This is a genomic window from Streptodolium elevatio, assembly GCF_040649515.1.
Classification (GTDB): domain Bacteria; phylum Actinomycetota; class Actinomycetes; order Streptomycetales; family Streptomycetaceae; genus Yinghuangia; species Yinghuangia elevatio.
This window is the reverse complement of the sequence record NZ_JBEZFP010000020.1, coordinates 1-55,788: the sequence shown is the minus strand read 5'-3', so window position 1 is coordinate 55,788 and position 55,788 is coordinate 1. Positions and strand designations below refer to the sequence as shown.

Genomic DNA, 55,788 nt, shown 5'->3' with positions numbered 1-55,788 from the left:
GGCTCGGCAAGCCGCTGAAGATGCTGACCCGCCCGGTACGTGACCGGATCCCGGTGTACCTGGCGGCACTTGGCGAGAAGAACGTCCGCATGACCGCCGAAATCGCCGAGGGCTGGCTGCCGTTCCTGTTCCTGCCGGACCGCGCGGACCGGGTCTGGGGCAAGGCGCTGGCGGACGGCACCGCCCGGCGCGACCCCGAACTGGGGCCGCTGGAAACGGTCGCGGGCGGCCTGCTGGCCATCGGCGACAACGTCGCGGCGTTGCGCGACCTCGCGCGCCCGAACACCGCCCTGTACGTGGGCGGAATGGGCGCGAAGGGCCGCAACTTCTACAATGACGTGGTGCGCAAGTACGGCTTCGAGGCGGAAGCCGAGCGGGTGCAGGAGCTGTACCTCGCCGGACACAAGCAGGAGGCGATGGCGGCGCTGCCCGACGAACTCATCGAGCTGACCAACCTGATCGGCCCCGAGGGGTGGGTACGGGACCGGGTGGCGGCGTACCGCGAGGCGGGGGTGACGGTGCTCAACATCTCGCCGGTCGGCGACGATCCGCTGGGCGATGTACGGAAGTTGAAGGAGATCGTGGCTTAGGCGTTCTGTCCCGTGAGGTCGGGTCTTCACGCTCCGCGGCGCGCGGCGCGGGCACGGAGCGGGCACGGAGCGGGCGTGGCGTGGGCGCGGCGTGGGCAGGACGGAGCCTGAAGACGCCGTTCAGCCGCCCGTCGCGGACCGCTCGGCCACGCTGCGCTCGACGCAGAACTCGTTGCCCTCGGGGTCGGCCAGGACCGCCCACCCGGTCCCGTCGGGGCGGCGGCGGTCGTCGGCCAGCTTCGCTCCGAGCGCGACCAGCCGGTCGACCTCCTCGTCGCGGCTGCGGTCCTGCGGCTGGAGGTCCAGGTGCAGGCGGTTCTTGATCTCCTTGCCCTCCGGGACGCGGATGAACAGCAGGCCGACCGACGTGTTCTCGACCAGGACCTCGTCGTCGCCCGGCGCGTCCTCGTCGGACCGCTTGCCGCCGACCGCTTCGGCCCAGAATCCCGCGAGGGCGTACGGATCGCGGCAGTCGAACGTCACATGGCGCACCAAGGAAGTCATACCGGGATCCTAACCGCGAGTCACCCGCGGCCCGGGGCCCCGGCGTTCGTCGCGGCGATGCGCGAGACCAGCGGCTCCCAGGGCACGTCGTCGACCGACACGAGCCCGAAGTTGCTGTTCTGCCCGTCGTCGGGCAGCACCCGGCCGCCCGGCGGCGAGTCGGCGTACCGGTACCAGTGGTGGCCCACCACCCACGGCGCGGCGAACAACGGGCCCACGTACTCGCCGTAGCGTTCGGCCCGGGCGTCCTGCGTCGCCTCCACCGGCAGCCCGTCGGGCACCGTGTTGGGCACGCCCGCGTCCGCCGCGCGCGAGGAGAACTCGGTGACCAGCACCGGGCGTCCGCTCAGGGTGTGGAAGTCGCGCAGGTCCGGCGTCACCGGCACCACCGAGCCGCCCGCCTGCGCGAACACCGCCTCGGCCTCGGGGGTCGGACGGTACGCGTTGACCGAGAACACGTCCACGAACGCCCCGGCCGTCCGAACCACTTCGGGCGGTGTGGTGTGCGACGTCGCGCGGACGCCGAGGATCAGGTGATTCGGGTCCCCCGCCCGCAACGCGCCCGTCGTCACCTCGAAGTACCGCTTCGCCGCGTCCTGCAGGAAGCCCTGGGGATCTCCGCGCCGGGCCTCGGCCGCAGCCCGGCCCGGCGTGCCCTCCGGTCGTGCCAGGTACTCGTCCAGGAGGGTCGTCGGGGCCACGCCGTCGGGACCCCAGTGCAGTTCGTCGTCCAGGAACCAGCCGAGCAGATTCGGATCGGTCGAGCGCGGCATGGCCTTCACCCGGACGACGTCCGCCACGTGCGCGGCGAACGCCGGGTCGAACCAGTCCCGAGCGGCGGATCCGGCGGGAATCGACGAACTCAGGTCGAGCACCGGCGTGTACGCGAACCGCGCGCTGAACAGGTCGCTCTCCGACCACGCGCCCAACGTGTTGAACCCCCACTCGTCCAGGCGCCGCGTGGTGGTCTCGACCCACTCCACCGGGTCGGGAAACCGGTTCGCGACGGCCTCGCAGTAGGGGCAGCGTCCGGTGCCGCGTTCGAGGTCCTCCCGGGTGCGCACCGCGTTGACGCCGATCGAGTAGAACGGTCGGCCGTCGGGCGTGCGGAACAACCAACGGCCGTCCTGCCCCTGCTCCACCCGGAAGTAGCCCGACCCGGCCGTGTCCGGAGGTGCCGCCGCCGGTACGCCGCTCCCGGCACCGAACGGCCTGCGCCCGTCGTCCCCGCCCCCGAACACCGGGGCCAGCGCCACGCTCGCGGCCAGGAGCCCGCCGAGTAGGACGGCGACGAGGCCGACGCCGCCGAACACCCTCAACCGGCGGCGGCGCAGCCTCGTGCGGAACGATCGCGGCGGGCGGTTCCCACGGGGGCGTGCGTGCCGTCCGCTGCCGACTGCGCCGCGTGCCGCACCGCCGGAGGCGCCTCCGGGGGCCGCGTCGGACGCGCCGGACGCGTCGCCGGAAGCGTCCGCGGCAGGGCCACCTATGGAGGGCAGCACCACCCCGACTCCGAACACGCTGCCGGTCGCCGGGGACCTGGCGATGGACGCGTCGCCGCCGAACCCCGCGTCATAGGGCACGACCTCTGCGCCATCTGCGCTACCGGAGGGAACCGCCTCCTGCGAAGCCCGCTCCGCCCCGCGACGCAACCGCCGCATTCCGACTCCCCGCCGTCGCCCACGTGCTCGGACCCGTACCAGACCGTGCGCCTTGCGCCGTGCGCGGCGACCCTATGCCAGATCCGCCACCCCCGTCAGCCACCCCCGTCACTCACTTTGCCAGTTGCACCCGACGGGCCCTCAGCGGACGCTCACCGGGTGCCGTGCCTGGAACGCGAGCCGCAGGTCCGCGTCCGCCGCGATGTCGTCGAGCAGGTCGTCGAGAGCGGCGAACACGGCCCAGCGCTCGCGGCCCCCGGCGGACAACACCAGGCGGTCGACGACCAGGTCCTCCAGCAGCGGAATGCGGGCGCCCTTCCAGATCTTGTCGGCGAGGCACACCACAAGGTCCTCGAGCGGCAGGCCAGGTTCCGACCAGGTTCCGTGCGTACACGCGAAGCGCGCGAGTTCGGCCTCCACCCCGTGATCGCACAGGAGTTCATAGCCGCCGAGCTCGTGTGCGTGGCCGGGACCGGACAGTTCCTCCCGGTGCACGGCCTTCCCGATGTCGTGGACGGCCGCCCCGAAAAGCACCGACTCCGCATCGAACTCCAGGTCAGGGAACTCCCGTTCGACCCATCTGACGATTCGCCAGGCGACGTCGTGCACGAGCCGCAAGTGCGCCGCGAGGCGCGGTGGAGCCCCGACCTTGCAGAGCAGTTCCACCACCCGGTCGGGAAGAGGGCGAGGGTCCGGGTCACCGGTGTCGGACAAGACCCGGCGCAACGCTTCGGAAGCCATCAGCTAACGGTACGTCACGCCGGCATCGGCACCGTGACGACTTCCTCGCCGCGCGGTGAACTCGTCCGCACCTGCGCGTATCGGACGAAGCCTCCCGGACATGCGCTACGTTGCCGCCCTGCCATCCTGCCGCCTGCGGTCCCGCCAACCGAGCAGAGAGGCCACCAGGTGCGCGTACGCGACCAGTTGGCGTCCACTGCCCGGCGCACGACGGACCGAAGTGGCCGCAGGCGATTGCCGGTGGCATCTTGCCCCACAGCGGCCGCGGCGATGCACGCGCGTTGTGAGAGGGAACAGCAAGGGCCTGATATCGATCACATTCGATCAGTCAACCTCGCAAAGATCACCCATCATCCCTTCGGCGCACGCCACTCTCGATCACAATCGTTCGCCGGCCGAGTGTCGTTGGGCCATCCGCGCCAGTCGGAGACTCGATCGGGCTATTCGCGGTGGCAGCCCGGGTGAATCGCGGTCAAGGGTGGGTTGAGGCCGGTCGGCCCCATTCCGAAACCCCCCACCCCCTCCGAAAGGACCCCTTCGTCATGCGCAGCAAGTGGACTTCCGTCGCCCTGGCCACCGCCCTCAGCGTGTCCGCGGTGGGCGTCGGCGCGGGTGCCGCAACGGCATTCGTCGACGACCGCCCGCAGACCCGTGTCGCCCCGGCGGTCCCCGCGGCGCCGGATCCCACGCAGCTGATCGGCCAGGTCGGCGACCTGGGTGCGGTGCTCAAGACCGTGTCCGGGCTGACCTCGGCGGCGTCGGCCGAGAAGCCGGACGCCGACGTCCTGGGTGACCGCCTCGAACTGCTCACCACCCAGGTCGACAAGCTCCTCAAGTCGCTCGGCGGCGGAGCCGTGCCGCCGGTCGTGCCGGATACCGGAAGCGTCGTACCCGACACAGGAAGCGTCGTCCCGAACACCGGCACAGTGGCGCCCGACACCGGCGGCGTCGTCCCGAACACCGGCGGCGTGCTGCCCGGTGCCGTGCAGGCGGGCACCGGCAAGGCCCTTCCGGTGCCGGCCGTGAGCCTGGAGGACGCGCTCGCGAGCCTCAAGAAGAACGCCGAGGCGCTGGTCGCCGCGGCGACCAAGGTCCCGCCGAACCTCGACGGGGTGAAGACCGCCCTGACCGCGCTGGCCACGGACATCGTGAACGTGCTGACCGCGGCCGTCACGAAGATCGCCCCGCCGGTCTGATCCGCTTGCCGGACCGCCGGTCGCGTGCGACCCGCGCCGCCCCGGATGCCGCGCCGTGCGCGGGCGTCCGGGGCGGTGCCGCATCACCGCCCGGGCGGATGGCATCCTGCCGACCTATGAGCACCGACCCCGCCCCGCGCCGGGCACCGGCGTCCCACCGCGACGCTCCCGACGGCCGCCACGCGCCCGTGCCTACGCTCGCCGCCCTCGTGGCGGACGTCCTGGTGCTGGTCCCGGATGCCGCGGACGGCCGCCGGACGGTGCTCGGGCTCGCCGGGCCGCCCGGGGCCGGCAAGTCGACGCTCGCCGTACACCTGGCGCGGGAGGTCGGGCGGCGGCTGGGCGCGGGCGTGGCGGCGTACGTTCCGCTCGACGGTTTCCACCTCTCCAACGCGCAGTTGGAACGCGTCGGGCGCCTCGACCGCAAGGGCGCACCGGACACCTTCGACGCGTGGGGCTACGCGGCTCTGCTCGCGCGCCTGGCCGCCGAGCGCGACCACGACGTGTACGTCCCCGACTACGACCGCACGCTGCACGAGCCGGTGGCCGCCCGGCACCGCGTGCCGCCCACCGCCCGGCTCGTCGTCACCGAGGGCAACTACCTTGCCGCGGACGCCCCGGGGTGGCGTGCCGCCCGCGAACACATCGACGTGCTCTGGTACGTCGAGGCGCCGGACGACGTACGCGAGGCCCGTCTCGTCGACCGCCAGCTCGCCGGCGGGCGGGACGAACCGGCGGCCCGGGACTGGGTGGAGCGCAGCGACCGCGCGAACGGCGAGTGGGTCAAGCCGTCGCGGGACGCGTGTGACCGGGTCATCGTGCCGCCGGAGCTTCCCGTGATCTGAAGAGCTGGGCGACGCAAGGGAATTGAGCGTCGGCTCAGCGGCCCGCGGGGATGTTGACGAACATCATGACGGCGGTCATGACCACGGCGACGTAGGCCGCCGCCATAATCCAGCGGACGGTGTTGAAGCGCGCGCTTCGCGGCCATACCCACACCAGGATCAGCGGCAGGAGCGTCAGCAGCGCGAACTCGACCGCCCGTTCGATGGCGGCGGTCGCCGCCGGGCACGTCGTCTCCGTGGGAGGTTCGCAGGAGTCAAAGGCCATGGCCGAGAGTCCGAACATGATGAGCAGGAGGACTGAGGCGGGCACGGCCAAGACGGTGGTCAGGATCGGGGCCAGCGCCCACAGGCGCCTGGGTCGGCGCTGCATCTGCGTGGCCACGGGAGGTGCGGCTGGTAGAGGCATGCTGCCAGTGAACTCCGCGGGTGGCTGCGGGACATGAGTACCCGTACCCGCAAAGTGTGGGTACGCCGCCTCAGTTTCCGACCCGGTCGTACGACCGCAAACGATCGCCGTCCGACCTCTGTTTGTCATGAGCGAGCGCTAGTACGGTCTCCTCGTCTGCCCCTGCGACGGCGAGGAGTCCGATGTACCCCGGAACGTACGCCCGCACGACGCCCGACAAGCCCGCCGTGATCATGAGCGGTTCCGGCCGCACGCTCACGTACCGCGAACTCGACGAGAACTCCACGCGCCTGGCCCGCCTGCTGCACGAGGCCGGGCTGCGCCGGGGCGACGGCATCGCCCTGCTGTCCGACAACAACCTGCACGCCTTGGAGGTGTACTGGGCGGCACTGCGCTCCGGGCTGTATGTGACGGCGGTCAACCACCACCTGTCGGCCGACGAGATCGCGTACATCGTCAACGACTGCGGGGCCCGCGCGCTGATCGTGTCCGCCGCGGTAGGCCGCCTCGCGGAGGCGGTCGTCGCACCGACGCCGGGCGTCGAGGTCCGGCTCGCGTTCGACGGCCCGGTGGTCGGGCACGGCGACTACGAGGAGGCCCTCAAGGGCGTCTCGGCGGACCCGCTCGACGACGAGCCCGCCGGTGCGGACATGCTGTACTCGTCGGGAACGACCGGTCGTCCAAAGGGAGTTCGTGCCCCGCTGCCGGACCGCCGGATCAACGAGGAGGGCGACACGCTCGTCGCCGTATTCGCCGCGATCTACGGTTTCGACGAGGACACGGTCTACCTGTCGCCCGCGCCCGTCTACCACGCGGCGCCGCTGCGGTTCATCAGCCTCGTGCACCGCACCGGAGGCACCGCGGTCATCATGGAGCGCTTCGACCCCGAGGCGGCGCTCCGGGCCGTCGAGGAGCACGGCATCACGCACAGCCAGTGGGTGCCGACGATGTTCGTCCGTGCTCTCAAGCTCCCGGAGGAGGTCCGCGGGCGCTACGACCTGACCTCCCTCAAGGTGGCCATCCACGCGGCGGCGCCGTGCCCGGTGGAGGTGAAGCGCGCGATGATCGAGTGGTGGGGGCCCATCCTGTACGAGTACTACGCCGCCACCGAGGCCAACGGCGTGACCCTCATCGACTCGGCGCAGTGGCTCGATAAGCCGGGGTCGGTCGGGCGCGCGGCCCTCGGCGTCATCCGGATCTGCGACGACGAGGGCACCGAACTGCCGCCGCGCTCGGTGGGCACCGTGTACTTCGAGCGCGAGGAGGTGCCGTTCCGGTACCACGGCGACGAGAACAAGACGCGTGAGGCGCAGCACCCCGTGCACGAGACGTGGTCCACGACCGGCGATGTCGGCTACGTCGACGAGGACGGCTTCCTGTTCCTCACCGACCGCAAGGCGTACATGATCATCTCCGGTGGGGTGAACATCTACCCGCAGGAGGTCGAGGACGCGCTCGCGCTGCATCCCAAGGTCGACGACGTCGCGGTGATCGGTCTGCCGGACGAGGACCTCGGCGAGCAGGTCAAGGCGGTCGTGCAGGCCGCGTCCGGGGTCGAGACGGGACCCGGACTCGAGCGCGAGCTCATCGACTTCGTACGCGAGCGCATCGCGCACTACAAGGCGCCGCGCAGCGTGGACTTCGTGGCGGAGCTGCCGCGTACGCCGACCGGCAAGCTGCTCAAGCGCGTGGTGAAGGCGAGGTACGAGACGGCCGGCTGAGCGCCGCACCGGACCCCGCCCGGGTGCGCTCGGACACGAGGAGACACCCGGGGACGCGCGGCGGACGGTCGCCGGACCGGCGTTCAGTCGCCGACGTCGGCGACCGTCCCGCCCGTGATACGGGCGAGTTCCTCCATCGTCGTGGGGAAGACCGTGTGCGCGAGGCCGCCGGCCGCCCAGACCTGGTCGTGCTTGCCGAGCCAGGTGTCGACGACGGTGCGTACCGGCGCGGGGTGGCCGACCGGGGCGACGCCGCCGATGCGCTGACCGGTGGCTGCGTACACGAAGTCGGCGTCGGCGCGCCGCACTTTGGCCGCTCCGACCAGGGCCGCGACGCGCTTGGTGTCGACGCGGTGGGCGCCGCTGGTCAGGACGAGGAGCGGCGCGCCGTCCGCGTCGAAGATCAGGCTGTTGGCGATCGCGCCGACGTCGCACCCCAGGTGCGCGGCGGCCGCGGCGGCGGTGGGCACGTCGTCGGGCAGTTCGCGTACGGCGCCGGTGACGCCGTGCCGGGCGAGGTCCGCGACGACGCGGTCGAGCGCGTTGGTCATGCCGAGGACCCTACTGGGTGGTCCGGGAGAGCGCTCCCGCATTTGGTGCCGCCACCGAGCCGCGCGGCCCACCGGGTCACACCGTCTCGGGCCGGAACACGTCGTGGTCGGACAGCAGCTTCTCCAGGCGGGCCTGGTCGACGCGGTTGACCATGGTCTCGGTCTCCTGCCGGTCGCGGATGACCTTGGCGAGCGTGAAGGACGATGTCACCAGGAAGAGCGCGCCGAGGCCGATGAATCCGCGCACCCACGCGGAGACGGGCAGGTAGGCGATCCCGATCCCCATGGCGGTCATCGCCGTGGCGAACGAGATCCAGGCCTGGAAGTAGAACATCGCGGTGTTGCGGGGCTGCAAGGGCGTTGTCATAGAGGCATGGTGGCGCCGGGCGAAGCGGAATTCCTGAGTACGCCTACTCAGATTGGCCGCCGCGTGCGCTGTGCAACTCCCCTATGCGGCAAGGCCGGATACTCGGATGGTGACGTTGAGGCGTCCCCGCAGGCCGAGTTCGGCGGGCCCGGTCCCCGGGTACGTCTTCGGCACACCGTGGAAGGCGAAGCGCGACGGGCCGCCGAACACGAACAGGTCGCCGGACTCCAGTTCGACGTCGGTCCACGGACGGGTCCGCGTCTCGGTGTTCCCGAGTCTGAAGACGCAGGTGTCGCCGAGGCTGAGGGACACCACGGGCTCGTCGCCCGCCTCGTACCGGTCCTGGTGCAGGCCCATGCGGGCCCGGTCGTCGTAGAAGTTGACGAGGGCCAGGTCGGGAGCGAAGTCCGGCCCTGGGCCCGCGCCGTACGCCTCGGCGACCGCGCGGCGCCCGATCGTGCCCAGCCAGTCCGGGAACGGCTTGACCGGTGTTCCGTCGCGCGTCACGCGCACGTAGCGGTACGGCTGCCAGGTCCAGCCCAGCGACACCGACCGCACGGACATGACGCCGCCCGACGGCAGCACGACGGTCTCCAGTCCGGCAGGCGGCCGGGCCCACGCGCGGCAGGCGGCGAGCAGCGCGGCCTGCTCCTCCGCGTCGAGCCAGCCGGGCACGTGCACCGCCCCCGGCGCGACCTCGCGGCGTTGCCGGGGGAACAATGCGGACATGCGGGCCAGCCTAGACGGGCGCTCCGACGTGTTACTGCTTCCAGGCGCCTTCCAATTCGTCCTGCGCGAGGCCGAGTGATGCGGCGGCGAACAGCACCTCGCGGGTGGCGTCCGCGGGGAAGACCACGCCGTCGAGGTCGAGGAGCTGCCCGGCCTGTGCGGCGTACGCCTCGGGGGTGTCCGCGAGCGCGCCCGGCGCGACGCCCAGCACGATGCGCGCCGCCCGGCCGCCGCCCACGCTGAAGATCTCGCCGCTGACCGGCACGTCCTCGCTGCCCAGCCAGACGACGAACGGGGCGACCTTGTCCGGCGTGAAGTTCTTCTCCAGGAACCCGCGGAATACCGGGTCGGGGATGCCGGCGGTCATCCGCGTGTAGGCGACGGGCATGATCGCGTTGACCCGGATCCCGTCGCCGCGGCCGTCCATCGCCAGTGACTTCGTCAGGCCGAGGACGCCGCCCTTGGCCGTGATGTAGTGGCTCGTCCCGGTGATGCCGAAGATCGAGTTCGAGGTGGTGTTGACGACCCGCCCGCGCGCGGCCTTCAGGTGGGGCCATGCGGCACGTGTCACGTTGACGGTGCCGGTCAGGTGGACCGCGAGCATCTTGTCGAACATCTCGGCCGGGATCTGGTCGAACATGCCGCCGTGCGAGATGCCCGCGTTGTTCACCACCACGTCGAGGCGCCCGTACGCGTCGAGCGCGGCGCCCACGACGCCGTCCGGCTCGTCGGCGACGCTGTGCGTGTCGGCCACCGCCACGCCGCCCGCGGCGGTGATCTCCGCGACGACGGCGTCCGCCGGGCCGCCGCCCTCGGCGTCGGCGACGTCGTTGACCACGACCTTCGCACCGCGCGCGGCGAACGCGAGCGCGTGTTCGCGGCCGAGACCGCGTCCCGCGCCGGTCACCAGGACCGCCTGGCCGTCGAAGCGGATCTGCGTCACGGTCGCCTCCACACACGTCGCGGGGCGCGCCGCCCCGTCGCCGCGTACCCTCCCGGGAGAGGAAACCGGTTTTCGTTCACATGGTCAAGGGCAGGCTCAGGCCGGCACACCGAGCGGTGTGCCCGTCCTCCCCGCCTCGTGGACGAAGTGGTCCTCGTCGTAGGTCAGCCGCCGCGGGGTGACCCCCGACAGCCGCTCCAGCCGCTCGCGGGTCTCGTCGTCGCGCGGCGTGTAGACGGACATGCGCGCGCCCCTGCCGTCACTGGTCACCATGTGCGTGACGGCGAAGTCGAGCGACCCGACGGCGCTGTGGTAGTAGCACTTGACCGCGCTGTCCATGCCGGCGACCTCCTGCCGCCGCCACAGCTCGTGGAATTCCGGGGACGCGGCGATGAGCGCGTCGACCATCGGCCCCCACCCCGGATCGCCCGGGTCCGCCGCCACCGCGGCGCGCAGCTTGGCGACCAGCTGCCTGCTCGTACCGGCCCAGTCCGCGGCCAGCGTGCGCCACTCGGGGTCGGTGAAGAACATCCACAACGTGTTCCGCGCGCAGGGCGGCAGGTCGCGGTAGTCGCCGACCAGCGCCCGGTACGCCCGGTTGCCCGCCAGGATGGTCCAGCGCGGGCCGATCACCGAGGCCGGGTACGGGTTGAGCTGGTCGAGCACGAGCTGCACCGCCGGGGACACCTGCGCCTCGCTGACCATGTGCTCGGGGTCCGGGACGTCGGCGAGGTGGAAGACGTGCGCGCGTTCGACGTCGTCGAGGCCGAGCACGCGCACGACCGACAGCAGCACCTGCGACGAGACGTTGATCTGCCGGCCCTGCTCCAGCCACGTGTACCAGGTCACCCCGATACCGGCGAGCAGCGCGACCTCCTCGCGGCGCAGCCCGGGCGTACGGCGGCGCGGACCGGGCGGCAGGCCGACCGCCTCGGGCGACGTGCGTTCGCGCCGCGAGCGGACGAACTCGCCGAGCTCGCGCCGACGCTTCTCGTTCTGCTCGCGCGACAGGCGTACGCGGCCCACCTGCGCGGCTGAGGACGGCACACGCGCCCCGACCAGCGCCCCCACCCCGATACCGACGTCCGCCATACTCCTGTCTCCGTTCTCCCCGTCCATGTGCACCATCCTCACCCGGGCCGCCCCGGCTATCCAGGTTCGGTCAGTACCAGCATCAGCAGGCTCTCGGTACCCGTGTGGCGGCACCCGCAGGGTGGGGTCATGCCACAAAGCACCCTGACCTCGGCCGCCGGCGCGGCGGCCACCCCCTCCGTCGCGCCGGCGACCGGCGGACCCGACGCGGCCCGCTGGTGGCGGGCCCTCCCCATCCTGCTCCTCGGCGCCTTCCTCCCCGTCCTGGACGCCTTCATCGTCAACGTCGCGCTCGCCGACATGGGCCGCGACCTGGGCGCGAGCGAGGCGCAGCTCGAACTGACGGTGTCCGGGTACGGCGTCGCGTACGCCTGCACCCTGGTCGCCGGCGGCCGCCTCGGCGACCGCTACGGACGGCGTCGGCTGTTCCTCCTCGGCATGGCCTCCTTCACGGTGATGTCGGCCGCGTGCGGACTTGCGCCGAACGTGACAACGCTCATCGTCTTCCGGGTACTCCAAGGCCTGACCGCGGCCCTGATGTTCCCGCAGGTCCTCGCCGCCATCCAGGCGGGCTTCGAGGGCGCCGACCGGCAGAAGGCGCTCGGCGTGTTCGGCCTGGTCGTCGGCTCCGCCGGAGCCATCGGACAGGTCGTCGGAGGACTGCTGCTGCACGCCGACCTGTTCGGCTCGGGCTGGCGTCCGCTCTTCCTGGTGAACGTCCCCGTCGGCGTCCTCGCCCTCGCCCTGGCCCGCCGTGTGGTCCCGGAGACCAAGGCCCCGGTCGCCGCGCCGATCGACGTACGCGGCGCGACGTTCCTGGCCGCGACGATCGCCCTGCTCCTGATCCCCCTCACCCTCGGCCGCGCGGAGGACTGGCCCGTCTGGACCTGGATCGCGCTCGCGGCCGTGATCCCCTTGGCCGCGCTCTTCATCGCGACGCAGTCCCGCGCCGAACGCTCCGGCCGTACGCCCTTGGTCCCGCCGTCCCTGCTGCGGCTCCCCGCCGCCCGGCTCGGGCTCTCGGCCCTCCTGGTCTTCGGGACGTGCGTCGGCGGCTTCATGTTCAGCCTCGCGATGATCCTCCAGGTCGGTCACGGCTTCACGCCGATCCGCTCCGGCCTCGCCATGGCCGTCGCCGCCACCGGTTTCCTGCTGGTCGCCCTTCTCGCCCAGCGCTTCGTGGCACGTCACGGCGCGCTGGTCCTGGTGGTCGGCGCGTTCGTATTCGCGCTCGGCACCGACGCGTTCGCCACCGTGGCAGGCGTCACCGAGGAGAGCCTCACCCTCCCCGAACTGCTCCTCCCGCTCTTCCTCGCAGGCGTCGGATGGGGCATGGTGCTCGTTCCCCTGCTGGGCCTGACCCTCGGCGCGCTCCCCGTGGACCGCGCCGGCCTCGCCGGCGGCGTCCTGTCCACCGCGCTGCAAATCGGCCTGGCGAGCGGAGCCTCCATCCTCGGCTCGACCCTCTTCGCGGTGGCAGGCGACCATCCCGACCCGGACGCCTGGCGAAACGCCACCTACGCCGTGGCGGCCGTCCTCACCGCCCTCGCCCTGCTCACCGCCGCCCTGTGCCTCCGCCTCCACCTGGTCACCAGGAAGCCCTAGTCGCCCTGGCACGCCCCGGCCGGGGGCCGGTGCCCCGCATCGGCCGCGGGGATCCGCACGATGAAACTCCGGACGGGGCAAATGAGTTCGCGTGGCGGCGCGGCGGGCGGCAAGGCGCCCCGGTTGGGTTCGGCGCAGGTCCCGTCCGCGGGCCGGCCGGGGTAACCGGGGCGCCGGCGCTTCGTGCCCCCGGCCTCGCCGCGACGTTGCGTGCGGGTCCTCGACCATTCGGCGCAGGCCGGGTAGCCCGGTCCGGTGGATCGCCGCGCGGCGCCGGGTCGGTTGCGGGACGGGGTTGCTGCACTGTCGGGAAGGCACGCCCGCTCGTGGCGGCCACCTCCCTCAGGAGTGACTGTGAACCGATTCCCCGTCCTGCGGACCCGTCTCGCCGTCGGCGCCTCCCTTGTGGTGCTGGGCATGGGCGTGGCGACCGCCGTACCCGCCACCGCCACCACCGCCTCCGGCGAGTACTGCCACGCCGGTTGCCAGGCCCGGGGTGGCGACGGCGTCCGGGGTGGTGACGGCGTCCGGGGCGACAACGTCATCACCACCCACCACCTCACCGAGGCAGCGGCCGTACGGGCCGCCCAGGCCGCCCTCGACGCGGCCGAGGCCGACGGCCAACGCGTCAGCGTCGCCGTCGTGGACCGCAACGGCAACGCCATCGTGCAGCTGCGCGGCGACGGCGCCGGGCCCCACACGTACGAGTCGGCACGCCTCAAGGCGTACACCGCCGCGTCCTTCAACGCCCCCACCTCGGTCCTGGTCGGACGCCTCGAACAGAACCCGACCCTGGCCGACATCCCCGGCACGCTGTTCCTCGCCGGCGGCGTGCCCGTTCAGTTCCAGGGCGCCCCCATCGCCGGCATCGGCGTCGCAGGTGCCCCGAGCGGACTCTCCGACGAGCAGTACGCCCAGGCCGGCCTCGCCGCGATCAGCCACTGACGTCCGGGTCGTCGCCCGTGCCCGCGCCGCGCGGCCGCCTTCGGGCACGGACGGCGAACCCCGCCCGGTCCCGCCGAGTTCCCCCGCTACCGCAACACCTCGGCATCCACGAACAACGCGTCGCGGGGTGTCTCGGCGGCGAACGGCTCCCCGGCGTCCGCGTCCCACTCCTCCTCGTCCTCCGCCATGCGCTCGATCAACGCGTAGAACCGCTCCTCGGCCGGTTTCAGCGCCGCGACCGTCTCGGCCAGATCGACGCGCCCGACGAATCGCGCACCTTCCTGCCCCACCGAGAGCACCGCCAGCCAGGCGTCCGACGACGGCTTCAGCAACGCCCCGCTGGTCTCGGCCCAGAACAGCACGTAGTCGTCCCCGGGCTCCGACCTGAACCGACCGGCTCCGGCCAACAGCAACATCGCCGTGTGCATGGTGTATTCGTCGTAGCCGACCTCAAACAGGTACGCCTCCAAGGCACCTTCGCGGTGCAGGAGCACCACCGTCGTCGACCGCCCGGCGCATGACTCCTCGACACACTCGGCAAAGAACTCCCGTGCCGTCGTGTCCGCGTCAAGCCGGTCCCACCGGTCTGCCGACGAGGAGCCGTCCCAGAACCAGCCGGTGAACATCTCACCGGGGTTGGCGACCACCTCAACCCCCGGAACCGCGGCGTCCAACCACGCCTCGAACCCCTCACGCGTCATCGGCACGCGCGCAGCCAGCATGAAACTGTCCGACACCCTGCCCCCACCCTCCTCAACCTCAACCGCCCCGGCCGCGAGAACCTACACGGCCCCGGTGACGTCCCCATGCCGCCACAGCCCGGCGCTCTGGAGGAGACCGGGCCGATCCGCACCGGCTTCGACGAACTCGACGACGCCTGCGGGAAGTTCCACGAGCGCGTGGACGACGGCCTCGCCGTCATGAACAAGGCCACGTCGGCGGAGGAAGGGCCGGACTATGCACAGGTGTTCGCGGGTGTTCTGCACAGTGTCAGGTTCGGTCCTGAGGAGGCCGGGTGAGTAACGGTGGATCGTACGGCGGCGGGGAGAGGGGCTCGGCGGCCTCGCGGAGGTGACCGTACGCAAGCGCGCCGCCATTCCCGTGCACGAAGTGCAGCGCATTGCCGGGATGTTGGGCTATCGGCATGTCTCGACGGAGAGCGCACCACGGGGGTTCACGAGGCACCACGCGGTACGGCTGCCCGGGCTGCCCGACGTTCCGCGCACGGTCCCCCTGTTCGCTCGGGCGGCTCCGACGCCGCCTGGATGGCTCCCGGCGAACTGACCTCGCGCCGCCGCCTCGTGGTCGAGGGGGGTGACCACGAGACGGCGGCGGCCTGGGCCGATCGCTTGGGGGGTGGGGGAAATGGCCGGCAAGGCGGCCGATGTCAGCGCGGCGTCAGGGCCTCCCCGACGCCGAGCGTCCTGGCGATGAGCATCCGCTGCACCTCGGACGTGCCCTCGCCGATCTCGAGGATCTTGCAGTCGCGCCAGAAGCGGGCCACCGGGTACTCATTCATGTAGCCGTAGCCGCCGTGGATCTGCGTCGCCTCACGGGCGTTATCGACCGCCGCCTCGGACGTGTACAGCTTCGCGAGCGCGGCCTCGTGCTTGAACGACTCGCCGTGGACCATCCGGGACGCCGCGTGGCGCCACGTCAACCGGCTTGTGTGCGCCCGCAGTTCCATGTCCGCAAGCTTGAACGCGATGGCCTGGTTGGCGCCGATCGGCCGTCCGAACGCCTTGCGTTCGCTGGCGTAGCGGACCGACTCGTCGACGCAGCCCTGCGCCAAGCCGGTGGCCAGCGCAGCGATGGCGATTCGCCCCTCGTCCAGGATGCCCAGGAACTGGGCGTAGCCGCGGCCGAGTTCCCCGAGCAGGTTCTCGCCCGGCACGCGACAGTCGCTGAAGGACAGTTCGTGGGTGTCGGAGGCGTTCCAACCGACCTTGGAGTACGGCGGGGCGACGGTCATGCCCGGCGTGCCGGCGGGCACGATGATCGTGGAGATCGCCTTGCCGCCGTCGGGCTTCGTGCCTGTCACGGCGGTGACTGTCACCAGTCCCGTGATGTCCGTCCCGGAGTTGGTGATGAAGCTCTTGCTGCCGTTGATGACCCACTCGCCGGTGGCGTCGTCGCGGCGCGCCGTGGTACGTGTCGCTCCGGCGTCCGACCCGCCGTCGGGCTCGGTGAGTCCGAAGGCCCCCAGCATCTCCCCCGAGCAGAGCTTCGGCAGCCACTGCCGCTTCTGTTCCTCGGTCCCGTACTTGTGGATCGGCATGGCGCCCAGTGAGACCGCCGCCTCCAGGGTGATGGCGACCGACGAGTCCACGCGCGCCAGTTCTTCCAGGGCCACGCCGAGCGCCAGGTAGTCGCCGCCCATGCCGCCGTATTCCTCGGGGAACGGCAGGCCGAACAGCCCCATCTTCCCCATCTCGCGCACGATCGGGTACGGGAACTCGTGCCGCTCGTAGTGGTCCCCGATCACCGGCGCGATCACGTCGCGCGCGAACTCCCGCACGGTCGCCCGCAGGAGCTCAAGGTCGTCGTCGAGTCTGTGGTCGAGCATGATCGTCGCCTACCTCTGCTGATCGCCCGCGAGTGCGCGGACGGTACGGGACGGGCTGGGTCGGCCCAGGTGTTCGGCCATCCACGTGCTTGTGGCGACGAGGCGGCCGAGGTCGACGCCGGTGTCGACGCCGAGCCCGGTGAGCATCCACACCAGGTCCTCGGTGGCGAGGTTGCCGGTGGCGCTCTTGGCGTACGGGCAGCCGCCGAGTCCGCCGGCCGACGCGTCCACGGTCGCGACGCCCGTACGGAGCGCGGCCAGCGTGTTGGAGAGTGCCTGGCCGTACGTGTCGTGGAAGTGCACGGCGAGCCGGTCGGTGCCGATGCCGGCATCCGCGAACCGGCCGATCATGTCCGTCACTTGGCCCGGGGTGGCCACGCCGATGGTGTCCCCGAGGCTGAGTTGCCAACAGCCCATCTGGATGAGGCGTACGCCGACGTCGACCACCTGCGCGGGGTCGACGGCCCCTTCCCACGGGTCGCCGAAGCACATCGACAGGTAGCCGCGGGTACGGACGCCCGACGCGGTCGCGCGCGCCACGACGGGCGCGAACATGTCGAGTGCCTCCTCCAGCCCGCGGTTGAGGTTCCGCTGCGCGAACGTCTCGGTGGCACTGGCGAAGACCGCGACGTGCCGCGCGCCCAGCTCCAGGGCCCGGTCGAGCCCGCGTTGATTCGGCACGAGCACGGGGAGGTCCACCGCGGCGAGGTCCTCGATCTCCGCGAACACCTCGGCCGCGTCCGCCAGTTGCGGCACCCAGGCGGGCGGTACGAAGCTCGTCGCCTCGATCGTGGTGAGCCCGACCCCGGCGAGCCGCCGGATGAACTCCGCCTTCACATGGGCGGGGACCACCGCCGACTCGTTCTGGAGCCCGTCGCGCGGCCCGACCTCGTGGATGGTGACGCGTGCCGGAAGGCCGGCCTCCGGGACGACCATGGGCAGAGCGTTCATGACTTGTCCTCGCCTTCGACTGCCCCGCTCCGAACCGCGTCGTCCCGGTCGGCGCCGCCGGCCTTGCTGCCGCCGGCCTCGGTGCCGCCGGCCTCGGTGCCGCCGGCTTCAGCGCCGCCGGCCTCGGTGCCGCTCTCCGCGCCGCCGCCCTCCTCCGGGTGGACCAGCGCCAGGACTTCGTCCAGCGCGACCCGGGACCCCACGTCCACCCGCAGTTCCGCGAGGGTGCCGTCGAAGGGCGCGGTCACCGCGTGCTCCATCTTCATCGCCTCGACGACCACGACCGCCTGACCCGCCGTCACCCGTTCCCCGGCGGCCGCCTTCACGACGGTGACGGTCCCCGGCATGGGGGCCACCAGCGTGCCGTCCCCCGCCACACCCCCTGCCCCCGCCCCCGACGCCACCGGGTCATAGGGGGCCGCCCGCCACGTCTCCGCTCCTTGTGAGAGCCACCAACTGCCGTCGTCGGCAAGGGCGTAGCGGAAGGTCTCGGTCAATCCGTCGTACGTCAGCCGCACCTGGTCGGGCCCACCGATCACGATGTGCGCGGGCACCACCGTACGTTCGACCGCGCTCTCCTCCGCGTCGTACGACACCTCCGTGTGCCGCCCCCGCCCGTGCACCCGCACCGTGGTCGGTTCGGCACCCTCGACGCGGAACCGGTGGACGGTGGCCGCGTGTTCGCCGAGGCGCCAGCCCGAGGGCACCGAGAACGGATCGGTCCATCCGTCCGACGCGCCCGGCTCCGGCCCCGATCCTGTGCCCGCCTCGCTCGCCCCCGCCCCCGGTTCCAAGGCCGCGTGCGCGAGCAACGCGGCCAGGACCGCGACCGTCGGCGGCGTGTCCCCCCGCAGCAGCGACGGCATCGCCGCCTCGACCAGGCCGGTGTCCAGGCGGCCCGCCACCACGTCCTGGTGTGCCAGCAGGCGGGCCAGGAAGCCGATGTTGGTGTGCACGCCGAGCACCGTCGTCTCGGTGAGCGCCGTACGCAGGACGCGCAGCGCCCCGTCGCGGTCGTCCCCGTGCGCGATCACCTTGGCGAGCATGGGGTCGTAGCCGGTGCCGACCTCGGCCCCTTCCGCGAGCCCGGAGTCGACGCGTGCGAGGTGCCGGGGTTCGTCCAGCACGAGGACGCGGCCGCCGCCCGGCAGGAAGCCACGGTCCGGGTCCTCGGCGTAGATGCGCGCCTCCACCGCGTGTCCGCGCATGCGCGGCGCCACTTCGTCCTGCGCGAACGGGAGTTCGCCGCCGGCCGCGATGTCGATCTGGCACTCGACGAGGTCCAGGCCGACGACGAGTTCCGTGACGGGGTGTTCGACCTGGAGGCGGGTGTTCATCTCCATGAAGTAGTAGTCGTCGGGGTGGTCCGCCGACACGATGAACTCGACCGTGCCCGCGCCGACGTACCCGCAGGAGCGAGCCGCTTCGACGGCCGCGGCGCCCATCGCGGCGCGCTGCCGGTCGTCGAGCAGCGGGGAGGGGGCTTCTTCCACGATCTTCTGGTGGCGGCGCTGGAGACTGCATTCGCGTTCGCCGAGGTGGATGACGTTGCCGTGGGTGTCGGCGAGGACCTGGACCTCGATGTGCCGGGGCCGGTCGATCCAGCGTTCGACGAGCAGGGTGTCGTCACCGAACGCGCCCGCCGCCTCGCGCCGCGCGGCGGCGATCTCGTCCGCCAACTGCCGTTCGTCGCGTACGAGATGCATACCCTTGCCGCCGCCGCCCGCGGACGGCTTCAGCAGCACCGGGAAGCCCACCTTGCGGGCCTCGTCGGCGAGTTCGGCGTCGGAGAGGCCCGCGCCGCTGCTGCCGGGCACCACGGGCACGCCCGACGCGGCGACCGTCTGCTTCGCGCGGATCTTGTCGCCCATCAACTCGATCGCCGTCGCGGGCGGTCCGACGAAGACGATGCCGGCGGCCTCGACGGCACGCGCGAACTCCGCGTTCTCGGCGAGGAATCCGTAGCCCGGATGGATCGCGTCGGCGCCCACCCGCACTGCCGCCGCGACGACGGCGGCGATGTCGAGGTAGTCGGGCACGCGTACGGCGACGTCCGCCTCCAGCACATGCGGCGCGCCCTCGTCGGCGTCGGTGTGGACGACCGCCGTGCGGATGCCCTTGTCGGCGAGCGTCGAGGCCACGCGTCGGGCGATCTCGCCCCGGTTGGCGATGAGGACCGTGTCGAACATGCGGCGGCTCACATCCGGAAGAGGCCGAAGCCGGGGTCGGCGAGGGGGGCGTTGGCGCACGCGGTCAGCGCGAGACCGACGACGGTGCGGGTGTCGAGCGGGTCGATGACCCCGTCGTCCCACAGCCGGGCGGTGGCGTAGTACGCGCTGCCCTGCCGTTCGTACTGGTCGAGCACCGGCTGCCGGAAGGCCGCCTCGTCCTCCGCGGGCCAGTCCTCGCCGCGCGCGGCGAGTTGGTCGCGCTTGACGGTGGCCAGTACGGTGGCGGCCTGTTCGCCGCCCATGACGGAGATCTTGGCGCCCGGCCACATCCACAGGAAGCGCGGCGAGTACGCCCGGCCGCACATCGAGTAGTTGCCCGCCCCGTGCGAGCCGCCCACCACCACCGTCAACTTGGGGACGCGCGTGGTGGCGACGGCGGTGACCATCTTGGCACCGTGCTTGGCGATGCCGCCGTTCTCGTACGCCCGGCCGACCATGAAGCCCGTGATGTTCTGCAGGAACAGCAGCGGGATGGCCCGTTGGTCGCACAGCTCGATGAAGTGCGCGCCCTTCAGCGCCGATTCGGAGAACAGGATGCCGTTGTTGGCGACGATGCCGACCGGGTGGCCGTGCACGCGCGCGAAGCCGGTGACGAGCGTCGCGCCGTACTCGGCCTTGAACTCCGAGAAGCGCGAGCCGTCGACGATGCGGGCGATGACCTCGCGCACGTCGTAGGGCGTGCGGTTGTCGGCGGGCACGACGCCGTACAGCCCGACCGGGTCGACGGCCGGTTCCTCCACCGGGGCGACGTCCCACGGCCGCGGTGTGCGCGGGCCGAGCCCGGCCACGATGTCGCGCACGATGCGCAGCGCGTGCGCGTCGTCTTCGGCGAGGTGGTCGACGACGCCCGACGTGCGGGCGTGCACCTCGCCGCCGCCGAGTTCTTCCGCGGTGACGACCTCGCCCGTCGCGGCCTTCACCAGCGGCGGCCCGCCCAGGAAAATGGTGCCCTGGTTGCGCACGATGACGGTCTGGTCGCTCATCGCCGGGACGTACGCCCCGCCGGCCGTACAGGACCCGAGCACCGCGCTGATCTGCGCAATGCCCGCGGCCGACATACGCGCCTGGTTGAAGAAGATGCGGCCGAAATGGTCGCGGTCCGGGAAGACTTCGTCCTGCATCGGCAGGAAGGCGCCGCCGGAGTCGACCAGATACACGCACGGTAGGCGGTTCTCGTACGCGATCTCCTGCGCCCGCAGGTGCTTCTTCACGGTCAGCGGGTAGTACGTGCCGCCCTTCACCGTCGCGTCGTTCGCCACGACCATGACCTCGCGCCCCGACACGCGCCCGATGCCCGCGACGACGCCCGCCGCGGGTGCCGCCCCGTCGTACAGGCCGTCGGCGGCGAGCGGGGCCACCTCCAGGAACGGCGAGCCGGGGTCGAGCAGGGTGTCCACGCGCTCGCGCGGCAGCAGCTTGCCGCGAGCAACGTGCCGGGCGCGGGCGGTCTCGCCGCCGCCGAGGGCCGCGGTCGCGAGCCGTCGCCGCAGTTCCGCGACTTCACCCATGTGGGCGAGCGTGTTCGCCCGGTACGCCTCGCCGTGTACGTCCGCGCGTGTGCCCAGTCGTGGCCCCAGCTCCGCCGAGGGCGCCGCACCGGCGCGCGCGGCGGTTCCGTTCGCGCGGACGCCGGTGGTCGTGGGGGTTGCCCGCATGCCGCCGCCTCCGTGTGTCGCCTCGTCCCGCCACCGGCCGCCTGTTAGCGAGCGTTAACAGAACTTGATGGACCCGACGTTAGCGATCGTTCACATCCGTGTCTAGCATGGGGGCCATGTCGGTCGAGCAGGTCACCAGTCCGCGCCGCGCGCAAATCCTGCGCGAAGCCGCGCGCCTCTTCGCGGCACGCGGCTTCCACGGCGTCAGCGTCGACGAGATCGGCGCGGCGTCCGGCATCACCGGGCCCGGCCTCTACCGGCATTTCCGCGGCAAGGACGCGATGCTCGCCGAGCTGCTGATCGGCATCAGCGAACGGCTGCTCTCCGGCGGCCGCGAATGCGTCGACGAGCACGGCGCGCCGGCCGACCGGCTGGACGCGCTCATCACCCGGCACGTCGACTTCGCCCTCGCGGAGCCCGCGCTGATCGTGCTGCACGACCGCGACCTCGCGAGCCTGCCGGAGGCCGACCAGCGCAAGGTACGGCGGCTCCAGCGGGCGTACGTGGAGATATGGGTGGGCGTCGTCGTCGACGCCTACCCGGGCTTCACGCGCGAGTCACAGCCCGCCACCGAGGCACAGGCCCGCGCGTCCGTGCACGCCGTGTTCGGACTGCTCAACTCGACCCCGCACAGCGCCGCCGCCGGCCACCGCGGGCCGCGTCCCCCCGGCCCCGACACGATGGCCGCCCTCCTGCGCACTCTCGCCCTCGGCGCCTTCGCCGCGGCGGGCCGCTGACCACTGCGCGCCGACCGCCCCGAACGGGCCGTTCCACCTTGCGCGGGCCCGCACCGACTCCCGCCGGCCCCTGCCGACCCGCCCGCCGAAGCCCAGCCGACACCCCGAGGACGTACGCCGATGCCCCTGGTGACCCGCACCCACGACGCCGCGATCGCCACCGTCACGCTCGACTCGCCCGCCAACCGCAACGCGCTGTCGGCGGCGCTCATGGACGAACTGGACGCGCACCTGGCCGCCGTCGCCGCGGACGCGTCCGTACGCGCGGTCGTCCTCACCCACACCGGCCCGACCTTCTGCGCCGGCGCCGACCTCAAGGAAGCCGCCGCGGGCGGCATGGAGCGCGGTACGCAGCGGCTGCTCGACCTGCTCGCGGCGATCATCGAGCTGCCCGTCCCGGTGCTCGCGCATCTGCGCGGCAACGCCCGCGCCGGCGGCCTGGGCCTGGTCGGCGCGTGCGACCTCGCGGTGGCCCCCGCGTCGACGTCGTTCGCGTTCTCCGAAGTACGCCTGGGCCTCGCGCCCGCGATCATCTCGCTGAGCACTCTGCCGCGCCTGGACCCGCGCGCCGCCGGCCGGTACTTCCTCACCGGCGAGGAGTTCGACGGCACCGAGGCGGCGCGCATCGGGCTGCTCACGCTGGCCGGTGACGGCGTCGAAGGCACCGACACCGCAGCCGAACACCTGCTCGCGGGCCTGCGCCTGGCGTCCCGTCAGGGCCTGGTCGAGACCAAGAAGCTGCTCAACGCCGCGCTCGCGGAACGCGTGGCCACCGACGGCGCCGCGACGGTACGCCTGTCCGCCAAGCTCTTCGCCTCCGAAGAGGCCGCCGAGGGCATGCGCGCCCGCAGGGAACACCGCCCGCCGCGCTGGGCGGACTGAGCGGGACGTACCGACCCGGCTCGCCCCCGGTCTGACGTGACCGACCCGGCGACCTGGACCGCCGCCCACCGACCACCGACCACCGACCACCGAAGGGCCGAGGATCGAGCGCATGATCAGTATCGCCAAGCTGACACCCGAGGACCGGCCCGCCTGGGAAGAGCTGTTCACCGGCTACAACACCTTCTACGAAAGGGTGTTGCCGCCGGAGGCGTTCGCCCGGGCCTGGTCCGGGTTCCAGGCCGACACCCGCATCCACGCCTTGGGCGCGACACTCGACGGCCGCCTCGTCGGCATCGCGCACTTCCTCGTGCACGCGAGCACCACGTCCGCGGACGTGTGCTACCTCCAAGACCTGTTCACCGCGGAGGACGTACGCGGGAAGGGCGTCGCACGCGCCCTGATCGCGGCGGTCTCCGACTGGGCGCGGGCGCACGACTGCGCGCGCCTGTACTGGCACACCCAGGCGCACAACGACACCGCCCGCAAGCTCTACGACAAGGTCGCCCAGAACCGCGGCTTCATGGTCTACCAGCAGAACTTCTAGTGCTGCGGCCGGGAAGCGGTGAACCCTTCCGGTCACAGCACTAGACGTCCGGGCTCTGGAGGCGTTCGACCAGGCGGAAGCGCTCGGCCACCACGACGGTCTCGTCGTCGACCTCGAAGTCCGGGTCGCCCAGCGCCTCGCGCATTTCCGGGCTGTGCCAGAACCGTTCGTGGGCCGCCCGCCACGAGGCGATGGAGTCGTCCCCTTCGCCCTCGTCGCGGACGTGCGGCCAGTCGACGTCGCGCAGCGGCAAGGTGCGTACCTCGGTCACCTCGATGACCGCCACCGGCCGCATGTCCGAGTCGACGACGGCGCGGCGCGCACCCACGACGGGCAGCGACTCGCCGCAGACCTCGTAGTCGACGAGCAGCCCGGTCGTCGACGTCTTCTCCCCCGCCAGGATCGCCGCCACGAGCTTGTCGCGCAGCGCGCCGGGAAACCCGAACTCGGCGGGCGGGAGGGCGGAGGGATCGTTCATCTCGAAAGCATAAGCCGACGGACAATCCGGGCCGATGCGGTGACCTGTCAGCCGCGGCAGAGGCATCGTGACGCCGCCCCGCGGCCTGCCGCTCGACGTATGGGCGGGGCGAGCGGGCAGGATGGGGATGTGCGCGTACGTCCTCTTACTCCCGCGGCGCTGGCCGGGTATCTCGCCGAGGTGGTCGTCGGCCGGGTGCCGGAGGGCGGGTGGCTGCGCGTCGCGGTCGACGGTGCCGCGGCGGCGGAGCCGGGCGTCCTCGCCGATGCGATGGTGGCGCCCTTGCGGACCGCCGGGCACCCTGTGCAGCGGGTGTCCGCCGACGACTTCCTGCGCCCCGCGTCGGTCCGGCTCGAACACGGGCGCCACGACGCCGACTCGTTCTACTGGTCGTGGCTCGACGAGAAGGGCCTGCAGCGCGAGGTGCTGGATCCCCTGGGCCCGGGCGGCGACGGGCGGGTGCTGCCGAGCCTGTGGGACGTCGGGCGCGACCGGGCCACCCGCGCCGCGTACGTCGAACTCCCGCCGGGCGGCGTGTTGCTGCTCGACGGTGCGCTGCTGATCGGGCGTGGCCTCCCGATCGATCTGACGGTGCATCTGAGCCTGTCCCCGGGCGCGCTGGAACGCCGCACCGACGCCGACGCGCGGTGGACGCTGCCGGCGTACGACCGCTACCGCGCGGAGTGCTTCCCCGAGGAGTCGGCCGACTTCGTCGTGCGCTGGGACGACCCGCGCAGGCCCGCGCTGATGGTGCCCGAATAGCGGGACCGGGACCGCGGGGAGCCGCCCGGAGCGGGCGAAACGTACCGACCGGGCAAATTACCGATCGAACGTTAGCTATGCCTCTGGTACGTGTAACCGCCCGGCACTACGCTCGCCTCCGCTCTTCGCACCGTGCATGCCGCATCACGCATTTGGCACCGACCAGTTCGGCAATCCGCACCGCTCATGTCCCGGGCGCTCCGAGGAGGCCGCATGTCCGAAACCACGTCGCCGAGGGGTGACGCCGGCGCAAGAGAACCCGAGCCCGCCGCGGCGGCCGCTCCGCCCCGAAATCCCCTGGGGCCACTGTGGAATCGGCAGCTCGACCGCTATCCGGGGACCGGCCCGCGGGTCTTCTACCTGTTCATCTCGACTCTGGCCGGCATCGTCCTGTACTACGAGTTGTACGTGCAGTACTCGGTGTCGACGTCCCTGATCTCCGAGTTCGGCATGACGTACATGTTCGCCACGATGATCTCCGTGGTGGGCAACCTGGCCGGTGCCTTCGCGTCGCTGCTGGCCGGGCTCGCGGACCGCTGGGGCCGTGCGAACCTCGTGGTGTACGGCCTGCTCCTGGTGGGCCTGCTCATCGTCTTCGCGGTGCCCAACGCCGAGTCCAAGACGCAACTGATGGTCTACATGGCCATCGTGAGCTTCGTCGAGGGCATCGTCCTGGTCGCCTCCCCCGCCCTGATCCGCGACTTCTCGCCGCAGATCGGCCGGGCCGCGGCGATGGGCTTCTGGACGCTGGGCCCGGTCATCGGCTCGCTGACCACGACGATCGTGACCAGCCACACCCTGGACACCCACGGCTGGGAGGACCAGTTCCGGTTCGCCGGGTACGCGGGCCTCGGGGTGTTCGTGATCGCCTTCTTCGGCCTTCGCGAGCTGTCGCCGCCGCTACGCGACCAGCTGATGGTGAGCCTGCGCGACCAGGCCCTCGTCGAGGCCAAGGCCCGCGGCCTGGACACCGAGCAGATACTCAAGGGCCAGTGGCGGCAGATGATGCGGCTGGACATCGTGGGCCCGGCCGTGGGCATCGGCCTGCACCTGATGTTCTACTACTCGGCGGTCGGCAACCTGGTCGTGTACTACGCCACCGTGTTCGGCTACTCCGAACAGCGGACGAACGCCCTGGCCAACTGGTACTGGGTGGCCAACGCGCTGTCGCTGGTGTTCGTCGGCATCGTGTCCGACCTCCTCAAGGTGCGAAAACCGTTCATGATCCTGGGCGGCGTCGGCACGGTGTTCTTCACCCTGCTGTTCCTGATGCGCACCGACGACCCCGGGACGGGCTACTACCACTCCGCCTGGCTGCTGGTCGGCATCGGCGTGTTCAGCGGCTTCACCTTCGCGCCGTGGATGGCCGCGTTCACCGAGACGGTCGAGCGGCACAACCCGGCGGCGACCGCGATCGGCCTGGCGGTGTGGGGCTGGACGCTGCGCGTCATCGTGTCGGTGTCGGCGATCTTCACCCCGATCATCGTCACGGCGGTCACCCCGCTGGTGAACGACAGCGCGAAGGTCCAGGCCGCCGCCGCGGAGGCGGGCCCCGCGGCCGAGACGGTGCAGGCCAACCCGGGGCTGTTCGCCGAACTGGACGCGTACCCCCGGCAGGAGGACATCCCGCCGGAGCTGCTGGCCAGGGCCATCCAGACCGTGGGGCTGGAGAAGCTCCTCCAGGTCCAGGAGAAGGCGGAGGCCCTGCGCACGTTGGACAAGTACGCCCCTGACGTCCTCGCGGCCCAGGAGCGGGCTCCGGACGAGTGGGAGCGGTGGTGGTGGTTCACCATCGCGTGCCAGGCGCTGTTCCTGCCGACGGTGTTCCTGATGGCCGGGCGCTGGGATCCGCGCAAGGCGCGCGCGGACGCGGAGGAACACGCCCGCAAGGTGGACGCCGAGCTGGCCGAGCTGGTGCGCGGGACGGAGGAGAGCGAGACCGCGGAGAGCGACCGGTAGCGCGTACGCGGTACGGCGGCGCAGCAATTGCGGGGAAGGCGGTACAACGCCGCAGGGGCTCGTACCGGCGAAACGCCGGTACGAGCCCCTGCGGGTGAGTGAGCGGGAGGCTCAGCCAATCGTGCGGATGTTCTCCGCCTGCAGGCCCTTCTGGCCCTGGACCACGTCGAACTCGACCTGCTGGCCCTCGACGAGCTCACGGAAGCCGTTCGCCTGGATGGCGGAGAAGTGGGCGAAGACGTCGTCGCCGCCGCCGTCCTGCGCGATGAAGCCGAAGCCCTTTTCCGAGTTGAACCACTTGACGGTACCGGTAGCCATATTTCTCTCCTTCAGGGGAAGGTCCACGAATCCGCACCTCGCGGATCCGGTGTCGCTGTGATGATCACCCTGAATTCGGGAAACGGCGCAAGCACCGATACCGAAAACATCCACCGAAACCAAAAAATGCACCTGTCGTTACAACTCGACAGGTGCACACAGATTTCGCTGGGAACCACAACTGCAACGAGTAAGACGTTAGCACACCCACCCGGCCAACCGCGAAATATGGGAATCGCCGCAGGTCGCAGCCGTGCCGGGGGCGTGTCGCAGCGGGCCCGGGGCCGTAGAGTCCGGGCATGATCGACACCGCCGCGCGCCCCAAGCGCATCGTCCTGGTCCGGCACGGCGAGTCGCAGGGCAACGTCGACCCGACGATCTACGAGCGGGTGCCGGACCACGCGCTGGAGCTCACCGAGCGCGGGCGCGAGCAGGTCGAGGATGCCGGGCGCGAGCTCCGCGCGCTGTTCGGCACCGAGCACGTGACGGCGTTCGTGTCGCCGTACCGCCGCACCCGCGAGACCTTCCGGCTGCTGGGCCTCGACCCCGAGCGCACCCGCGCCAAGGAGGAGCCGCGGCTGCGCGAGCAGGACTGGGGCAACATCCAGGACCTCGTCGACATGGAGCGCCAGCGGGCGGACCGGGACGCGTACGGGCACTTCTACTACCGCTTCGCGCACGGCGAGAGCGGCGCGGACGTGTACGACCGGGTGAGCTCGTTCCTGGAGACCATGCACCGCGACTTCGCCCGGCACGCGGTGCGGTACGGCCCGGACCGCAACGTCCTGCTGGTCACCCACGGCCTGACCATGCGGCTGTTCTGCATGCGCTGGTTCCACTGGTCGGTCGAGGAGTTCGAGTGCCTGTCGAACCCGGGCAACGGCGAGACGCGCGTGCTGCTGCGCGGCACGGACGGCCGGTACGTCCTCGACCGGCCGTTCGACCGCTGGAAATAGCGCGGCGGAAATGGCGCGGCGGAGGCGGCGCGCCGGGGCGGGCAGCCCGCCGGCCGCGGCTCATCGGCCGCACGTAGGAGGCCGGTGTCGACCGTGCGGACGAGGCACGCCGAGATGGCGGGACCGGTCGCCCGACAGGGCCGCCGAACGGGCATGATGTGCTGCATGACCACGATGTCCAAAGGCGCGAACATCCCAGTCCCGACCACCTCGCTGCGTGCGGTGGTCTCCTGGCGGACCGGCGGTGCGCCGGACGTCGACGTTTCCGCCCTGCTCCTGGCCGACACGGGCAAGGTGCGCGGCGAGGAAGACTTCATCTTCTACAACCAGCCCACGCACCCGTCGGGCGCGGTCGCGCACGCCGGCAAGCAGACCGGCGCGGACGGCACCGCGACCGACGCCATACGAGTCGACCTGAGCCGCGTGCCGGCCGACGTCGTGCGCATCGTCGTGGGCGCGTCGGCGGACGGCGGCACGTTCGGCCAGGTGCCCGGCCTGGCCCTCAAGCTGCTCGACGAGGCCGGTCGCGAGCACGCGGTGTTCGACATCGCGGACGCCACGACCGAGACCGCGTTCCTGTTCGGCGAGCTGTACCTGCGCAACGGCGCGTGGAAGTTCCGCGCCGTCGGGCAGGGGTACGCGTCCGGCCTGGCCGGCCTGGCCACCGACTTCGGCATCGCGGTGGACGCCGAGCCGGAGCCCCCCGCGGCCCCCCAGGCACCGGCCGCCCCGGCGGCCGGGTACACGCCGCCGCCGATGCCGCCGTCCGCGGTGCAGACGGCCCCGAACCCGGCCGTGCGCACGCTCCCGACGGCGCCGGCCGCGCCCGTCGTGGCGCCGCCCGCGCCGCAGCAGCCCGCAACGCAGCAGGCGGCCCCGGCGTCGGGTGCGGTCAGCCTGAAGAAGCAGAAGCTCGTCAACATGGAGAAACGTCTCGGCGAGGAGGGCCACGGGCGGCTCCTCGACCTGACGAAGAAGGCCGCGGTCAGCCTGGAGAAGCGCGGCCTCGGCGAGCACACCGCGCGCGTCGCGCTGTGCCTGGACATCTCCGCGTCGATGCAGAACCTCTTCCAGTCCGGCAAGGTGCAGGCGCTCGTCGAGCGCGTGCTGTCGCTCGGCCTGCGCTTCGACGACAACGGCGAGGTGGACGTCTTCCTGTTCGGCCAGAACGGGCACGAGGCCGGCACGCTGAACCTCAAGCAGTACCAGGGCTGGACGAACCAGATGCTCCAGCGCTACCCGCTGGAGGGCGGCACCGACTACGCCGCGGCGATGCGGCTGCTGCGCGAGAGCTACTTCAAGACTTCGGGCCCGCGGCACGCGCCCCTCGCCGACCGCGTTCCGGTGTACGTCATGTTCATCACGGACGGCATGACCAGCACCGAGCAGCTGACGCGCGAGCAGGTGACGTACTCCAGCTACGAGCCGATCTTCTGGCAGTTCATGGGCATCGGCCCGTCGCCGAAGGCGGTCGACAAGGTGGACCCGTCGGCCACCGTGCAGACCGGGCCGAAGAAGAAGCCGAAGCTGTCCGAGCGGCTGCAGAACAAACTCATCGAAAAGCTCACCGGTGGTTTCGCGTTCCTGGAGGAACTCGACAACCTCCAGGGCCGCTACACCGACAATGCGGCGTTCTTCGCGGTGACCGACCCCGCGAACCTCACGGACGAGGCGTTGTTCGACCTGATGATGGAGGAATACCCCGACTGGCTGAACCGGGCGCGGAGCATGGGCCTTCTGATCGGCTGAATCTCCCGGTGCCCGGCCCGGGAATTCGCCGGGGTTACCCGGGATCCCCTGGGATTTCCCGGGATTGCTACCTGATTCACCGTCAGCCCCGGTGCCTGGCAACGCATTTGCCTTGCCGGCACCGGGGCCGACGTCGTCCCGGGCCGACGTCGTCGCGGGACTGAACGCGGATTGCTTCCGCCGGGGGATCTCCGGCGCGGGATGCCGGAGTTCGCGCGGTCGATTGGACATGATCGGAAGACCACGTGTCCGAACGTCCGGAGGAACCACCCGTGAGCAGCGTTCCGAGCATCACCCTGAACAATGGCGTGTCGATCCCGCAACTCGGCTTCGGGGTATGGCAGGTGCCCCCGGCCGAGACCGAGGTGGCGGTGCGCGCCGCGCTGGACGCGGGGTACCGCAGCATCGACACGGCCTCGGCGTACGAGAACGAGAGCGGCGTGGGCGCGGCGATCGCCGCCTCCGGCATCCCGCGCGAAGAGTTGTTCGTGACCACCAAGCTGTGGAACCGCCGGCAGGGGTACGACACCACGCTTGCCTCGTTCGACGACAGCCTGGCGAAGCTCGGGCTGGAGTACGTCGACATGTACCTCATCCACTGGCCGATGCCGGCCGCCGACCGGTACCTCGACACGTGGCAGGCGTTCGAGAAGCTGTACGCCGACCAGCGGATCCGCGCGATCGGGGTGTCGAACTTCCAGATCCCGCACCTCGAACGCCTCTTCGACGGCTCCGGCGTGGTCCCCGCGGTGAACCAGGTCGAGCTGCACCCGTACCTCCAGCAGCGCGAACTGCGGTCCTTCCACGACGAGTTCGGGGTGCGGACCGAGGCGTGGAGCCCGCTGGCGAAGGGCGGCGCGCTGCTCACCGACACGGTGATCACCGGGATCGCCGAGAAGCACGGCCGCACGCCCGCCCAGGTGGTGCTGCGCTGGCACGTACAGCAGGGCACGATCGTGATCCCGAAGTCCGTCACGCCGTCGCGCATCGCGGAGAACATCGCGGTGTTCGACTTCGACCTCGACCAGGCCGACAACGAGGCGATCGCGAACCTGGACCGGGGCCGCCGTACGGGCCCCGACCCGGACACGTTCAACCTCGGTTACGACGGCTGACCCGGCCGCCGGCACACTCGCACCTCGACGGGGCGGCGTCGGCGACGCATCGCGCGCCCGACGCCGCCCCACGCCACGTGGCAGGCGGCAATGAGCGCGAGGAACGCGCCGCCGGAGACCAGCGCGTCCACGTCAGCCGCCGAGGATGCGGGCCTTCTGCGCCGCGAACTCGGCGTCGTCGAGCACGCCTTGGTCGCGAAGCCGGGCGAGGCGTTCCAGCTGGTCCACGACGGGGTCGCCGGCCGGGGACTGCTGGGCGGACTGCTGGGCGGGCGGCAGCGGGGCGGAAGGGCCTTGCGGAGCGTACGCCTGGGCCTGCTTCTGCTCCGCCTGGTACTGCGCCGCGGCGTCCTGTTCGGCCATCCGGTTCGCCTGGTGCTCGCGTACGCGTCCGCTCACCGCGGAGGCCGTTCCGGCGACCACGGCGGTGCGTACCGCGGCCCCCAGCAGCCCGGGGCCGCGGCGGGCCATCATGGGTCCTCGCATCAGCATGGCTTCGCTCCTGTCGGGCGTGTCGTGCCTGTGGTGCCAGTCGTGCCTGTTTCGCCTGTTGTGGCGGCTGCGGCCGTGGCGGCCGCGACGCGTCCCGTGCCGTCAGGCGCCTTGGGCGGCCACGGCCATCAGGGCGGCTTCCGCGGTCTCGGCGGGGATGCGCTCGAACGCCGCGACGCGGCCGCCCGCCCGCCCGATCGCCGTCGCGATGCGCGCGGCCCAGGTGTTCTCGAAGACGATGACCGCCGCCGACGAGTCCGCGGGCAGGTCGGCCGCGATGAGGTCGATGTCCTCCTGGTTCAGGAGGCCCGCGATGGTGCCGTCGACGTCGTCGAACGCGGCGACGTCGGCGGGGTCGAGGGCGTCCAGCTCCAGATGGGTCGTCTCGCCGTCCGCCGTCTTGCGCACGAAGGTGAGGTCGAGAATGCGGATCGTGCCGCTGTTGACCAGGGCCGCGAGGGCGGGCCCGATCTCGCCTCGGAACTTGCTGCCGGGGAACTCGACCACGATGTAGTCGACAGGTCCCAGATCCATCGTGCCTCCGCCGCCTTCTGGGATCACGGACATCACGGACATCACGAACGCCCCGGAAACCGCGCGTACAGCGAGTACCGCAGATACCCCGGATGCCTCGGGTACCTCGAATGCCGCGGGCATCGCGGAATCCCCCGGTGGCGTCCTGATGTATCAGTCAAACCCCGGCCCCGGAGGCCCGCAACAGGAGAGTGGCGTGGTGCTGGTGTGGCGGGATCGGTCCGCCGGGCACAGCATGGAAGCGGCTTTGGAGGGAGCATGGGCGCGCGGGCGAGGACGACCGAGTCGGGCTGGTGGGTGGCGCTGCGGGCGCTCGTCACACTGGTCGTGGTCGTCGTGGCGTACTACGTGCTGCCGGACGACACCGAGGACACGTCGTTCGTGCTCCGGGCCGTGGTCTTCGCGCTGTGCGTGCTGGGCCTTGCCGTGATGATCCTGTTCCTCATCACCCGCGACAACCGGAGTTCGCTGCCGGCCCGCGCGGAGGGGCTACTGCTGACCGTGGTGGTGAGCATGGTCTTCTTCGCCACCGTCTACTACCGGTTGGCGCAGGACGACGGGCAGTTCAGCGGGCTCGTCACCCGGACGGACGGGCTCTACTTCACCTTGGTGACGACGGCGACCGTGGGCTACGGCGACATCATCCCGTCGGGTCAGTCCGCCCGCGTCGTGGTGATGGTGAACATCGTCTTCAACCTGGTCTTCCTGGGCGCGGGCGTGTCGGTCGCACTCGACCGCATCAAGCAGCGCCGCAGGGGTGCCGCGGCGGCTGCGGATTCCGCCCCGGGCTCTGCCCTGGATTCGCCCCCGGACTCGGGTTCGGACTCGCTCTCGGGTGCGGCCGGGAAGTCGGCGCCGGGTTCGGATCCGGACGAGCCTCAGGCGTGACAGTTCGGCTCAGGGTCGGCGGTCGGCCGGCACCGCGGCCGGGTCGTCCACCTGCGCGTCGCCACGGCCGCGCTCGGTCGCGGAGTCCGTGTCGGGCCGCGCGCCGGTCTCGGCAGTCGCGTCCGGCGATCCGTCCGCGTGCCCTTCGGCCAGTTCCTTGCCCCGGCCGCGGAAGTACAGCGTGGCCACGGCGATGAGCAGGACGCCGACCGTGGCCATCACGACGACCGTCGTGGAGAGCCCGTTGCGTACCGATGCGCCCGCCGCGACCTGGACCATCGTGGCCGGCAGCAGGCCTATCACCGAGCCGACGACGAAGTGGCGTACCCGGATCCCGGTGGCGGCCGCGCCGTAGTTGACCACGAAGCCCGGCATCACCGGCACGAGGCGCAGCACGACGACGGGCAGTACGCCGTGCCGGGTCAGGCGGGCGTCCAGGTCGGCGAGGGCCTGCTTGCGGTGCATCCAGCCGCGTACCCGGTCACGGCCCATGCGGCGGCCGACGCCCAGGGCGATGACGCTGCCGAGGACGGTGCCGGTCATCGCGACGGCGGTGCCGGTGACCGCGCCGAACAGCGCGCCCGCGGCGGGGGCCAGCAGCGTCTTGGGGACGAAGAAGGCCACGCAGAGCGCGCAGATGACGATGAACAAGGTGATGACGACGGGAGTCGGGTACTCGGTCCAGGCTCCGTGGGTCAGCCAGTCGCGCAGCGCGTCGAGGATGCCCGTGACGGTGTCGGCCGCCCAGCCGAAAAGGTCGCGCACGGCGTCGACCATGTGTGCGCCCCCTCCACCCGGTCGTCGTGCGCCACTCAACCCGCCGATTGTACGGGTGGCCCGGGCGCCCCCGTGCCGCCTCGTGCTAAAACCTAGTGGTCAGTAGGTTTTCATGGGACGATGTGTGGGTGGGCCGTCCCCGTCGCGCCCACGTGCTCGACCCCGCCCAGGAGGCAGTGAAGATGACCCAGACCAGCGCGGACTCGGCCCGCAACACCTTCCGCGGCGGCGCCACCGCGCCGTACGAGGACCCCTCGCTCCCGGTCGCGGAGCGCGTCGAGGACCTGCTCGGCCGCATGACGCTGGAAGAGAAGGCGGGCCTGCTCTTCCAGACCATCGCCGTGATGGGCGAGGACGGAAAGCTCATCGAGGACGCCGCCAAATCGCCCATGGGCACGCCGACCGTGCGGGACATGGTCGAGGCGCGGCGGATGAACCACTTCAACCTCATGGGCGGCGCCGACCCGACGCAGATAGCGGCGTGGCACAACAAGGTCCAGGAGATCGCGCTGGGCACGCGCCTGGGCATCCCGGTCACGATCTCGACCGACCCGCGCCACCACTTCACCGACAACCCGGGCACCGCGATGCTGGCCGGGGGCTTCTCGCAGTTCCCGGAGACGTGCGGGCTCGCGGCGATCGGCGACGAGAAGCTGGTCCGCGACTTCGCCGACATCATGCGCCGCGAGTACCTCGCGGTCGGCATCCGCGTCGCGCTGCACCCGCAGATCGACCTGGCCACCGAGCCGCGCTGGGCGCGCATCAACGCCACGTTCGGCGAGAACGCCGAGCTGACCGGGCGCATGGTCGCGGCGTACATCGAGGGCGCGCAGGGCGGGAAGCTGGGCCCGGACTCGGTGGCCACGATGACCAAGCACTTCCCGGGCGGCGGACCGCAGAAGGACGGCACCGACCCGCACTTCGCCGACGGGCGCGAGCAGGTCTACCCGGGCGACAACTTCGCCTACCACCTGGAGCCGTTCAAGAAGGCCCTGGCGGCGGGCACCTCGCAGATGATGCCGTACTACGGCATGCCGGTCGGGACCGACCTGGAAGAGGTCGCCTTCGGCTTCAACAAGGGTGTCATCACCGGCCTCCTGCGCGAGGAACTGGGCTTCGACGGCATCGTGTGCACCGACTGGGGCCTGATCAGCGACGCCGAGATCTTCGGTACGGCGTACCCGGCCCGCGCCTGGGGCGTCGAGCACCTGACCGAGCCCGAGCGCGTGCAGAAGGTCATCGAGGCCGGCTGCGACCAGTTCGGCGGCGAGGCCTGCCCCGACCTCGTCATCGCCCTGGTGCGCGACGGCAAGGTGAGCGAGGAGCGCATCGACGTCTCGGTGCGCCGCCTGCTGCGCGAGAAGTTCGTACTCGGCCTGTTCGAGAACCCGTTCGTGGACGTCGAGGCCGCGGACGCGATCGTCGGCACCCCCGAGTCGCTCGAACTGGGCCTCGCCGCGCAGGCCCGGTCGGTCACCCTGCTCAAGAACGGCACGGACGCCCCGGTCCTGCCGCTCGCGCAGGGCACCAAGGTGTACGTCGAGGGCGTCGACGCCGAACTGGCCGTCGCGTACGGCACCGTCGTCGCCGCGCCCGAGGACGCCGACGTGGCGATCCTGCGCACGCGCACCCCGTGGGACCCGGCGAACGGCCCGTTCGAGGCGTTCTTCCACTCCGGTTCGCTCGCCTTCGGCGAAGCAGAGCTGGCCCGCATCCTCGAACTGTGCGGCAAGGTGCCGACCGTCGTCGACATCTACCTGGAGCGCCCGGCGGTCATCCCGGAGATCGCCGAGGCGTCCGCGGCGCTGGTGGCCAACTACGGCGCGGCCGACGGCCCGCTGCTGGACGTGCTGTTCGGGCGCCGGACGCCCGAGGGCCGACTGCCGTTCCAGCTCCCCCGTTCGATGGCCGACGTCGAGGCGCAGCGCTCGGACGTGCCGAGCGACGGCACGGACGCGGTCTACGAGTTCGGCCACGGGCTGTCGTACTGACAGCCGCGGCCGGGCCGTCCCGGAAACCGCGCGACCCCGCGGCGGAGTGTTCCGCCGCGGGGTCGTCGCGTTCCCGGGCGGACGGGCACACTTGGGGTCACGGCGGGGCCGGCCGGGCCCGGGCGGGCTCGGCGGCGGCGCGGCGGAGGGGGCGGGCGATGACCGGATACAGCCATCAGAAGGACGACGTGCTCAAGCGGCTGCGCCGCATCGAGGGCCAGGTACGCGGCCTCCAGCGCATGGTGGAGAACGACACGTATTGCATCGACGTCCTGACCCAAGTGTCGGCGGTGACACGGGCGTTGCAGTCGTTCGCGCTCACTCTGCTGGACGAGCACATGGCGTGCTGCGTGTCGGAGGCAATCGCGGGCGGCGGCGAGGACGCCGAGGAAAAGGTACGCGAAGCCTCGGCCGCCATCGCACGCCTGGTGCGGTCGTAGAGGTGCGCTCGGCGGTCGGCGGTCGGCGGTCGGCGGTCGGCGGTGGGCAGGGTGCGGGTGTGCGGGCCGGCTGGCGGGCTGGCGGGCTGGCGCGTGAGTTGGCGTGCGGGCGTTGCGGTCGAACGGGGTGTCGAACACTGTGGACCTTCGCCGATTCGGGCGGTTGCGGGGCGGGTTCGGCACCACGCGGCGGCGACAGACGTTCCCGAGATATGGGAAGGGTCACGCGGGAGGGGACCGATGGGCGGGCAGCGTGAGTAGGGATCGGTCCAGGCGCGCGGCCCGGCGCCATGCATGCAGCGCGAGTGTCGTGTGGTCGCAACCGGCGCGATTGGATGCGCCGGGTCCTGGTCCGTTGCGCGTTGCGGCGTGACGTCCCGGTGCGCTGCGGCGCGAGGCTCGGTCAGGCTCCGGCGGGGTTGGTGCCTGTTGCCTGCTGCTTGACGTAGCGGCTCCACGGGCGCAGCAGCACCGGTCGGGTCCACAGCAAGTGGCCGCCGCCGGGCGGCGAGACGACGCCGCCGCGCGCGGGATCGCCCGCGAACCACACCTTCGAGCCGTCGCACGGCGCGAGCCGGCGCGCGCGGCGTGCGGTGGCGACGACCGCGAGCACGTGCTGCGCGCCGTCACGTGCGGGGTCGATGAGCACCACGACCGACTGGTTCCCCGCGGTGGGATACGTGGCGGGCGCGTGGAAGCGGCAGGCACAGGCGACCCACGGGTGGCGGGCCAGCACGCGGTGCATGCGCGCGGCCTGCACTTGCGTCACGAGGCCGAACACCCCGGCGCAGCCCGCCGCGAGGATGGTCGCGAGGGTCCATACCGGCGGCAGGTCCGTCTGCCGCTCCAGGATCCAGGCCGCGGCGTAGAGCGCCCCGCCGAGCAGGATCAGCGACCAGGCCCGGAGCCGGTATCCGCGCAGCGCACGACGCGTACCCGGTTCGGCCAGCGCCGACCCCTCGGGCGGCGTCGGCACCAGGGACTTCATGGCCGTCAGCCTATGGCCTGACCGGCGGGTCCTGACCGGCATGTGGAGCGGTGGGCGGCACAGACCTCGGGTGGCCTGCCTCAGGCGCCTGCCACGGCGGGTCGCGGCGCGCACACCGCGGCCTTCGGCCGGGACGGTTGCACCGGCTAACTCGCCACGAACTACCAGGCGCCCGCTACGCCGCTGCCATCTTCCTTCGGCTCCAACCGTTATCCGTCAGTCGTCAGCGCCGAGGCCGCCCGCTACAACCAGCTCTCGCCCGCTGAATTCGCCGGTGAGCATGGGCATGGCGGCAGCGATCGCTTCCTTGGCCTCGGGCAACTGCAGCGATGCGTCGTGGTGGTCCTTCGATTGCCAGACCTCCATGACCACGATCGTGTCCGGATCATCGGCGGCCATGCTGACGACGTAGCTCTCGCAGCCCAGCTCGCGGAGACTCTCGACTCCGGAGAGCAGGATCGCCACGACGCCGTCGCGCATGCCGGGCTGGGTCTTCATCGTGCCGATGTAGCCATACGTCATGCCAAGCCGCCTTCCTCGGAGCTGCCGTGACTCGGCACCATCATGGCCGACCCTCCAGCCAGCGCACTCGGCCGCCGCCGCAACGAGGTGCACCGCCCAATCAACCTGCCGGGAGTCAGGCTTTGCGAGCGTGGCCGAAGTAGGTCACCTTCGGAGGGGAGCTTGGAGCAAGGACGAAATCCACCCGTCGTGCGATCTCTTCGTCGTCGAGCTTGCCGCGGCGGCGGGCAAGGGTGGCTGCAACAAGCGCGCGCCCACTCACAGGCTTGAAGCCGCAGATTTCCTGGTCGCGGAATCCCTCGGATGCCAGTGCGGCGGTTACGGCACTCGGCGGACGCAGCCTCGCGGACGTGTAGCGGTCCGGCGGCATGATGCGTGTCGGAGGAAATTTCTGGAAGGCGCCCAGGTACACCAACTTTGCGATGCCTGTGCGGTTCACCGTGTCATAGATCACCACGCCTCGTGACTGCACCAACGCGCCGATGGCCGAAGTCACCTCGTGAAGGTCTTCGGAGACCTCCAGAGTGTCGGCGACGTAGACCAGGGCGTACGTGTCGCCTGCCGCAGCCAGCTCATCCGCCGTCGCGGTCAGGTAGCGCACCGGCGGTGTCGGTTGGTCGACCGCGGCGAGAGCGGCGTCGGTGGCGCGCTGCGAGGGATCCGCGGCGGTCACGGAGAACCCGCGCCCGGCGAGGGCCCTGGCGAGGAGGCCGCGTCCGCTGCCGATCACCAGCACCGGGCTGCCCGGCGCGAGGGGATGCCGGGCAAGGACGTCCTCGATGTACGTCATCCGGACCTTTTGAAACGTGACCGCACGGATGTGGCGACCGTCGATGGCGTTGGGCGCGACGGAATCGAGTTCGACGAGCGGGGGATGGGCCACGGTGCCTCCCGATGACAAGGTGAGTTTCCTGAAGGTGAGTTCCCTGAAGAAACTCGTCAGTGACAGCCTAGGTTCCCAGAGGGAACCTGGCTAGACTGCCTGCCATGACCAGGAAGCCGCTGGCCGACGTGGCCTGCTCCATCGCGCGGGCCACCGACCTTTTCGGTGACGCGTGGACTGCGCTGATCATGCGAGACGTGCTGGTCGGGGTCACGCGCTTCGATGACCTCGCGCACGACCTGGGGATCTCCCGCAAGGTCCTCGCCGCCCGTCTGGCGCGGCTGGTCGACGAGGGCGTGCTGACCCGGGAGCGCTACCAGGACCACCCGCCCCGAGAGCACTACCAGGCGACCGCGAAAGGCGAAGACCTGTACCCGGTGCTCTTGGGCCTCATGGCCTGGGGCGACCGCTGGTACGGCGAGCCCGCCGGGCCGCCGACGCGCATATGGCACACCACCTGCGGACGGGACACCAACGCCGTCGCAGTTTGCACGCACTGCGGTGAGCCCCTCACGGTGCACAACTCGGACCAACTCCCCGGGCCCGGCGGCCGCGTGGGTCCAGGCACCCGGGTTCTCGGCCCGTTGATCGCCTCACGTGCGGAACGACGGCAATCCCCTGGGACTGCCGTCGCCGACCCCGACGGGCAGACCGCGCCCTAGGCCTGCATCGGCGCGGGATCCGCACGGTCATCCACGAAACTGCGGGCCAGCAGGTCAAACGGGCACGGGGGGCGACACGCGGAGGACCGGCTAACTGACAGGCGTGGCAACGGACGGAGCGACGGGCGAAGCAACCGGCTCACCGACAAACCGGGCGACCGGCGAAGCGACAGGCGAGGCGACAGGCGAAGCGACGGGCGAAGCGGTGGAGGAAGCACCCGGCGCAGTGACCGGCCGGGTGACTCGGAACAGGCTTCCGGTCAGGCAGCCGCGCGCGGTGTGTGTGCCGACGACGACCCATGCGGCGACGAGTGCCGCGTACAGTGCCACGGCCAGTGCCTTGAACGCCGTCGAGCCGGTGTGCGCGGCCAGGCCGGCGGCGCCGGTGACGCAGGTGCCGAGCGGGAAGGTGAAGCCCCACCACGTCATGGCGAACGGGAGTTCGGTGCGGGCGGTGCGCAGCGTGATCGCCGCGGCGAGGACCAGCCACAGGAGGGCGAAGCCGAGCACCGGCACGCCGTACACGACGGCGAACGCCTCGAACGCACGTGCCTGTTCGGCGGGGACGGCCAGGTGCGCGACCGACCCGAGGGTGTTGGCCGCGGTCACCGACTGGCCGAGCGGCCCCAGCACGATCCACAGCGTCGGCACCATGACCGCGGGCCCGGTGCGGTGCAGGAGCAGCCTGGTCCAGATCAGCGGCAGCAGGGCGAGGGTCGCGAGCAGGCTGATGCCGAACATCGCGTAGCAGGCCAGCATCAGCCCGAGGCGGGCCTGTCCATGCGCGATGTGCGGGATCAGCAGGGGGCCGGTGGCGGCGGAGACCATGGGCGGCACGACCGGCATGAGCCAGGTGGCGAACACGCTTTCGAGGCTCAGCGTGTGCCGGGTGATCATGAGGTACGGGACGAGCACGGTCGAGGCGAGTCCGACGAGCGTGCCGAGCGTCCACAACACCGTGCCGATGCCGAGGGCGGTCGAGGTGCCGAGCAGGTCGGGGCCGAAGGTGACGGTGCCGGCGGCCACCGTGAGCAGGGCCATCGGCGGCGCGCCGTAGAAGGGTGCCATTGCCGGGTTGAGTGCGTGTCCCCGGGCGGTCTCGCGGTGCCGGGTCCAGTGCACGGCGGTCGCCGCGACGAGGGCGACGAGCATCGCGGCGGCGAGCAGCCAGACCGCGAAGGCGAGGGTGTGCAGCCCGGTGATGTGCACGGGCAGCGTGGCGGCGGCGTTGGCGACGATGCCGGTGCCCATGACGGCCGCGAACCAGTTGGGGCCGATGCCGCGGAACGCGTCGGCGGGGCGGTCGAGCTCGCGGAGGAGGCGGGGGCGGGTCACGGCGGTCGTGCTCATGGCTCCAGCCTGGTCCGGCGGGGCGGCCCCCGGTAGCGGCCTCGCGTCGATGAGGTCATAAGGCGGCCTTATGGCCGGTCTCGTACGCTGGTGCCGTGCCCCTCTCTTCCCGCATGCCCGACCTGCCCGCGCTCGAACTGCTGCTCGCGGTGGCGCGGCTGGGCTCGCTCGGCCGCGCCGCAGCGGAGGCGGGGATCTCGCAGCCCGCCGCGAGCGCGCGCATGCGTACGCTCGAACGCCTGGCCGGGGTGCCCCTCCTCGAGCGCACGCCGCGCGGTTCGGTGCTGACCCCGGCCGGTGTACTGGTCACCGAGTGGGCGGGGCCGCTGCTGGACGCCGCCGACGAACTCGACACCGGGCTGGCCGCCCTGCGCGAGGACCACAACACCCGACTGCGCGTCGAGGCGAGCCTGACCGTCGCGGAGTACCTGCTGCCGCGCTGGCTGGTCGCCCTGCGCGAGGCGCTGCCCGGTGTCGCGGTGTCGCTACGGGTCGGCAACTCGACCGATGTGGCCGCGCGCGTGCTGGCCGGCGAGGCCGACCTCGGGTTCACCGAGGGCGTACGTGCGCCTGGCGGCCTGGACTCGGCGGTGGTGGCGCACGACCGGCTGACCGTTGTGGTCGCGCCCGGGCACCGGTGGGCGCGCCGCCGCTCGCCGCTCCCGGCGGCGGAACTCGCGGCAACGCCTTTGGTGCAGCGCGAGCCCGGGTCGGGGACGCGCGAGGTGTTGGCCGCGGCGCTGGCCCGGCACGGCACGCCGGCCGCCGACCCGCTGCTCGAACTGGCCTCCACCACCGCGCTGAAAGCCGCCGCCGTCTCGGGTGCCGGGCCCGCGGTGCTCAGTTCGCTCGCGGTCGCCGACGACATCGCCTCCGGCCGTCTCGTCGCGGTGGAGGTCGCGGGCCTGGCGTTGTCGCGTTCGCTGCGCGCGGTGTGGCCGCACGGCACGCACCCGACGGGTCCGGCACGGGAGTTGCTGTCGCTCACTCGAGGCACCGCGTGACCGCGGGCGCACCGCGGCTGGGCGGACGCCGCGGCTACCGTGGCGGAATGCCGACCGCCCTGCTGCTGCCCTGCGACCCGCTCAACCCGCGGCGGGCCGACCCGCACTTCGCCCGCGAGGCGGCCGCGGCGCGCGAACTCGGCTGCGCGGTGGCGTACCTCGACCACGATGCGGCGGCACGCGGCGACGTGTCCGAGGCGGTCGCCCGCGTACCGCGTGGGCTCGGCGATGTCCGGTACCGGGGCTGGATGGTCACATCGGAGGCCTACGCTGCGCTCGACGCCGCGCTGCGGTCCCGCGGCGCCCGGCCGCTCACCTCCCCTGCCGCCTATCAATCGGCCCATGAGCTCCCGGGCTGGTACGAACACTTCCGCGACCACACCCCGGCGAGCCGGATGATCCCCCTCCCTCCCGGCGGACTCCCCCGCGAACTCCCGTCCGCAGCCCGGCTCGCCGCGGAGGCGGCGGCCCTGCCTCCCGGGGCCGGGATCGTGAAGGACTGGGTCAAGTCCCGCAAGCACGAGTGGCACACAGCGTGCTTCGTACCCGACCTGACGGACACCGCGCACTTGGCGTCGGTGGTCGGCGCGTTCCTGGACGGCCAGGGCGAGTTCCTGGTCGGCGGCGTCGTGCTCCGTGCCTTCGAGCAGTTCACCGGGCCCGAGGCACGCGTGTGGTGGGTCGACGGGGAGCCGGTGTTGGTGACGCCGCATCCGGATGCTCCGGACACCCCGGCCGACGCGCTGCCCGACGTTCTGGACACGCCTGCCGTACGGGCGGCCGTACGCGCGCTCGGCGCTTCGTTCGTGACGACCGATCTCGCCCGACGCGCGGACGGTGTCCGGCGGATCGTCGAGGTGGGCGACGGCCAGGTGAGCGACCTGCCGGCGAGCGCCGATCCGGCGGACCTGCTGCGCCCGCTGCTGGTCGGTGGGCCGGGCGCGTAACTCGCCGTGCCACGCTGAGGAGTCACGCGGGTCACGCGGGTCACGCGGGTCACGCCTGGAGGACGAGGGTGGTCACCGTCCCGTCGACCCGGGCCGCGGCCGCCGGGGCGTGCAGTGTGCGGCTGAGGAACACGCCCGGTGTCATGCCGGTCGCCGTGCGGATCTCGCGGTTCAGGTGCGACTGGTCGTAGAAGCCCGCGCGCGAGGCTATTTCGGCCAGCGGGCGTCCCGCGACGAGCAGTCGCATCGCGTGTTGCAGGCGCAGCACGCGTGCGGCGGCCTTGGGTGCGAGGCCGAGCTGTTCGCGGAAGCGTCGCTCCAACTGCCGTTCGCTCCAGTCCAGCTCGCGCGAGAGATCGGCGATCGGCATGGTGCCCGCCGAGCCGACGAGCAGGTCCCAGGCCCGCAGTATCCGGGGCGCGGGCCCCGGGCCGTCCTCCACGCGGCGCAGCAGGGAGCGGTCGAGTTCGGTGAAGCGCGAGGGCCAGTCGGGGATTTCGGCCAGTCGGTCGGTGAGGCGGCGCATCGTGGTCCCGGCGACGTCGGTGGGGTCGACGAGGCGTTCGGTGAGTTCGTGCATGGGCACGCCGAACATCGCGTACGCCGCCCACGGCCGCATGACCACCTCGATGCCGTGCACGGTCCCCGAGTGCACCCCGATGACCGAGTTCGTCCGTATGCCGGCCAGCAGCGACGTGTACGTCTTCCGCGGCGCGCCCGCCGGGTCGGCGGCCCGGCCGGCTCCGACGGCCCCGATGGTGATGCGGTGGTCGAAGCCGAGCAGCAGGGTCGCGAAGCCGACCGGGAGTTCGAGGCGTTCGCGCGGTCGCCCGGCGTGGATGCGGAAGCCCCGGTAGAACTGCACGCCGGGACGTAACCGCGGGTGCGGCGGGACCTGCACGACCTCGTGCAGGGGCGACACGACAGAGCGGTACGGCATGGCCGGCCTCCGGCGGGATCCGAGCGAGCCCTTCCGTCACCTGCCCCCTGGTGCCGGGGCGTACGACCGTGCCAAGACGGGGACGTCACGGGGTTGCGGGAACGCTCGGGATGCTAGCGACGCCGCGACCGTACGGAAAGACCCCAACCGGGGGTCTTGGGTGTGTTCTGTGCCATCTTGGCGGAACGTTTGCGTCCGTTTCCGCCCAGCCTGCCTCCGCACACCGTTCAGCATTGGCCGGAATACGATCAGTTTCGGTCAGCGACCGGGTCGGCCGCCGCATCGCGGTACGCGGCCCGCAGCTCGGTCTTCTGCACCTTCCCCGTGGCGTTGCGCGGCAGCACGTCCACGACGGCAATGCTGCGCGGCACCTTGAAGTTCGCCAGCCGCGCCCGCAGCCACGCGCCGATCTCCTCCGGGTCGGCCTCGGCCCCCGGGCGCGGGATGACGTAAGCGCGCCCCACCTCGCCCATCCGGTCGTCCGGCACGCCGATGACCGCGGCCTCCGACACCGCCGGATGACGGGCCATCACCTGCTCCACCTCGGCGGGCGACACGTTGAACCCGCCCACGATGTAGATGTCCTTGAGCCGGTCGGTGATCGCGAGGTTGCCGCGCGCGTCGAGGTGTCCGATGTCGCCGGTGTGCAGCCAGCCGTCGAGGTCGATCGCCTCGGCGGTGGCCTCCGGGTCGTCGAGGTAGCCGCGCGTGACGTTGTAGCCGCGCACCCAGATCTCCCCCGGTTCGCCGACCCCGACGTCGTGGCCCTCGGGGTCGACGACGCGCACCTCGACGGACGGCAGCGCGCTGCCGCTCGTCGCGGCCACCGTCGCCGGACTGTCGTCGTCGCGGCACATCGTGGCGGTGCCGTGGCACTCGGTCATCCCGTAGGCGGTGATGAAGTTGGTGAACGGCAGTTCGGCGAGGCAGCGTTCCACCAGGCGCACCGGGACGACGGCCGCGCCGGTCGCGGCGAGGCGCAGCGAAGACAGGTCGTACCGCGACCGGTCCGGGTGGTCCAGGAGCGCGGAGAACACCGTGGGGGCGCCGATCAGGACGCTCACCCGCAGCCGGTCCACCAGCTCCAGCACGGTCGCCGGGTCGAAGACCGGCAGCGGCAGGATGGTGGCCCCGCGGATCAGACAGGACAGGATCGCGGACTGGCCGCCGGTGTGGAAGAACGGCAGCGGGACGAGGTAGCGGTCGCCCTCCTGGATGCCCCAGATGCCGCTGTACGCCGCGTACAGCCGGACCAGCGCCCGGTGGTGCAGCAGAACGCCCTTGGGGCGCCCGGTGGTTCCCGAGGTGAAGATGATGTGCGAGATGTCGGTCGGCCGGATGCCGTCGAGGACGCCGAGTGCCTGTTCCTCGTGCACCTGGTCGTACGCCGCCATGAAGTCGTCCCACGGCGAAGGCCCGTCACCGTCCACGCGCGGACCGGCGCCGGAGATGTCGACGACGTACCGCAGCAAAGGCAGGCCCGGTACGGGAGTTCCCTCGGTGCCCCCGGTGCCTTCAGCGCCTTCAGTGCCCTGGGTGCCTTCAGTGCCCTCGGCATCCGCAGCCGGCGCACCCGACCCGGTCCCGGCCGCCGCGGCGGCAGTCGGCGCGGCGGCATTTGCCCTAGAGGCAGTCCGCGCGAGGTCAGTTGCCCCGGAAGCAGCTGACCCGGCGGCGTCGCGCAACGCGCCGAAGTAGTCGTACCCCAGGAAATCCTGGTGCACGAAAAGCGCCACGGCCGCGGAACGGCGGAGCAGGTCGGCGGCCTCCTCGCCCCGGTAGCGCGTGTTGACGGTCACCACGGTGGCGCCCGCGCTGATAGTGCCGAGCGCGGCGACCAGCCACCGCGCCGAGTTGGGCGCCCAGATCGCCACCCGGTCACCGGGACGGACCCCGTGCGCGATCGCGGCCCGCGCGAAGTCGAGGACCTGGTCCCCGAGCTGACGGAAGGTCAGCGTGACGTCGCCGTCCACCACCGCCTCGGCGTCCTCGTAGCGGTCGGCGGCCGACCGTACGAGATGGGCGACGGTCTGCTTCATGGGTGTGTCCTTCCGAGTGCCGCAAGCCGGTCGGCGAGGACCTTTCCGACCTCGTTGCGGGGCAGGGCGTCCACCGTGACATACCGAACCGGAGCCTTGAAGGGGGCGAGGTGCGCCCGGCACCATGCGTCGAGTTCGGCGGGGTCGGGCGGGCGCGGTCCCCGGGGCACGACGAAGGCGCAGGGCACCTCGCCGAGGCGGTCGTCGGGGATCCCCACCACGGCCGCGTCGGCGACCCCCGGGGCCAGCCGCAGCACCTCCGCGACCTCCGCGGGGAACACCTTGAGGCCGCCACGGTTGATCATGTCGGAGACCCGCCCGTCGATCCACAGGAAGCCCTCCGGGTCCACCCGGCCGACGTCGCCGGTGCGGAACCACCCGTCGGCGGTGAGGCGTTCGCCGAGACCGCCCCCGTCGGCGTAGCCCGATGCCATCGCGGGTGTCCGCACCCACAGCTCACCCGAACCACCGGTACCGGCCTCACCGCCCTCGGCGTCCACGATGCGCAGCGCGACCCCGTCGTGCGGGCGGCCGACCGCACCGAGTTTGGACTCGCCGAACTCGCGGGCGTCGGCGGCGTTCCAGCCGACGATCTCGCCGCCGATCTCGGTCTGGCCGTAGCAGTTGAGCACAGTCACGCCGAAGCGGTCGCGGAACCGGCGGGCCTGGAACGGCGACAGGGGTGCGGTGATGCTCCGCACGTACCGCAGGGGTGCCAGGTCGCCGATGGCCTCGTCGTCGGTGAGCATCACCATCGCGGCGGGCGGCAGCACGACCGAGCGGATCCCGAACCTGCGGACATACGCCACGAACCGCGTTGTGTCGAACCGCTCCATGAGCACCACCGGAGCGCCGACGCGAAACGCGAAGAGCACGTTGTAGATGCCCGCCCACAGGGACATGGAGGTGGGGATGAGGTTGGGCATCGGTACGGCCGGGCGGGCGCGCCCGGATCCCACCAGGCGTGCGAGAACCGGCTCCAGGAGTGCCGAGATTCCGCTGTGGCGCAGCAGAACGGGTTTGGGGCGTCCGGTGGTTCCGGAGGTGAACTGGATGAGGGCGGTGTCCGGGTCGTGCGTGGGAGCCGGGTCCGCGCCGGGCTCGGGGCTGCGTGCCGGGACGGGCGGGGACCAGGTGAACGCGGCCCGCACACCGTCGGTTTCGGCCGTGTCGGGCGCGCCGGGTGTGCCGGGCCTGTCGGTGGTGCCCGGTGTATCGGCCGTGCCGGGCACGGTGGCCGTGCCGGCCACGCCGGACGGGGCGGCGTCGGCCAGGACGACCGGGTGGCCCGGGAAGCGTCCGGCGCCCGCCCGGTCCGTGACGACCAGCGCGGGCCGTACCTCGGCCAGCACGCGCGCCACCTCGGCGTCGGTCAGGCGCGGATTGAGCGGGACGTACACCGCGCCCGCCCGCCACACTCCGAACAGCGCGGCGATCGCCTCGGCGCCGTCGCCGGGCATGACCGCGACCGCTTGCCCCTCGCGTACGCCCGCTCCGCGCAGCACCCCCGCGAGCGCCCACGCCGCGTCACGGAGCGCGGCCCGGGTCACCTCGCGGGTGTCGGTGTAGACGGCCGTCGTACGCGCGTCGTCCTCGCGCGGCGCCAGCAGGTCGGTCAGCCGCACGCGGCACCTCCGGACGGCAAGTCGGGGCGGTCGGCGGCCTCTTGGCGGCCGCTCATGTCTCCGCGTCGTTCCCGGCCAGGGGCGGTGCCCACTGCGGCTCGCGCTTTTCGGCGAAGGCGCGGGGGCCTTCCTCCTGGTCCGGGTGGCCCCACATGGAGACGAGTTCCTTGGCGCCGGCCTTGCACGCGTCGGTGAGGCCGAGTTCGAGCGCGCCCCACAGGGCGCGCTTGGTCGCGGCCATCGCGGCGGGCGAGTTCCGGGCGATCTTCTCGGCGAGTTCCTGCGCCACGTCGCGCAGCCGCTCGGGCGGGTCGACCACCTCGCCGACCATGCCGAGTTCGAAGGCGCGCCGGGCGGACATGCGCTCGTGACGGCCCGTCAGCGCCATCCGCATCACCGCCTCGAACGGCATCTTGCGCAGCAGCCCGATCGCCTCGATCGCCACCACCTGCCCGACCGAGACGTGGGGGTCAAAGAACTGGGCGTCGGATGCCGCGATCACGATGTCCGCGTCCGCCACCCAGTGGAACCCGCCGCCCGCGCACAGCCCGTTGACCGCCGTGATGACGGGCTTCTCCACCCCCTGGTGCCAGGCGGTGAAGTGCACGTCGAAGTCCTCCATGGACTGCCGGTAGCGCTCCATGCCGACGCCGTCCCCGGCGATCTCGGCGACGTCCACCCCGGTCTGGAAGGCGCGCCCCTCCCCGGTGTGCACGATCACCCGGACCTCGGGGTCGGCGTCCAGTGCCTTCCAGGCCACCGCGAACTCGTCGCGCATCGCGCTGTTCATGGCGTTGAGCCGGTCCGGCCGGTTGTTGACCAGCCAGCCCACGGGGCCGCGCCGCTCCAACCTCAGGTACTCCAGATCGGGGTAGGTCACCGCGTCGTCCCTTCGTCGCTCTTGCGGGTCTCTCGCGCGTCATCTGCCGGCGGCTCGGTCGGAGGCTCCGTCGGAGGTTCTGTCTGCGGCTCGGTCGGAGGCTCGGTCAGATGCTCTGTCAGAAGCTCTGTCGGACGCTCTGTCAGAGGCTCTGTCAGAAGCTCTGTCGGAGGCCGGGGCACACCTGGTCGTTCCAGCGCCCGCCACAACGCGGCTTTGGCCGCCGCGAGCCGTTCGGGTGGATTGCGGGCGATGGTCAGGGCCAACTCCCGGGCGGCGTCCCGCAGTCGCTCGGGCGGTTCGACCACCTCGCCGACGATGCCCAGTTGGTGCGCGCGCCGGGCCGACAGCCGTTCGTGACGGCCGGTCAGCACCATGCGCATGACGGGTTCGAACGCGGCGCGGCGTACGAGAGTGACGGCCTCGGACGCGGACACCTGCCCCACCGTGACGTGCGGGTCCAGGAACACCGCGTCGGACGCCGCCAACACGACGTCGGCGTCGGCGACGAAGTGCAGTCCGCCGCCCGCGCACACGCCGTTGACGGCGACGACGACGGGCTTGGCGACCTTGTTGTGATGGCCGGTCAGGCGTAGCTCGGAGCGCTTCGTACGCCGGGACTGCTCGCGCAGCGCGGCGGGGTCGCGGGCGAGCTGCGCGACGTCCAGTCCGGTCTGGAACGCGGCGCCGTTGCCGGTGTTGACGATGACCCGTACGTCCGGGTCGTCGTCCAACTCCCGCCACGCATACTCCAGTTCCTCCAGCATCGCGGCGTCCATGGCGTTGCCCCGGTCCGGCCGGTCGAAGACCAGCCAGCCGACGGGTCCTTCGCGTTCCACGACCAAGCGCGTGTAGCGCCGGTCCGATGGGGTGCCCGTGGTCGCAGCCGTCATGGGTCAGCTCCGGGGGATCTCGCGCCAGGGCGTGTGGAGCCAGGGATCGGGTTCGCGGGGCAGTCCCAGGACACGTTCGGCCAGGATGGTGCGGTTGACCTCGGAGGTGCCGCCTTCGATGGTGTTGGCGCGGCTGCGCAGCATGCCCTTGACCTCGTGCGGGAGCGTGTCCTCATAAGACGCGTCGGGGTCGTGGGTCTCCCAGGCCTGTCCCCACGCGCCGAGAAGTTGCGCGGCCATGGCCTGCATGCGCTGGTTCAGCTCGCCCTGGTGGACCTTCCCGATGGAGCTTTCCGGGCCGGGTGCGCGTCCGGCCTTGACCCCGTCGCGGACGCGGTCGTTGGTCCAGGCGCGGATGCGTTCCTCGCTGTAGAGCTTCATCAACTCCTGCCGTACCACCGGGTCGTCCCAGCCGCCGGAGCGGCCTTCGGCGCTGATGCGGCGGGCCAGGGCGAGCAGGTGCGCGACGCCGGACCCGCCGATGCGGTCCACCCCGCCGGACCCGGCACCGGAGACCATCTGCCGCTCCCCCGACAACGTGGCGCCGGCGACCTTCCAGCCGTCGCCGACCGCGCCGATGCGGTACGCGTCCGGGATCCGGGCCCGGTCGAGGAAGACCTCGCTGAACTCCGACTCACCGGTCATCGTCCGCAACGGCCGCACCTGAACACCGGGCTGACGCATGTCCAGCAGGAAGTACGTGAGCCCCTTGCGCTTGGTGCGGTCGGGGTCGGTACGGGCCAGCAGCACTCCGAAGTCGGCGCGCAAGCCCCAAGTCGTCCACACCTTCTGCCCCGTCACCAGCCAGTCGCCCGACGCCGGGTCCTGTTCGGCGCGGGTGGCGAGGGAGGCGAGGTCCGATCCGGCGCCGGGTTCGCTGAACAGCTGGCACCAGAACTCCTCGTTGCGCACGATCGGCGGCAGGAACCGGAGCTTCTGCTCGTCGGTGCCGTGCGCGAAGATCGCCGGTGCCGCGTTGCCGAGGCCGAGGGGGTTGAGCCGGCCGAGGTTGTAGGGGCGCAGCACCTCGTCGGCGGCACGCGCCTGCTCGCGGGTCAGACCAAGGCCGCCGTACTCCGGCTCCCAGGTGGGGGCGACGAGGCCCGAGCGGCCGAAGACCGGGTACCAGGCCTCGTATTCGGCGCGGGAGCGGACCTCGCGGATCGCGGCCCGGCCGCGCGGCGCGGCGGCGATCCACGCGGCGGGTACGTACCGCTCCACCCACGCGGCGACCGTCTCCGCGACCCGGGCGGGGTCGGGGAGGAGCAACCTGCCGTCGTCGTCGACGAGGTCGGCCACCGCGGTCACCGTCCCTCGAAGTTCGCGGGCCGTTTGCCGATGAACGCCGCCATGCCCTCGCGGAAGTCCCGGCTGCGCGAGGAGAGTTCCATGGCGAATCCCTCGTCCCGCAACTGTTGGTCGAGGGTCGCCGAAGCACCGTTGTGCATAAGCCACTTGGTCAGGCCGAGGGCGACGGTCGGCCCGGCGGCGAGCTGTGCGGCGAGGTCGGCGGCGGTCTTGTCGAGGTCGTCGGCGGGCACGACGCGGTCGACGAGCCCCCAGGTGTCGGCGACATCGGCTGGGACGCGTTCGCCGAGCAGCAGCATCTTGCGCGCCCGGACCTCGCCGATCCGCCGGGGCAGCAGCCAGGTGACCCCGCTGTCCGGGGTGAAGCCGCGGGCCGAGAACGGTGCCCAGAACCGCGCGTCGTCTGCGGCGACGGTCACATCGGACGCGAGGGCGAGGGCGAGGCCGATGCCGGCCGCCCAGCCGCGTACCGCGCACACGACGGGGACCTGCACGGTGAGCACGAGGGGGATGAGCCGGTGCGCCTGGGCGGGCAGGCGGCGCTGGATGCTGCCGACCCGCGGCTTGCGGCCCTCGCCCTGCGTCTCCTCGGCGGCGTTGCGCTGCACGATGTCCGCGCCGGTGCAGAAGTGCGGGCCCTGGGCGGACAGGAGGACCGCTCGGACGGCTTCGTCGTGGCCCGCGGCGTCGAGGGCGGCGATGAGGCCGGCGACCATGACGTCGTCGAGCGCGTTGCGCTTCTCGACCCGGTCGAGGGTCAGGCGCAGGATCCCGGTGGCCGGGTCGAGGGCGGTGTCGAGGCCGGGGACGGGCCGGTAGGCGTCGTTCACGGGGTCTCCTCGTCGCGGTCGCGGGCGGCGAACTGCTCGGCGGCGGCGTGCAGTGCGCCGGTGAGGTCGGTGGCGCCGCCGGGCGGGTCGGGCAGGCGTACGGCGCCGTGCTCGCGGCTGGGCAGCAGCACGGTGGCGTGGCCGGGGGTGGTGGTCGCGCCGCGCTGGTTGACCGCCGCGAGGTCCAGGTCGACCGCCGGGCGGCCGCCTTCGGCCAGGTACTTGCGGACCACGGTGCCGCGCAGCCACTGGGTGTCGCCGGTGTAGTTGAACGCGCGGAACTCGCAGTCGAGTTTCCACAGCCAGGCGTCGTCGCCCATCCAGTCGGTGCACAGGTGGATGAGCCAGTTCTCCCGCATCCGGCCGTAGTCGAACGTGGTGGCGTTGCCCGAGCGCTTGGCGAACTCCGGGTCCCAGTGGATGCGTTGCATCACGTCGGGGATGCCCTGCGGGTCGCGGTGGTAGAAGCGCGGGATGCGGCGCCGGTTGGCGGCCGCCAGGCGCAGCGGTTTGACACCGTACATGCCCATGCCCATGCCGACGTGCCAGCAGACCGTGTCCGTGACGGTGAAGGGCCCTTTGACCAATGGGCCTATGGCGTCGCCGACTTCGACGTCCTCCCACCAGCGGGGCTCGGCGCCGCGCGGGCGCTCCGCCTCGTACTGCGCCTCGATCGCGGCGATCTCCTCCTCGGTATAGGAGGCGGGTTCGACGGCCTTCTCCCGGCCGGTGCCGCGGGCCTTGGACCGCTCGGTGCGGATCATCAGGCGGTACTGGCCGCTCAGCAGCGCCCCGGTCTCGTCGCCGAAGACCTGGCCGGTCCACTCGTGCACGGCGCGTTCGGCGAATGCGCTCGCCTTGTCGTGTACGCCGACCAGCGCGTTGCGGCGGAACACCCGGCGGTTGGGCACCAGCGGCGCCCACCACTCGCGCATGCTCGCGGAGTAGAAGGCGTGCACGCCGCGCAGCGGGTCGCCCTTCATCAACGCCTTTTGCTCCTCGGCGACTTCGGCGACCTCGTCCTCGCCGATCAGGGAGTCCCCGCCGACCAGGGCGGGCGGCGCGATCGGGCTCTTCCAGCGGGTCTGCGCGCCGTAATCCGGGTCGCACCACAGAGGGTTGTCGTCGCCGTACGCCTCGGCCACGTGCCGGAACGCGTCGATGCCCGGCAGCCGGTAGTGCGGCGGCACCGTGTGCGGCTCGGGGACACCGATACGCGCACGGAGTCGATCGATCGCGGCATCCGTGATGGGCATGCTCTACCTCCTGCGTGACGCACCGGCGCAAGGCTATCTTTATAATGATTGCATCTTCAATGGGGAAGGCCGCTCTCCACACTGAGCAGCTCGGCCATCCGGGCGCGGTGCACGCTCGGCGGATCGAACAGTTCGTGGGTCGACCGGGCGCGCTTGAGGTAGAGGTGCGCGGGGTGCTCCCAGGTGAAGCCGATGCCGCCGTGCAACTGCACGGCCTCGTGGGCGGCGTGCAGGTAGGCCTCCGAGCAGTACGCCTTGGCCAGCGACGCGACCAGCGGGAACTCCGGGTCGCCGGTGGCCCACATGTCGAGCGCGCGGTAGGCGGCCGAATGCGCGGACTCCACCGAGACCAGCACGTCGGCGAGTTTGTGCTTGACGGCCTGGAACGAGCCGATCGGCCTGCCGAACTGCACGCGGTCACGTGCGTACGCGGTGGTGGCCTCCAGCAACCACCGTGCCCCTGCCGCCTGTTCGATCGACAACAGGGTGGCGGCCACGTCCAGCGTGTGGTCGACGAGTGCGGCGCCGTCCGGGGCCGCGACGCGGCGCGCGGGCACCGCGTCGAGGTCCAGGCGGGCTTGACGACGGGTCAGGTCGAGGGTGGCGAGCGGACGCCGGGTCAGGCCGACCGCGTCGGTGCGTACGGCGAACACCTGCGGGCCGTCGTCGGTCGACGCGGCGACGAGCACCAGGTCGGCGGTCATCCCGTCGGTGACGAACCACTTGGTGCCGGAAAGCGTCCAACCACCGTCACCCCGCCGCGCGGCGGACGTGTGGGACGTGTCGGCGGAGGTTTGGGCGGACGTACGCCACCGCCCGTCGGCCTCGGCGACCGCCACCGTGGCGACGGTCTCCCCCGCGGCGATGCCCGGCAGGTACGCGGCACAGGCCTCGGCGTCGCCCGAGGCCAGGATGACCTGCCCGGCGAGCGCGGTCGACAGGAACGGGCCGCACATCAGCACGCGGCCCGCCTCGGCACACACGACACCGAGTTCCGCGATCCCGCCGGCGCCGCCGTACTCCTCGGGCACCGCGAGCCCGGTGACCCCCAACTCCCCCGCGAACCGCCGCCACACGTCGGGGTCGTGGCCGACCGTCGACTCCATGGCCCGCCGCAGCGCCGCCTCGTCCGCGTGCTCGGCCAGAAACGCCCGTACGGTCCGGCGCAATTCCTCGCGCTCGTCGATTCCGCTCACACCCACGGCACACTCCTCCGCCTCTGCTCGCCGTGCTCCGCACGCCCGTCCGCAACCGGCCCGATCCGCGGATCCCACCGGGTTTCCGCCACCTGGACCGGACCCGGGAACCGATCCCCGGCCCGCCCCGTCACACCGCCATGCGAAACGACGACGGCACCCTCGGACCGGCGGGCGCGTCCCCGGGCCGGTCCACCGCAACGCCCGGACGCCGCCCCCGGCGGCGCGCGATAGCCGGGCTCGCGATCAGCGTCGGCCTGGTCGCCACCGCCTGCACCTCCGGCTCGGACGAGCCCGCGGTCAAGCCCTCGCTGTCCGCCCCGCCGCCGGGATCGGCCGGACTGACCGGCGAGGCCGCGGACTTCCGGGCCAAGATGCTGAAGCTCTCCGCGTACGACTCGTGCGAGACGCTGCTCGACGACTTCCGCAAGGGCGCGCTCGCCCGGGCCGCGCAGCCCCCGGTCATGGAGGCGGCCGGCGAGCCGGGTCCCGGCCTCACCGGCGACCGGTCGGCCGAGGACTTCGCCAACGGGTCCGCCGCGGCACCCGCCGCGCCGCCCGCCGCCGCACCGCAGGACGCCGAGAGCGGGGCCAAGGCCCCCGGCGACGGAAGCACCGCGCCCGGCTACTCCGGCACCAACGTGCACGAGCAGGGCGTGGACGAGCCCGACCTCGTCAAGACCGACGGGCGCCGGGTGGTCACGGTCGCCGACGGAACGCTCCGCGTCGTCGACGTCACGAGCCGCACGCAGACCGGCAAGCTCGCGCTGCCCGGCGGGTACGCGACCGAGATGCTGCTGTCCGGCGACCGCGCGCTGGTGATCATGCCGAACGACAAGGTGGCGTACGACATGCCCACCGGCGGCGAGGCGACCTCGTCGAGCCGGATCGCGCCGCCGCCCACGCGGTCGAAGCTGGTCCTCGTCGACCTGTCCGGCCAACCCAGGGTCCTGGGCGAACTCGCCGTCGACGGCTCCTATGTGGATGCCCGTCAGATCGGCGCCACGGCGCGCGTGGTCATCCGCTCGTACCCGCGCGGCCCGGTCGTCGACTCCCCGGGCGGCGACGACTACAAGTCCAAGTACACCAAGGCGGTCGCCAAGACCACGGTCGACGACTGGCTGCCCGGCTACACCCTCAAGACCGGGGACCGCACCAACAGCGGTCGGCTCGTGGAGTGCGGCAACGTCAGCCGTCCGGACACCGAGGCGGGGGCACCGGGCCACTCCGGCGCGTCCACCGTCAGCGTCCTGTCCTTCGACCTCGCGCGCGACCTGGGCACCGGCAGCCCGGTGACGATCGCCGCGGATGCCAACACCGTGTACGCGTCGTCCGGCAACCTCTACGTGGCGGCGAACTACCACCCGTACTACACCACCAAGTCCAAGCCCAGTGGCGGACCGATGATGTCGAGCCGCACCGCGCTCTACCAGTTCGACATCTCGGGCACCGCCGCGCCGCGGCACGTGGCGTCCGGCGACGTCGAGGGCGAACTCCTCAACCAGTACTCGCTGTCGGAGTTCGACAACCACCTGCGCGTCGCCACCACCCTGCAGCGTCAGCCCGGTGCCACCGCGCAACCGAAGAGCGGGAGCTCCGGCGGCACGGGCAAGTCCTTCCCGAACACGTCGGGTTCGGGCAGCTCGGGGTCGGGTTCGGGTTCGGGCAACTCCGGTTCGGACACGGCCGTCGCGCCGGAGATGGCGCCGATCCTGGCGACCGAGAGCGCCGTGGCGGTGCTCAAGCGCAACGGCACCGAACTCGTCCAGGTCGGCCGGGTCGACGGTCTCGGGCGCGGGGAGCGCATCTACGCCGTACGGTTCACCGGCGCCGTCGGGTACGTCGTGACGTTCCGCCGCACCGACCCGCTCTACACCCTCGACCTGGCGAACCCGACGGCACCCAGGGTGGTCGGGGAGCTGAAGATCAACGGCTACTCGGCGTACCTGCACCCGGTGGACGGCGGCAAGCTCATCGGCGTCGGCCAGGACGCCACCGACTCGGGATCCCGACTGGGCACCCAGGTCTCGCTGTTCGACGTGGCGAACCTGGCCGCGCCGACCCGGATCGCGAACTTCACCGTCTCGCAGGGCAATTCCGAGGCGGAGATGGACCCGCACGCGTTCCTGTACTGGCCGGCCACCGGGACCCTGGTGATCCCGCTGCAGGCCGGGTACGGCACCACCCGGCCGGGCGCCCCGCCGTCCGCGGGCAGCACCACCGACGGCGGCACCGGTGCGGTCGCACCCGACTTCGCGCCCGCCCGCACCCAGGCGCTGGTCCTTCGACTGCAAGGCGGCTCCTTCGTCGAGGTGGGGCGGATCAGTCACCCGTCGGCCGACTCCATGCGGCGTTCGCTGGTGATCGGTGACGCGCTGTGGACCGTCTCCTCCGGCGGCGTGATGGTCAACGACCTGGACGACCTCGGCCAGCGGGCCTGGGTGCCGTTCGCCTAGCACGTCACGACGACCCACCCTCGAACCCCGGGCCGGGGCCGCGGAAATCGGCGACTTTCCCGTACGGCGACGAGACCGCCAGGCC

Annotated in this window: 54 protein-coding genes (1 of these 54 only partly in view); 22 read left to right on the top strand and 32 right to left on the bottom strand. The window is 71.9% G+C overall.

What is annotated here, in order from left to right; all coding sequences use genetic code 11:
* A protein-coding gene (locus AB0C36_RS10700; protein WP_358352251.1) for an LLM class F420-dependent oxidoreductase crosses the window boundary here: on the top strand, positions 1-590 show its 3' portion. 439 nt of this gene lie to the left of the window's left edge; only the last 590 of its 1,029 coding nucleotides appear in the window; the start codon falls outside the window, past its left edge; its stop codon occupies positions 588-590.
* A gap of 120 nt (positions 591-710) precedes the next feature.
* On the opposite strand, the gene AB0C36_RS10695 is transcribed toward AB0C36_RS10700, so the two are convergent.
* The 3 genes from AB0C36_RS10695 to AB0C36_RS10685 all read right to left on the bottom strand — a co-directional run bounded on the left by AB0C36_RS10695 (position 711) and on the right by AB0C36_RS10685 (position 3,496).
* Positions 711-1,094 carry a VOC family protein gene (locus tag AB0C36_RS10695; protein ID WP_358352250.1) on the bottom strand — a complete coding sequence of 128 codons (384 nt, stop codon included), beginning with the start codon at positions 1,092-1,094 and terminating at the stop codon, positions 711-713.
* A gap of 20 nt (positions 1,095-1,114) precedes the next feature.
* Complete coding sequence (locus AB0C36_RS10690) at positions 1,115-2,677, bottom strand: hypothetical protein (protein WP_358352247.1); 1,563 nt, start codon at positions 2,675-2,677, stop codon at positions 1,115-1,117.
* 219 nt (positions 2,678-2,896) lie between these two features.
* On the bottom strand, positions 2,897-3,496 hold the full coding sequence (locus AB0C36_RS10685) for an HD domain-containing protein (protein ID WP_358352246.1): 600 nt from the start codon (positions 3,494-3,496) through the stop codon (positions 2,897-2,899).
* 542 nt (positions 3,497-4,038) lie between these two features.
* On the opposite strand from AB0C36_RS10685, the gene AB0C36_RS10680 reads away from it, so the two are divergent.
* Together AB0C36_RS10680 and AB0C36_RS10675 are read left to right on the top strand one after the other, a co-directional pair.
* Entirely contained in the window at positions 4,039-4,692 is a 654-nt protein-coding gene (locus AB0C36_RS10680; protein WP_358352244.1) for a hypothetical protein, read from the top strand.
* Between the two features lie 116 nt (positions 4,693-4,808).
* A complete protein-coding gene (locus AB0C36_RS10675) occupies positions 4,809-5,537 on the top strand; it encodes a nucleoside/nucleotide kinase family protein (RefSeq protein ID WP_358352243.1) in 729 nt (242 codons plus the stop codon).
* A gap of 34 nt (positions 5,538-5,571) precedes the next feature.
* Here the strand turns inward: AB0C36_RS10675 and AB0C36_RS10670 are convergent, their stop codons facing one another.
* Positions 5,572-5,943, bottom strand: a complete 372-nt coding sequence (locus tag AB0C36_RS10670) for a hypothetical protein (RefSeq protein ID WP_358352241.1) — start codon at positions 5,941-5,943, stop codon at positions 5,572-5,574.
* 182 nt (positions 5,944-6,125) lie between these two features.
* Here AB0C36_RS10670 and AB0C36_RS10665 point away from each other — a divergent pair, with 182 nt between their 5' ends.
* The gene (locus AB0C36_RS10665) at positions 6,126-7,664 is read left to right on the top strand and encodes an acyl-CoA synthetase (RefSeq protein ID WP_358352239.1); all 1,539 of its coding nucleotides are present in this window, start codon (positions 6,126-6,128) and stop codon (positions 7,662-7,664) included.
* Positions 7,665-7,747: 83 nt separating this feature from the next.
* Here the strand turns inward: AB0C36_RS10665 and AB0C36_RS10660 are convergent, their stop codons facing one another.
* From AB0C36_RS10660 to AB0C36_RS10640, 5 genes are all read right to left on the bottom strand, one after another.
* On the bottom strand, positions 7,748-8,215 hold the full coding sequence (locus AB0C36_RS10660) for a YbaK/EbsC family protein (protein ID WP_358352237.1): 468 nt from the start codon (positions 8,213-8,215) through the stop codon (positions 7,748-7,750).
* Positions 8,216-8,291: 76 nt separating this feature from the next.
* Positions 8,292-8,582: a YiaA/YiaB family inner membrane protein gene (locus AB0C36_RS10655; protein ID WP_358352235.1), complete on the bottom strand. Its 291-nt coding sequence runs from the start codon at positions 8,580-8,582 to the stop codon at positions 8,292-8,294.
* Between the two features lie 81 nt (positions 8,583-8,663).
* Positions 8,664-9,311, bottom strand: coding sequence for an alpha-ketoglutarate-dependent dioxygenase AlkB family protein (locus AB0C36_RS10650; RefSeq protein WP_358352233.1), 648 nt, complete (start codon positions 9,309-9,311; stop codon positions 8,664-8,666).
* Positions 9,312-9,342: 31 nt separating this feature from the next.
* A complete protein-coding gene (locus AB0C36_RS10645) occupies positions 9,343-10,254 on the bottom strand; it encodes an SDR family NAD(P)-dependent oxidoreductase (RefSeq protein WP_358352231.1) in 912 nt (303 codons plus the stop codon).
* Positions 10,255-10,350: 96 nt separating this feature from the next.
* Positions 10,351-11,346, bottom strand: coding sequence for a helix-turn-helix transcriptional regulator (locus AB0C36_RS10640; protein ID WP_358352229.1), 996 nt, complete (start codon positions 11,344-11,346; stop codon positions 10,351-10,353).
* A gap of 129 nt (positions 11,347-11,475) precedes the next feature.
* On the opposite strand from AB0C36_RS10640, the gene AB0C36_RS10635 reads away from it, so the two are divergent.
* Both AB0C36_RS10635 and AB0C36_RS10630 read left to right on the top strand, forming a co-directional pair.
* Entirely contained in the window at positions 11,476-12,951 is a 1,476-nt protein-coding gene (locus AB0C36_RS10635) for an MFS transporter (protein ID WP_358352227.1), read from the top strand.
* Positions 12,952-13,368: 417 nt separating this feature from the next.
* Positions 13,369-13,896, top strand: a complete 528-nt coding sequence (locus tag AB0C36_RS10630) for a GlcG/HbpS family heme-binding protein (RefSeq protein WP_358352302.1) — start codon at positions 13,369-13,371, stop codon at positions 13,894-13,896.
* A gap of 86 nt (positions 13,897-13,982) precedes the next feature.
* Here AB0C36_RS10630 and AB0C36_RS10625 read toward each other — a convergent pair whose 3' ends face one another.
* The gene (locus AB0C36_RS10625) at positions 13,983-14,633 is read right to left on the bottom strand and encodes a hypothetical protein (protein ID WP_358352225.1); all 651 of its coding nucleotides are present in this window, start codon (positions 14,631-14,633) and stop codon (positions 13,983-13,985) included.
* Positions 14,634-14,702: 69 nt separating this feature from the next.
* Between AB0C36_RS10625 and AB0C36_RS10620 the strand changes: the two genes are divergently transcribed.
* Positions 14,703-14,915: a hypothetical protein gene (locus AB0C36_RS10620; RefSeq protein ID WP_358352223.1), complete on the top strand. Its 213-nt coding sequence runs from the start codon at positions 14,703-14,705 to the stop codon at positions 14,913-14,915.
* A 368-nt stretch (positions 14,916-15,283) separates the two neighbouring features.
* Here the strand turns inward: AB0C36_RS10620 and AB0C36_RS10615 are convergent, their stop codons facing one another.
* Genes AB0C36_RS10615 through AB0C36_RS10600 form a run of 4 tightly spaced genes read right to left on the bottom strand, consistent with a single transcriptional unit; the run spans position 15,284 to position 21,152 of the window.
* Positions 15,284-16,462 (bottom strand): acyl-CoA dehydrogenase family protein, encoded by a 1,179-nt coding sequence (locus AB0C36_RS10615; protein ID WP_358352222.1) that lies wholly within the window; start codon positions 16,460-16,462, stop codon positions 15,284-15,286.
* Between the two features lie 9 nt (positions 16,463-16,471).
* On the bottom strand, positions 16,472-17,413 hold the full coding sequence (locus AB0C36_RS10610) for a hydroxymethylglutaryl-CoA lyase (RefSeq protein WP_358352220.1): 942 nt from the start codon (positions 17,411-17,413) through the stop codon (positions 16,472-16,474).
* Positions 17,410-19,602 carry an ATP-binding protein gene (locus tag AB0C36_RS10605; RefSeq protein ID WP_358352218.1) on the bottom strand — a complete coding sequence of 731 codons (2,193 nt, stop codon included), beginning with the start codon at positions 19,600-19,602 and terminating at the stop codon, positions 17,410-17,412. The genes AB0C36_RS10610 and AB0C36_RS10605 overlap by 4 nt, the downstream gene beginning before the upstream one ends.
* A gap of 8 nt (positions 19,603-19,610) precedes the next feature.
* Entirely contained in the window at positions 19,611-21,152 is a 1,542-nt protein-coding gene (locus AB0C36_RS10600; RefSeq protein WP_358352301.1) for a carboxyl transferase domain-containing protein, read from the bottom strand.
* A 254-nt stretch (positions 21,153-21,406) separates the two neighbouring features.
* Here AB0C36_RS10600 and AB0C36_RS10595 point away from each other — a divergent pair, with 254 nt between their 5' ends.
* The 3 genes from AB0C36_RS10595 to AB0C36_RS10585 all read left to right on the top strand — a co-directional run bounded on the left by AB0C36_RS10595 (position 21,407) and on the right by AB0C36_RS10585 (position 23,465).
* Positions 21,407-22,036 (top strand): SACE_7040 family transcriptional regulator, encoded by a 630-nt coding sequence (locus tag AB0C36_RS10595; RefSeq protein WP_435839023.1) that lies wholly within the window; start codon positions 21,407-21,409, stop codon positions 22,034-22,036.
* 120 nt (positions 22,037-22,156) lie between these two features.
* Positions 22,157-22,918 (top strand): enoyl-CoA hydratase family protein, encoded by a 762-nt coding sequence (locus AB0C36_RS10590; protein ID WP_358352215.1) that lies wholly within the window; start codon positions 22,157-22,159, stop codon positions 22,916-22,918.
* 112 nt (positions 22,919-23,030) lie between these two features.
* Complete coding sequence (locus tag AB0C36_RS10585) at positions 23,031-23,465, top strand: GNAT family N-acetyltransferase (RefSeq protein WP_358352213.1); 435 nt, start codon at positions 23,031-23,033, stop codon at positions 23,463-23,465.
* A 40-nt stretch (positions 23,466-23,505) separates the two neighbouring features.
* Here AB0C36_RS10585 and AB0C36_RS10580 read toward each other — a convergent pair whose 3' ends face one another.
* Positions 23,506-23,943 carry an ASCH domain-containing protein gene (locus AB0C36_RS10580; RefSeq protein ID WP_358352212.1) on the bottom strand — a complete coding sequence of 146 codons (438 nt, stop codon included), beginning with the start codon at positions 23,941-23,943 and terminating at the stop codon, positions 23,506-23,508.
* A 129-nt stretch (positions 23,944-24,072) separates the two neighbouring features.
* Here AB0C36_RS10580 and AB0C36_RS10575 point away from each other — a divergent pair, with 129 nt between their 5' ends.
* Complete coding sequence (locus AB0C36_RS10575; protein ID WP_358352210.1) at positions 24,073-24,705, top strand: nucleoside/nucleotide kinase family protein; 633 nt, start codon at positions 24,073-24,075, stop codon at positions 24,703-24,705.
* Positions 24,706-24,918: 213 nt separating this feature from the next.
* Entirely contained in the window at positions 24,919-26,664 is a 1,746-nt protein-coding gene (locus tag AB0C36_RS10570) for an MFS transporter (protein WP_358352208.1), read from the top strand.
* Positions 26,665-26,775: 111 nt separating this feature from the next.
* Here the strand turns inward: AB0C36_RS10570 and AB0C36_RS10565 are convergent, their stop codons facing one another.
* Complete coding sequence (locus AB0C36_RS10565; protein WP_358352206.1) at positions 26,776-26,982, bottom strand: cold-shock protein; 207 nt, start codon at positions 26,980-26,982, stop codon at positions 26,776-26,778.
* 299 nt (positions 26,983-27,281) lie between these two features.
* Between AB0C36_RS10565 and AB0C36_RS10560 the strand changes: the two genes are divergently transcribed.
* The 3 genes from AB0C36_RS10560 to AB0C36_RS10550 all read left to right on the top strand — a co-directional run bounded on the left by AB0C36_RS10560 (position 27,282) and on the right by AB0C36_RS10550 (position 30,802).
* Positions 27,282-27,938, top strand: a complete 657-nt coding sequence (locus tag AB0C36_RS10560) for a histidine phosphatase family protein (protein ID WP_358352204.1) — start codon at positions 27,282-27,284, stop codon at positions 27,936-27,938.
* Positions 27,939-28,103: 165 nt separating this feature from the next.
* Positions 28,104-29,687, top strand: coding sequence for a VWA domain-containing protein (locus AB0C36_RS10555; protein WP_358352202.1), 1,584 nt, complete (start codon positions 28,104-28,106; stop codon positions 29,685-29,687).
* 272 nt (positions 29,688-29,959) lie between these two features.
* Positions 29,960-30,802: an aldo/keto reductase gene (locus AB0C36_RS10550; protein ID WP_358352201.1), complete on the top strand. Its 843-nt coding sequence runs from the start codon at positions 29,960-29,962 to the stop codon at positions 30,800-30,802.
* A 132-nt stretch (positions 30,803-30,934) separates the two neighbouring features.
* Here AB0C36_RS10550 and AB0C36_RS10545 read toward each other — a convergent pair whose 3' ends face one another.
* Positions 30,935-31,294, bottom strand: a complete 360-nt coding sequence (locus tag AB0C36_RS10545) for an SHOCT domain-containing protein (protein WP_358352199.1) — start codon at positions 31,292-31,294, stop codon at positions 30,935-30,937.
* A gap of 102 nt (positions 31,295-31,396) precedes the next feature.
* Complete coding sequence (locus AB0C36_RS10540; RefSeq protein ID WP_358352197.1) at positions 31,397-31,828, bottom strand: DUF6325 family protein; 432 nt, start codon at positions 31,826-31,828, stop codon at positions 31,397-31,399.
* 258 nt (positions 31,829-32,086) lie between these two features.
* Here AB0C36_RS10540 and AB0C36_RS10535 point away from each other — a divergent pair, with 258 nt between their 5' ends.
* Entirely contained in the window at positions 32,087-32,716 is a 630-nt protein-coding gene (locus AB0C36_RS10535; protein ID WP_358352196.1) for a potassium channel family protein, read from the top strand.
* Between the two features lie 9 nt (positions 32,717-32,725).
* Here the strand turns inward: AB0C36_RS10535 and AB0C36_RS10530 are convergent, their stop codons facing one another.
* On the bottom strand, positions 32,726-33,493 hold the full coding sequence (locus tag AB0C36_RS10530) for a TVP38/TMEM64 family protein (RefSeq protein WP_358352194.1): 768 nt from the start codon (positions 33,491-33,493) through the stop codon (positions 32,726-32,728).
* Between the two features lie 182 nt (positions 33,494-33,675).
* On the opposite strand from AB0C36_RS10530, the gene AB0C36_RS10525 reads away from it, so the two are divergent.
* A complete protein-coding gene (locus AB0C36_RS10525; protein WP_358352192.1) occupies positions 33,676-35,484 on the top strand; it encodes a glycoside hydrolase family 3 protein in 1,809 nt (602 codons plus the stop codon).
* Positions 35,481-35,924, top strand: coding sequence for a metal-sensitive transcriptional regulator (locus AB0C36_RS43210; protein ID WP_435839022.1), 444 nt, complete (start codon positions 35,481-35,483; stop codon positions 35,922-35,924). Before AB0C36_RS10525 ends, AB0C36_RS43210 begins: the two co-directional genes overlap by 4 nt.
* A 403-nt stretch (positions 35,925-36,327) precedes the next feature.
* On the opposite strand, the gene AB0C36_RS10515 is transcribed toward AB0C36_RS43210, so the two are convergent.
* From AB0C36_RS10515 to AB0C36_RS10505, 3 genes are all read right to left on the bottom strand, one after another.
* Positions 36,328-36,912: a hypothetical protein gene (locus AB0C36_RS10515; RefSeq protein ID WP_358352189.1), complete on the bottom strand. Its 585-nt coding sequence runs from the start codon at positions 36,910-36,912 to the stop codon at positions 36,328-36,330.
* Between the two features lie 216 nt (positions 36,913-37,128).
* Positions 37,129-37,434, bottom strand: coding sequence for a putative quinol monooxygenase (locus tag AB0C36_RS10510; RefSeq protein WP_358352187.1), 306 nt, complete (start codon positions 37,432-37,434; stop codon positions 37,129-37,131).
* A gap of 115 nt (positions 37,435-37,549) precedes the next feature.
* The gene (locus tag AB0C36_RS10505) at positions 37,550-38,317 is read right to left on the bottom strand and encodes a class I SAM-dependent methyltransferase (RefSeq protein WP_358352185.1); all 768 of its coding nucleotides are present in this window, start codon (positions 38,315-38,317) and stop codon (positions 37,550-37,552) included.
* A 104-nt stretch (positions 38,318-38,421) separates the two neighbouring features.
* On the opposite strand from AB0C36_RS10505, the gene AB0C36_RS10500 reads away from it, so the two are divergent.
* A complete protein-coding gene (locus AB0C36_RS10500) occupies positions 38,422-38,979 on the top strand; it encodes a winged helix-turn-helix transcriptional regulator (RefSeq protein WP_358352183.1) in 558 nt (185 codons plus the stop codon).
* Positions 38,980-39,069: 90 nt separating this feature from the next.
* On the opposite strand, the gene AB0C36_RS10495 is transcribed toward AB0C36_RS10500, so the two are convergent.
* Complete coding sequence (locus tag AB0C36_RS10495) at positions 39,070-40,329, bottom strand: TDT family transporter (protein ID WP_358352181.1); 1,260 nt, start codon at positions 40,327-40,329, stop codon at positions 39,070-39,072.
* 113 nt (positions 40,330-40,442) lie between these two features.
* Between AB0C36_RS10495 and AB0C36_RS10490 the strand changes: the two genes are divergently transcribed.
* On the top strand, positions 40,443-41,333 hold the full coding sequence (locus AB0C36_RS10490) for a LysR family transcriptional regulator (RefSeq protein ID WP_358352300.1): 891 nt from the start codon (positions 40,443-40,445) through the stop codon (positions 41,331-41,333).
* Between the two features lie 47 nt (positions 41,334-41,380).
* Positions 41,381-42,280 carry an ATP-grasp domain-containing protein gene (locus AB0C36_RS10485; protein ID WP_358352179.1) on the top strand — a complete coding sequence of 300 codons (900 nt, stop codon included), beginning with the start codon at positions 41,381-41,383 and terminating at the stop codon, positions 42,278-42,280.
* A gap of 49 nt (positions 42,281-42,329) precedes the next feature.
* Here the strand turns inward: AB0C36_RS10485 and AB0C36_RS10480 are convergent, their stop codons facing one another.
* The 9 genes from AB0C36_RS10480 to AB0C36_RS10440 all read right to left on the bottom strand — a co-directional run bounded on the left by AB0C36_RS10480 (position 42,330) and on the right by AB0C36_RS10440 (position 53,253).
* Positions 42,330-43,220 carry a helix-turn-helix domain-containing protein gene (locus AB0C36_RS10480; RefSeq protein ID WP_358352178.1) on the bottom strand — a complete coding sequence of 297 codons (891 nt, stop codon included), beginning with the start codon at positions 43,218-43,220 and terminating at the stop codon, positions 42,330-42,332.
* Between the two features lie 248 nt (positions 43,221-43,468).
* On the bottom strand, positions 43,469-45,259 hold the full coding sequence (locus tag AB0C36_RS10475) for an AMP-binding protein (RefSeq protein ID WP_358352176.1): 1,791 nt from the start codon (positions 45,257-45,259) through the stop codon (positions 43,469-43,471).
* Complete coding sequence (locus AB0C36_RS10470; RefSeq protein ID WP_358352174.1) at positions 45,256-46,884, bottom strand: class I adenylate-forming enzyme family protein; 1,629 nt, start codon at positions 46,882-46,884, stop codon at positions 45,256-45,258. Before AB0C36_RS10470 ends, AB0C36_RS10475 begins: the two co-directional genes overlap by 4 nt.
* A gap of 52 nt (positions 46,885-46,936) precedes the next feature.
* Positions 46,937-47,764 carry an enoyl-CoA hydratase/isomerase family protein gene (locus tag AB0C36_RS10465; RefSeq protein WP_358352172.1) on the bottom strand — a complete coding sequence of 276 codons (828 nt, stop codon included), beginning with the start codon at positions 47,762-47,764 and terminating at the stop codon, positions 46,937-46,939.
* Positions 47,761-48,657: an enoyl-CoA hydratase/isomerase family protein gene (locus AB0C36_RS10460; protein WP_358352170.1), complete on the bottom strand. Its 897-nt coding sequence runs from the start codon at positions 48,655-48,657 to the stop codon at positions 47,761-47,763. Before AB0C36_RS10460 ends, AB0C36_RS10465 begins: the two co-directional genes overlap by 4 nt.
* 3 nt (positions 48,658-48,660) lie before the next feature.
* Positions 48,661-49,956: an acyl-CoA dehydrogenase family protein gene (locus AB0C36_RS10455; protein ID WP_358352168.1), complete on the bottom strand. Its 1,296-nt coding sequence runs from the start codon at positions 49,954-49,956 to the stop codon at positions 48,661-48,663.
* A gap of 5 nt (positions 49,957-49,961) precedes the next feature.
* Positions 49,962-50,795 carry an enoyl-CoA hydratase/isomerase family protein gene (locus AB0C36_RS10450; protein ID WP_358352166.1) on the bottom strand — a complete coding sequence of 278 codons (834 nt, stop codon included), beginning with the start codon at positions 50,793-50,795 and terminating at the stop codon, positions 49,962-49,964.
* On the bottom strand, positions 50,792-52,051 hold the full coding sequence (locus AB0C36_RS10445; RefSeq protein ID WP_358352164.1) for an acyl dehydratase: 1,260 nt from the start codon (positions 52,049-52,051) through the stop codon (positions 50,792-50,794). Before AB0C36_RS10445 ends, AB0C36_RS10450 begins: the two co-directional genes overlap by 4 nt.
* Before the next feature lie 56 nt (positions 52,052-52,107).
* Positions 52,108-53,253, bottom strand: a complete 1,146-nt coding sequence (locus tag AB0C36_RS10440; RefSeq protein WP_358352163.1) for an acyl-CoA dehydrogenase family protein — start codon at positions 53,251-53,253, stop codon at positions 52,108-52,110.
* Between the two features lie 134 nt (positions 53,254-53,387).
* Here AB0C36_RS10440 and AB0C36_RS10435 point away from each other — a divergent pair, with 134 nt between their 5' ends.
* Positions 53,388-55,703 carry a beta-propeller domain-containing protein gene (locus AB0C36_RS10435; RefSeq protein WP_358352161.1) on the top strand — a complete coding sequence of 772 codons (2,316 nt, stop codon included), beginning with the start codon at positions 53,388-53,390 and terminating at the stop codon, positions 55,701-55,703.
* Positions 55,704-55,788: the final 85 nt, after the last annotated feature.

Coding starts and splice junctions, on each gene's coding strand:
- AB0C36_RS10695 (WP_358352250.1), bottom strand. CDS start 1,094: ATGACTTCCTTGGTGCGCCATGTGACGTTCGACTGCCGCGATCCGTAC.
- AB0C36_RS10685 (WP_358352246.1), bottom strand. CDS start 3,496: ATGGCTTCCGAAGCGTTGCGCCGGGTCTTGTCCGACACCGGTGACCCG.
- AB0C36_RS10680 (WP_358352244.1), top strand. CDS start 4,039: ATGCGCAGCAAGTGGACTTCCGTCGCCCTGGCCACCGCCCTCAGCGTG.
- AB0C36_RS10675 (WP_358352243.1), top strand. CDS start 4,809: ATGAGCACCGACCCCGCCCCGCGCCGGGCACCGGCGTCCCACCGCGAC.
- AB0C36_RS10670 (WP_358352241.1), bottom strand. CDS start 5,943: ATGCCTCTACCAGCCGCACCTCCCGTGGCCACGCAGATGCAGCGCCGA.
- AB0C36_RS10665 (WP_358352239.1), top strand. CDS start 6,126: ATGTACCCCGGAACGTACGCCCGCACGACGCCCGACAAGCCCGCCGTG.
- AB0C36_RS10660 (WP_358352237.1), bottom strand. CDS start 8,215: ATGACCAACGCGCTCGACCGCGTCGTCGCGGACCTCGCCCGGCACGGC.
- AB0C36_RS10655 (WP_358352235.1), bottom strand. CDS start 8,582: ATGACAACGCCCTTGCAGCCCCGCAACACCGCGATGTTCTACTTCCAG.
- AB0C36_RS10650 (WP_358352233.1), bottom strand. CDS start 9,311: ATGTCCGCATTGTTCCCCCGGCAACGCCGCGAGGTCGCGCCGGGGGCG.
- AB0C36_RS10640 (WP_358352229.1), bottom strand. CDS start 11,346: ATGGCGGACGTCGGTATCGGGGTGGGGGCGCTGGTCGGGGCGCGTGTG.
- AB0C36_RS10635 (WP_358352227.1), top strand. CDS start 11,476: ATGCCACAAAGCACCCTGACCTCGGCCGCCGGCGCGGCGGCCACCCCC.
- AB0C36_RS10630 (WP_358352302.1), top strand. CDS start 13,369: ATGGGCGTGGCGACCGCCGTACCCGCCACCGCCACCACCGCCTCCGGC.
- AB0C36_RS10620 (WP_358352223.1), top strand. CDS start 14,703: ATGCCGCCACAGCCCGGCGCTCTGGAGGAGACCGGGCCGATCCGCACC.
- AB0C36_RS10615 (WP_358352222.1), bottom strand. CDS start 16,462: ATGCTCGACCACAGACTCGACGACGACCTTGAGCTCCTGCGGGCGACC.
- AB0C36_RS10610 (WP_358352220.1), bottom strand. CDS start 17,413: ATGAACGCTCTGCCCATGGTCGTCCCGGAGGCCGGCCTTCCGGCACGC.
- AB0C36_RS10605 (WP_358352218.1), bottom strand. CDS start 19,602: ATGTTCGACACGGTCCTCATCGCCAACCGGGGCGAGATCGCCCGACGC.
- AB0C36_RS10600 (WP_358352301.1), bottom strand. CDS start 21,152: ATGGGTGAAGTCGCGGAACTGCGGCGACGGCTCGCGACCGCGGCCCTC.
- AB0C36_RS10595 (WP_435839023.1), top strand. CDS start 21,407: ATGGGGGCCATGTCGGTCGAGCAGGTCACCAGTCCGCGCCGCGCGCAA.
- AB0C36_RS10590 (WP_358352215.1), top strand. CDS start 22,157: ATGCCCCTGGTGACCCGCACCCACGACGCCGCGATCGCCACCGTCACG.
- AB0C36_RS10585 (WP_358352213.1), top strand. CDS start 23,031: ATGATCAGTATCGCCAAGCTGACACCCGAGGACCGGCCCGCCTGGGAA.
- AB0C36_RS10580 (WP_358352212.1), bottom strand. CDS start 23,943: ATGAACGATCCCTCCGCCCTCCCGCCCGCCGAGTTCGGGTTTCCCGGC.
- AB0C36_RS10570 (WP_358352208.1), top strand. CDS start 24,919: ATGTCCGAAACCACGTCGCCGAGGGGTGACGCCGGCGCAAGAGAACCC.
- AB0C36_RS10565 (WP_358352206.1), bottom strand. CDS start 26,982: ATGGCTACCGGTACCGTCAAGTGGTTCAACTCGGAAAAGGGCTTCGGC.
- AB0C36_RS10560 (WP_358352204.1), top strand. CDS start 27,282: ATGATCGACACCGCCGCGCGCCCCAAGCGCATCGTCCTGGTCCGGCAC.
- AB0C36_RS10555 (WP_358352202.1), top strand. CDS start 28,104: ATGACCACGATGTCCAAAGGCGCGAACATCCCAGTCCCGACCACCTCG.
- AB0C36_RS10545 (WP_358352199.1), bottom strand. CDS start 31,294: ATGCTGATGCGAGGACCCATGATGGCCCGCCGCGGCCCCGGGCTGCTG.
- AB0C36_RS10540 (WP_358352197.1), bottom strand. CDS start 31,828: ATGGATCTGGGACCTGTCGACTACATCGTGGTCGAGTTCCCCGGCAGC.
- AB0C36_RS10535 (WP_358352196.1), top strand. CDS start 32,087: ATGGGCGCGCGGGCGAGGACGACCGAGTCGGGCTGGTGGGTGGCGCTG.
- AB0C36_RS10530 (WP_358352194.1), bottom strand. CDS start 33,493: ATGGTCGACGCCGTGCGCGACCTTTTCGGCTGGGCGGCCGACACCGTC.
- AB0C36_RS10525 (WP_358352192.1), top strand. CDS start 33,676: ATGACCCAGACCAGCGCGGACTCGGCCCGCAACACCTTCCGCGGCGGC.
- AB0C36_RS10515 (WP_358352189.1), bottom strand. CDS start 36,912: ATGAAGTCCCTGGTGCCGACGCCGCCCGAGGGGTCGGCGCTGGCCGAA.
- AB0C36_RS10510 (WP_358352187.1), bottom strand. CDS start 37,434: ATGACGTATGGCTACATCGGCACGATGAAGACCCAGCCCGGCATGCGC.
- AB0C36_RS10500 (WP_358352183.1), top strand. CDS start 38,422: ATGACCAGGAAGCCGCTGGCCGACGTGGCCTGCTCCATCGCGCGGGCC.
- AB0C36_RS10495 (WP_358352181.1), bottom strand. CDS start 40,329: ATGAGCACGACCGCCGTGACCCGCCCCCGCCTCCTCCGCGAGCTCGAC.
- AB0C36_RS10490 (WP_358352300.1), top strand. CDS start 40,443: ATGCCCGACCTGCCCGCGCTCGAACTGCTGCTCGCGGTGGCGCGGCTG.
- AB0C36_RS10485 (WP_358352179.1), top strand. CDS start 41,381: ATGCCGACCGCCCTGCTGCTGCCCTGCGACCCGCTCAACCCGCGGCGG.
- AB0C36_RS10480 (WP_358352178.1), bottom strand. CDS start 43,220: ATGCCGTACCGCTCTGTCGTGTCGCCCCTGCACGAGGTCGTGCAGGTC.
- AB0C36_RS10475 (WP_358352176.1), bottom strand. CDS start 45,259: ATGAAGCAGACCGTCGCCCATCTCGTACGGTCGGCCGCCGACCGCTAC.
- AB0C36_RS10460 (WP_358352170.1), bottom strand. CDS start 48,657: ATGACGGCTGCGACCACGGGCACCCCATCGGACCGGCGCTACACGCGC.
- AB0C36_RS10445 (WP_358352164.1), bottom strand. CDS start 52,051: ATGCCCATCACGGATGCCGCGATCGATCGACTCCGTGCGCGTATCGGT.
- AB0C36_RS10435 (WP_358352161.1), top strand. CDS start 53,388: ATGCGAAACGACGACGGCACCCTCGGACCGGCGGGCGCGTCCCCGGGC.